Annotated in this window: 63 protein-coding genes, 1 pseudogene, 1 riboswitch and 2 other annotated features (1 of these 67 running past the window's edge); of the genes and pseudogenes, 16 read left to right on the top strand and 48 right to left on the bottom strand. The window is 36.0% G+C overall.

The annotated features are described in order from the left end of the window. From sufS to BAQ49_RS29145, 16 genes and pseudogenes are all read right to left on the bottom strand, one after another. Window positions 1–633 carry the 5' portion of a cysteine desulfurase SufS gene (gene sufS / locus BAQ49_RS29230; protein ID WP_001020769.1) on the bottom strand. Its footprint begins 588 nt before the window's first position, so the window shows 633 of its 1221 coding nt (coding positions 1–633); it begins with the start codon at window positions 631–633; the stop codon falls past the left edge of the window. Further along, entirely contained in the window at window positions 633–1925 is a 1293-nt protein-coding gene (gene sufD, locus BAQ49_RS29225; RefSeq protein ID WP_071748145.1) for a Fe-S cluster assembly protein SufD, read from the bottom strand. Before sufD ends, sufS begins: the two co-directional genes overlap by 1 nt. Window positions 1926–1940: 15 nt before the next feature. Then, complete coding sequence (gene sufC / locus BAQ49_RS29220) at window positions 1941–2726, bottom strand: Fe-S cluster assembly ATPase SufC (RefSeq protein WP_000929162.1); 786 nt, start codon at window positions 2724–2726, stop codon at window positions 1941–1943. A 237-nt stretch (window positions 2727–2963) separates the two neighbouring features. Beyond that, complete coding sequence (metQ, locus tag BAQ49_RS29215) at window positions 2964–3770, bottom strand: methionine ABC transporter substrate-binding lipoprotein MetQ (protein ID WP_071748144.1); 807 nt, start codon at window positions 3768–3770, stop codon at window positions 2964–2966. Between the two features lie 71 nt (window positions 3771–3841). Beyond that, complete coding sequence (gene metQ / locus BAQ49_RS29210; RefSeq protein ID WP_071748143.1) at window positions 3842–4654, bottom strand: methionine ABC transporter substrate-binding lipoprotein MetQ; 813 nt, start codon at window positions 4652–4654, stop codon at window positions 3842–3844. A 23-nt stretch (window positions 4655–4677) separates the two neighbouring features. After that, window positions 4678–5343 carry a methionine ABC transporter permease gene (locus BAQ49_RS29205; protein ID WP_071748142.1) on the bottom strand — a complete coding sequence of 222 codons (666 nt, stop codon included), beginning with the start codon at window positions 5341–5343 and terminating at the stop codon, window positions 4678–4680. Beyond that, a complete protein-coding gene (locus tag BAQ49_RS29200) occupies window positions 5336–6361 on the bottom strand; it encodes a methionine ABC transporter ATP-binding protein (protein WP_000601785.1) in 1026 nt (341 codons plus the stop codon). Before BAQ49_RS29200 ends, BAQ49_RS29205 begins: the two co-directional genes overlap by 8 nt. Before the next feature lie 307 nt (window positions 6362–6668). Beyond that, window positions 6669–6776, bottom strand: a riboswitch (SAM riboswitch). 125 nt (window positions 6777–6901) lie between these two features. Beyond that, on the bottom strand, window positions 6902–7246 hold the full coding sequence (locus BAQ49_RS29190; protein ID WP_071748140.1) for a hypothetical protein: 345 nt from the start codon (window positions 7244–7246) through the stop codon (window positions 6902–6904). 154 nt (window positions 7247–7400) lie between these two features. Continuing rightward, window positions 7401–7709: a thioredoxin family protein gene (locus tag BAQ49_RS29185; RefSeq protein ID WP_084667607.1), complete on the bottom strand. Its 309-nt coding sequence runs from the start codon at window positions 7707–7709 to the stop codon at window positions 7401–7403. Between the two features lie 3 nt (window positions 7710–7712). Beyond that, a complete protein-coding gene (locus BAQ49_RS29180; protein ID WP_000640866.1) occupies window positions 7713–8057 on the bottom strand; it encodes a toprim domain-containing protein in 345 nt (114 codons plus the stop codon). A gap of 252 nt (window positions 8058–8309) precedes the next feature. Continuing rightward, window positions 8310–8693, bottom strand: a complete 384-nt coding sequence (gcvH, locus tag BAQ49_RS29175) for a glycine cleavage system protein GcvH (protein WP_071748138.1) — start codon at window positions 8691–8693, stop codon at window positions 8310–8312. A gap of 41 nt (window positions 8694–8734) precedes the next feature. After that, complete coding sequence (locus tag BAQ49_RS29170; RefSeq protein WP_000218970.1) at window positions 8735–9100, bottom strand: arsenate reductase family protein; 366 nt, start codon at window positions 9098–9100, stop codon at window positions 8735–8737. Window positions 9101–9761: 661 nt separating this feature from the next. After that, window positions 9762–10004 (bottom strand): DUF3937 family protein, encoded by a 243-nt coding sequence (locus BAQ49_RS29165; RefSeq protein WP_071748137.1) that lies wholly within the window; start codon window positions 10002–10004, stop codon window positions 9762–9764. A 174-nt stretch (window positions 10005–10178) separates the two neighbouring features. Continuing rightward, window positions 10179–10303 (bottom strand): annotated as a pseudogene (locus BAQ49_RS34185) (quinol oxidase); the annotation flags it as partial. Window positions 10304–10366: 63 nt separating this feature from the next. Further along, window positions 10367–10522, bottom strand: a complete 156-nt coding sequence (locus BAQ49_RS29150) for a tail length tape measure protein (protein WP_071748136.1) — start codon at window positions 10520–10522, stop codon at window positions 10367–10369. A gap of 55 nt (window positions 10523–10577) precedes the next feature. Then, window positions 10578–11105: a hypothetical protein gene (locus tag BAQ49_RS29145; RefSeq protein WP_071748135.1), complete on the bottom strand. Its 528-nt coding sequence runs from the start codon at window positions 11103–11105 to the stop codon at window positions 10578–10580. 146 nt (window positions 11106–11251) lie between these two features. On the opposite strand from BAQ49_RS29145, the gene BAQ49_RS29140 reads away from it, so the two are divergent. Beyond that, window positions 11252–11899: a phosphatase PAP2 family protein gene (locus tag BAQ49_RS29140; RefSeq protein WP_071748134.1), complete on the top strand. Its 648-nt coding sequence runs from the start codon at window positions 11252–11254 to the stop codon at window positions 11897–11899. Window positions 11900–11964: 65 nt separating this feature from the next. Here the strand turns inward: BAQ49_RS29140 and BAQ49_RS29135 are convergent, their stop codons facing one another. The 9 genes from BAQ49_RS29135 to BAQ49_RS29085 form a co-directional block, all read right to left on the bottom strand. Further along, on the bottom strand, window positions 11965–12978 hold the full coding sequence (locus BAQ49_RS29135) for a PTS sugar transporter subunit IIC (protein WP_071748133.1): 1014 nt from the start codon (window positions 12976–12978) through the stop codon (window positions 11965–11967). Window positions 12979–13000: 22 nt separating this feature from the next. Next, window positions 13001–13951 carry an L-lactate dehydrogenase gene (locus tag BAQ49_RS29130; RefSeq protein ID WP_071748132.1) on the bottom strand — a complete coding sequence of 317 codons (951 nt, stop codon included), beginning with the start codon at window positions 13949–13951 and terminating at the stop codon, window positions 13001–13003. Window positions 13952–14197: 246 nt separating this feature from the next. Next, the gene (locus BAQ49_RS29120) at window positions 14198–14446 is read right to left on the bottom strand and encodes a spore coat protein (protein WP_071748131.1); all 249 of its coding nucleotides are present in this window, start codon (window positions 14444–14446) and stop codon (window positions 14198–14200) included. A 13-nt stretch (window positions 14447–14459) separates the two neighbouring features. Beyond that, window positions 14460–14645 (bottom strand): hypothetical protein, encoded by a 186-nt coding sequence (locus tag BAQ49_RS29115; RefSeq protein ID WP_044738025.1) that lies wholly within the window; start codon window positions 14643–14645, stop codon window positions 14460–14462. Between the two features lie 796 nt (window positions 14646–15441). Continuing rightward, the gene (locus BAQ49_RS29105) at window positions 15442–15999 is read right to left on the bottom strand and encodes a TetR/AcrR family transcriptional regulator (RefSeq protein WP_071748130.1); all 558 of its coding nucleotides are present in this window, start codon (window positions 15997–15999) and stop codon (window positions 15442–15444) included. Between the two features lie 3 nt (window positions 16000–16002). Beyond that, window positions 16003–16725: an MBL fold metallo-hydrolase gene (locus BAQ49_RS29100; RefSeq protein ID WP_071748129.1), complete on the bottom strand. Its 723-nt coding sequence runs from the start codon at window positions 16723–16725 to the stop codon at window positions 16003–16005. 139 nt (window positions 16726–16864) lie between these two features. Continuing rightward, window positions 16865–18649 carry an acyl-CoA dehydrogenase FadE gene (locus BAQ49_RS29095; protein WP_071748128.1) on the bottom strand — a complete coding sequence of 595 codons (1785 nt, stop codon included), beginning with the start codon at window positions 18647–18649 and terminating at the stop codon, window positions 16865–16867. Between the two features lie 145 nt (window positions 18650–18794). Further along, a complete protein-coding gene (locus BAQ49_RS29090; protein ID WP_071748127.1) occupies window positions 18795–19967 on the bottom strand; it encodes an acetyl-CoA C-acetyltransferase in 1173 nt (390 codons plus the stop codon). A gap of 21 nt (window positions 19968–19988) precedes the next feature. Beyond that, complete coding sequence (locus BAQ49_RS29085) at window positions 19989–22370, bottom strand: 3-hydroxyacyl-CoA dehydrogenase/enoyl-CoA hydratase family protein (RefSeq protein WP_071748126.1); 2382 nt, start codon at window positions 22368–22370, stop codon at window positions 19989–19991. Window positions 22371–22607: 237 nt separating this feature from the next. Here BAQ49_RS29085 and BAQ49_RS29080 point away from each other — a divergent pair, with 237 nt between their 5' ends. Next, window positions 22608–22754 carry a YuzL family protein gene (locus tag BAQ49_RS29080; RefSeq protein WP_001096344.1) on the top strand — a complete coding sequence of 49 codons (147 nt, stop codon included), beginning with the start codon at window positions 22608–22610 and terminating at the stop codon, window positions 22752–22754. Between the two features lie 87 nt (window positions 22755–22841). Further along, window positions 22842–23681: a D-alanyl-D-alanine carboxypeptidase family protein gene (locus BAQ49_RS29075; RefSeq protein ID WP_071748125.1), complete on the top strand. Its 840-nt coding sequence runs from the start codon at window positions 22842–22844 to the stop codon at window positions 23679–23681. 22 nt (window positions 23682–23703) lie between these two features. Here the strand turns inward: BAQ49_RS29075 and BAQ49_RS29070 are convergent, their stop codons facing one another. The 4 genes from BAQ49_RS29070 to BAQ49_RS33195 form a co-directional block, all read right to left on the bottom strand. Further along, on the bottom strand, window positions 23704–24621 hold the full coding sequence (locus tag BAQ49_RS29070; protein WP_002174080.1) for a proline dehydrogenase family protein: 918 nt from the start codon (window positions 24619–24621) through the stop codon (window positions 23704–23706). 310 nt (window positions 24622–24931) lie between these two features. Beyond that, window positions 24932–25177, bottom strand: a complete 246-nt coding sequence (locus tag BAQ49_RS29065) for a YusU family protein (protein WP_070145375.1) — start codon at window positions 25175–25177, stop codon at window positions 24932–24934. A 48-nt stretch (window positions 25178–25225) separates the two neighbouring features. After that, window positions 25226–25528, bottom strand: coding sequence for an MTH1187 family thiamine-binding protein (locus BAQ49_RS29060; protein ID WP_071748124.1), 303 nt, complete (start codon window positions 25526–25528; stop codon window positions 25226–25228). Between the two features lie 120 nt (window positions 25529–25648). Continuing rightward, window positions 25649–25822 (bottom strand): hypothetical protein, encoded by a 174-nt coding sequence (locus BAQ49_RS33195; protein ID WP_165616088.1) that lies wholly within the window; start codon window positions 25820–25822, stop codon window positions 25649–25651. Between the two features lie 61 nt (window positions 25823–25883). Here BAQ49_RS33195 and BAQ49_RS29055 point away from each other — a divergent pair, with 61 nt between their 5' ends. After that, complete coding sequence (locus tag BAQ49_RS29055; protein ID WP_071748123.1) at window positions 25884–26642, top strand: TrmB family transcriptional regulator; 759 nt, start codon at window positions 25884–25886, stop codon at window positions 26640–26642. Between the two features lie 31 nt (window positions 26643–26673). Here BAQ49_RS29055 and BAQ49_RS29050 read toward each other — a convergent pair whose 3' ends face one another. From BAQ49_RS29050 to BAQ49_RS29020, 6 genes are all read right to left on the bottom strand, one after another. Continuing rightward, window positions 26674–28557: an MSCRAMM family protein gene (locus BAQ49_RS29050; protein ID WP_071748122.1), complete on the bottom strand. Its 1884-nt coding sequence runs from the start codon at window positions 28555–28557 to the stop codon at window positions 26674–26676. 545 nt (window positions 28558–29102) lie between these two features. Further along, the gene (locus tag BAQ49_RS29040; protein WP_116733518.1) at window positions 29103–30350 is read right to left on the bottom strand and encodes an MFS transporter; all 1248 of its coding nucleotides are present in this window, start codon (window positions 30348–30350) and stop codon (window positions 29103–29105) included. A gap of 49 nt (window positions 30351–30399) precedes the next feature. Next, entirely contained in the window at window positions 30400–31713 is a 1314-nt protein-coding gene (locus BAQ49_RS29035) for an APC family permease (RefSeq protein WP_071748120.1), read from the bottom strand. A 65-nt stretch (window positions 31714–31778) separates the two neighbouring features. Beyond that, window positions 31779–32015: a binding site (T-box leader), on the bottom strand. A 288-nt stretch (window positions 32016–32303) separates the two neighbouring features. Continuing rightward, on the bottom strand, window positions 32304–33119 hold the full coding sequence (locus tag BAQ49_RS29030; RefSeq protein WP_071748119.1) for a hypothetical protein: 816 nt from the start codon (window positions 33117–33119) through the stop codon (window positions 32304–32306). A 129-nt stretch (window positions 33120–33248) separates the two neighbouring features. Beyond that, on the bottom strand, window positions 33249–34031 hold the full coding sequence (locus tag BAQ49_RS29025) for a membrane protein insertase YidC (protein WP_071748118.1): 783 nt from the start codon (window positions 34029–34031) through the stop codon (window positions 33249–33251). A 28-nt stretch (window positions 34032–34059) separates the two neighbouring features. Beyond that, window positions 34060–34344, bottom strand: a complete 285-nt coding sequence (locus tag BAQ49_RS29020) for a hypothetical protein (RefSeq protein ID WP_002174090.1) — start codon at window positions 34342–34344, stop codon at window positions 34060–34062. A 275-nt stretch (window positions 34345–34619) separates the two neighbouring features. Here BAQ49_RS29020 and BAQ49_RS29015 point away from each other — a divergent pair, with 275 nt between their 5' ends. Both BAQ49_RS29015 and BAQ49_RS29010 read left to right on the top strand, forming a co-directional pair. Beyond that, window positions 34620–35513 (top strand): YitT family protein, encoded by an 894-nt coding sequence (locus tag BAQ49_RS29015; RefSeq protein WP_000530031.1) that lies wholly within the window; start codon window positions 34620–34622, stop codon window positions 35511–35513. A gap of 342 nt (window positions 35514–35855) precedes the next feature. Then, complete coding sequence (locus tag BAQ49_RS29010) at window positions 35856–36242, top strand: DUF3938 domain-containing protein (RefSeq protein ID WP_071748117.1); 387 nt, start codon at window positions 35856–35858, stop codon at window positions 36240–36242. A 153-nt stretch (window positions 36243–36395) separates the two neighbouring features. Here the strand turns inward: BAQ49_RS29010 and BAQ49_RS29005 are convergent, their stop codons facing one another. From BAQ49_RS29005 to BAQ49_RS28990, 4 genes are all read right to left on the bottom strand, one after another. Next, window positions 36396–36536, bottom strand: coding sequence for a DUF3985 family protein (locus tag BAQ49_RS29005; protein WP_071748116.1), 141 nt, complete (start codon window positions 36534–36536; stop codon window positions 36396–36398). A gap of 96 nt (window positions 36537–36632) precedes the next feature. Then, window positions 36633–37685 carry a zinc metalloprotease gene (locus BAQ49_RS29000; RefSeq protein WP_071748147.1) on the bottom strand — a complete coding sequence of 351 codons (1053 nt, stop codon included), beginning with the start codon at window positions 37683–37685 and terminating at the stop codon, window positions 36633–36635. Between the two features lie 42 nt (window positions 37686–37727). Then, window positions 37728–38441 (bottom strand): DUF3169 family protein, encoded by a 714-nt coding sequence (locus tag BAQ49_RS28995; protein ID WP_084667604.1) that lies wholly within the window; start codon window positions 38439–38441, stop codon window positions 37728–37730. After that, window positions 38425–38646 carry a helix-turn-helix transcriptional regulator gene (locus BAQ49_RS28990; protein ID WP_000776149.1) on the bottom strand — a complete coding sequence of 74 codons (222 nt, stop codon included), beginning with the start codon at window positions 38644–38646 and terminating at the stop codon, window positions 38425–38427. Before BAQ49_RS28990 ends, BAQ49_RS28995 begins: the two co-directional genes overlap by 17 nt. 566 nt (window positions 38647–39212) lie before the next feature. Between BAQ49_RS28990 and BAQ49_RS33785 the strand changes: the two genes are divergently transcribed. Then, window positions 39213–39590: a hypothetical protein gene (locus BAQ49_RS33785; protein WP_242477372.1), complete on the top strand. Its 378-nt coding sequence runs from the start codon at window positions 39213–39215 to the stop codon at window positions 39588–39590. Between the two features lie 147 nt (window positions 39591–39737). On the opposite strand, the gene BAQ49_RS28980 is transcribed toward BAQ49_RS33785, so the two are convergent. After that, entirely contained in the window at window positions 39738–40352 is a 615-nt protein-coding gene (locus BAQ49_RS28980) for a DedA family protein (RefSeq protein WP_071748113.1), read from the bottom strand. A 406-nt stretch (window positions 40353–40758) separates the two neighbouring features. Between BAQ49_RS28980 and BAQ49_RS28975 the strand changes: the two genes are divergently transcribed. The 5 genes from BAQ49_RS28975 (at window position 40759) to BAQ49_RS28955 (ending at window position 45158) form a co-directional block, all read left to right on the top strand. After that, complete coding sequence (locus tag BAQ49_RS28975; protein ID WP_071748112.1) at window positions 40759–41202, top strand: DUF3978 family protein; 444 nt, start codon at window positions 40759–40761, stop codon at window positions 41200–41202. Between the two features lie 29 nt (window positions 41203–41231). Beyond that, window positions 41232–41693: a L,D-transpeptidase gene (locus tag BAQ49_RS28970; protein WP_071748111.1), complete on the top strand. Its 462-nt coding sequence runs from the start codon at window positions 41232–41234 to the stop codon at window positions 41691–41693. A 352-nt stretch (window positions 41694–42045) separates the two neighbouring features. Continuing rightward, window positions 42046–42711 (top strand): response regulator transcription factor, encoded by a 666-nt coding sequence (locus BAQ49_RS28965; protein WP_071748110.1) that lies wholly within the window; start codon window positions 42046–42048, stop codon window positions 42709–42711. After that, on the top strand, window positions 42689–44116 hold the full coding sequence (locus BAQ49_RS28960) for a sensor histidine kinase (protein WP_071748109.1): 1428 nt from the start codon (window positions 42689–42691) through the stop codon (window positions 44114–44116). Before BAQ49_RS28965 ends, BAQ49_RS28960 begins: the two co-directional genes overlap by 23 nt. A 139-nt stretch (window positions 44117–44255) precedes the next feature. Next, complete coding sequence (locus tag BAQ49_RS28955; protein WP_071748108.1) at window positions 44256–45158, top strand: EamA family transporter; 903 nt, start codon at window positions 44256–44258, stop codon at window positions 45156–45158. Window positions 45159–45200: 42 nt separating this feature from the next. On the opposite strand, the gene metG is transcribed toward BAQ49_RS28955, so the two are convergent. Further along, entirely contained in the window at window positions 45201–46835 is a 1635-nt protein-coding gene (gene metG / locus BAQ49_RS28950) for a methionine--tRNA ligase (protein WP_071748107.1), read from the bottom strand. A 50-nt stretch (window positions 46836–46885) separates the two neighbouring features. Beyond that, window positions 46886–47158 (bottom strand) — a binding site (T-box leader). A 113-nt stretch (window positions 47159–47271) separates the two neighbouring features. Here metG and BAQ49_RS28945 point away from each other — a divergent pair. Further along, on the top strand, window positions 47272–48090 hold the full coding sequence (locus BAQ49_RS28945; protein WP_071748106.1) for a class I SAM-dependent methyltransferase: 819 nt from the start codon (window positions 47272–47274) through the stop codon (window positions 48088–48090). Window positions 48091–48507: 417 nt separating this feature from the next. Continuing rightward, window positions 48508–48825, top strand: coding sequence for a metal-sulfur cluster assembly factor (locus BAQ49_RS28940; protein ID WP_070145396.1), 318 nt, complete (start codon window positions 48508–48510; stop codon window positions 48823–48825). A 44-nt stretch (window positions 48826–48869) separates the two neighbouring features. On the opposite strand, the gene BAQ49_RS28935 is transcribed toward BAQ49_RS28940, so the two are convergent. From BAQ49_RS28935 to BAQ49_RS28905, 7 genes are all read right to left on the bottom strand, one after another. Further along, window positions 48870–50519 (bottom strand): M4 family metallopeptidase, encoded by a 1650-nt coding sequence (locus BAQ49_RS28935; RefSeq protein ID WP_071748105.1) that lies wholly within the window; start codon window positions 50517–50519, stop codon window positions 48870–48872. 206 nt (window positions 50520–50725) lie between these two features. Further along, window positions 50726–51424, bottom strand: coding sequence for a pirin family protein (locus BAQ49_RS28930; RefSeq protein ID WP_071748104.1), 699 nt, complete (start codon window positions 51422–51424; stop codon window positions 50726–50728). A 51-nt stretch (window positions 51425–51475) separates the two neighbouring features. Further along, entirely contained in the window at window positions 51476–51886 is a 411-nt protein-coding gene (locus BAQ49_RS28925; RefSeq protein WP_071748146.1) for a MarR family winged helix-turn-helix transcriptional regulator, read from the bottom strand. Window positions 51887–51998: 112 nt separating this feature from the next. Next, on the bottom strand, window positions 51999–52433 hold the full coding sequence (locus BAQ49_RS28920) for a DUF3920 family protein (protein ID WP_071748103.1): 435 nt from the start codon (window positions 52431–52433) through the stop codon (window positions 51999–52001). Window positions 52434–52571: 138 nt separating this feature from the next. Further along, window positions 52572–53165 (bottom strand): undecaprenyl phosphate transporter UptA, encoded by a 594-nt coding sequence (gene uptA, locus BAQ49_RS28915; RefSeq protein ID WP_071748102.1) that lies wholly within the window; start codon window positions 53163–53165, stop codon window positions 52572–52574. A gap of 81 nt (window positions 53166–53246) precedes the next feature. Beyond that, window positions 53247–54446, bottom strand: coding sequence for a cation:proton antiporter (locus BAQ49_RS28910; protein ID WP_071748101.1), 1200 nt, complete (start codon window positions 54444–54446; stop codon window positions 53247–53249). Beyond that, window positions 54447–54944: a cation:proton antiporter regulatory subunit gene (locus BAQ49_RS28905; RefSeq protein WP_001026076.1), complete on the bottom strand. Its 498-nt coding sequence runs from the start codon at window positions 54942–54944 to the stop codon at window positions 54447–54449. A 410-nt stretch (window positions 54945–55354) separates the two neighbouring features. On the opposite strand from BAQ49_RS28905, the gene BAQ49_RS28900 reads away from it, so the two are divergent. Both BAQ49_RS28900 and BAQ49_RS28895 read left to right on the top strand, forming a co-directional pair. Next, the gene (locus BAQ49_RS28900; RefSeq protein ID WP_071748100.1) at window positions 55355–56788 is read left to right on the top strand and encodes an alanine/glycine:cation symporter family protein; all 1434 of its coding nucleotides are present in this window, start codon (window positions 55355–55357) and stop codon (window positions 56786–56788) included. Window positions 56789–57157: 369 nt separating this feature from the next. Continuing rightward, window positions 57158–57598, top strand: a complete 441-nt coding sequence (locus BAQ49_RS28895; RefSeq protein ID WP_071748099.1) for a Dps family protein — start codon at window positions 57158–57160, stop codon at window positions 57596–57598. The last annotated feature ends 73 nt before the right edge of the window (window positions 57599–57671 follow it).

The raw sequence follows: 57671 nt of genomic DNA, 5'->3' as shown, positions 1-57671 counted from the left end.
TTGTACATCCACTTTCATGTGAGGTGTACTTTGTGCACCATCAACGACCATAATTGCTCCGTTTTCGTGTGCGATTGCTCCGATTTCTTTTACAGGGTTAATCGTTCCAAGTACGTTTGATACTTGCATAATAGAAACGATTTTTGTATTCGGTGTAACAGTTTGACGAACATCTTCTAAAGAAATTGTACCGTCTGGTTGAAGCGGAAGGTATTTCAAAGTTGCGCCAGTTTTCTTCGCAACTTGTTGCCACGGAATGATGTTACTATGGTGTTCCATGTAAGAAATAACGATTTCATCGCCTTCTTTTACATTTTCAAGACCATAGCTAGCTGCTACTGTATTTAATGCAGTTGTCGTTCCGCGCGTGAAAATAATCTCTTCCATTGATTTCGCGTTAATAAACTTGCGAACTTTCTCACGTGCACCTTCATACGCGTCGGTAGCTTTCGTACCGAGCGTATGAACACCGCGATGCACGTTAGAATTATATTCTTTATAGTAACGTTCTAACGTTTCAATGACTTGAATTGGTTTTTGAGAAGTTGCTGCACTATCGAAATAAACAAGTTGTTTGCCGTTCACTTTTTGATCAAGAATTGGAAACTGTTTGCGTATTTCATGAATATTCATTAGCGAACTTTCCTTTCAATTACCTCAACAAGCTGTGCTTTTACTCCTTCAATTGGAAGCTCATTTACTACAGGTGCTAAGAATCCATGGATGACTAAACGTTCTGCTTCGCGTTTTGGAATACCACGGCTCATCAAGTAGTATAATTGGTACGGATCTACGCGGCCTACTGAAGCTGCGTGACCTGCCATTACATCATCTTCGTCAATTAAAAGAATTGGGTTTGCATCCCCGCGAGCTTTCTCGTCTAACATAAGAACGCGAGAAGATTGTTGTGCATTTGATTTAGATGCACCGTGTTCAATCTTACCAATTCCGTTAAAGATAGATGTTGCACTATCTTTTTGTACACCGTGTTTTAAGATCCAACCTTCAGAGTGTTTACCGAAGTGAACAACTTTAGTTGTAAAGTTTTGTGTTTGGTTACCACGACCAATTGTTACTGTTTTTGTATCAGCATATGATCCGTCGCCCATTAAGTTCGTAACGTTCTCTGAGATTGTGTTTCCGTCATTCATAAGACCTAGAGCCCAATCAATACGGCCGTCGCGTCCGACAACACCGCGGCGGTTAACGTACGTTGTTACGTCTTTTGCTAATAGATCAACCGCACCGAATTTCACTTGTGCGCCTTGTTCCACGATTACTTCTGCTACGATATTTGCAATACCTTTAGCATTTTCATTTGCAACGTAGTTTTCTACATAAGTTGCAGTACTGTTCGCATCAGCTACGAATAATACGTGGTTATATACGTTAGCTTCTTCGCCGTCTACTAAGAATACAGCTTGAAGTGGAGTTTCAAGAACAACGTTTTTCGGAACATATACGAATGCACCGCCGTTGATTAATGCAGCATGAAGTGCAGTTAGACGATGCTCGTCTACTTTCACGCCGTCTTTCATTAAGTACTTTTGTACTAATTCAGCATGCTCTGTTGCAGCTGTTATAATGTCTGTAAAAATAACACCTTTTTCTTTTGCTTCGTCTGCTAAAGAAACGAACGCAGTTGTACCAGTACGTTGCACTAATACGCTGTTATTTTCATCGATTAAGTTTTTCACTGCTTCTGGAAGCTCTGTTAAAGAACTTACAGGCTCTTGCTTAGCAGCGTCGCCTTTTCCGATAAAGTCCCATTTTTCAATTTTCGTTTTATCAGGCGTTGGCATTGGAAGTTCAGTTGCTTGTGCAAGAGCTTGTAAGCGGAACTCAGTCAACCAAGCAGCTTCGTTTACTTCGCTTGCGCGCTGACGGATTGTTTCTTGATCGAAAGGTAATGTACCGATTGTCATGTTTATGCTCCTCTCTTACGCTTCTTGCTCTGCTGTTTCGTCTTCAATACCTAATTCTTTTTTAATCCAGTCGTAACCTTCAGCTTCTAGACGTTGTGCAAGCTCAGGGCCACCAGATTTAACGATACGACCGTTCATCATAACGTGAACGAAGTCTGGAGTGATGTAGTTTAATAAACGTTGGTAATGCGTAATCATTAGGCAACCGAACTCTTCGCCGCGCATTTGGTTAATACCTTTAGATACAACTTTTAATGCATCGATATCAAGACCTGAGTCGATTTCATCTAAGATTGCGATTTTTGGCTCAATCATCATTAATTGAAGAATTTCGTTACGTTTTTTCTCTCCACCAGAGAAACCTTCGTTTAAGTAACGTTGTGCCATTTCTGGATCCATTTCTAGGAATTCCATGTTTTTATCTAAAGTACGGATGAATTTCATAAGAGAAATTTCATCGCCTTCTTCACGACGTGCATTAATTGCAGAACGTAAGAAGTCAGCGTTTGTTACTCCGCTAATTTCACTTGGATATTGCATTGCTAGGAATAGACCTGCTTGTGCGCGCTCGTCTACTTCCATTTCTAATACATCTTCACCGTCGATGATGATGCTACCTTCTGTTACTTCATACTTTGGGTGACCCATAATTGCAGAAGATAAAGTTGATTTACCTGTTCCGTTAGGTCCCATAATTGCGTGGATTTCTCCACCTTTTACTTCAAGGTTTACACCCTTTAAAATTTCTTTGCCATCAATTGATACATGTAAGTCTTTAACCGTTAATGTAGAACCAGCCATCTCAATACCTCCATTAATCCTATATATACATTTTAAAAATTACTAAAACGTTCATATTCTCATTTTATTCTCATTCTAATCTTATATCAAATAAAATGATATCGCAAACGCTGAAAAAATGTAACAATTTTTTCACAAATGTATATAAGTATTTCCCTTGCATCCTTATATGATACACTTTTCTTCTTATATATATAAAGAAAAAAGGACTGGGGATTTCCCAATCCTTTCCTGCACTTATTCATTTACTGGAAGTACAGCACCTTTATATTCTTTATTGATAAAGTCTTGAATTTCTTTTGAATGCAATACGTCTACTAACTCTTTAATTTCTTTTTTCTTCTCGTCACCTTTACGAACTGCAATAATATTTGCATAAGGAGAGTCTGATCCTTCAATTGCAATCGCATCCTTTGTTGGATTTAATTTCGCATCAATTGCGTAGTTTGAATTAATAAATAAAGCATCACCCTCATTATTTTCATACAGCTTCGGTGAAAGTCCAGGTTCTACATCTGTTTTAAACTTTAAGTTTTTCGGATTTTCCACAACATCTTTTACTGTTGCTTTAACCACATCTACACCGTCTTTTAATTTAATAACGCCGCCTTTTTGCAATAGTGCTAACATACGTCCGCGCTCTGCAACGTTATTACTCATAATAACTGTTCCGCCATCTGGCAAATCTTTTAAGCTTTTATATTTTTTAGAGTAAATGCCCATTGGTTCTAAATGAATTTTTCCTGCGTTTACAATTTCATATCCTTTTTCTTGAATTTCTTTATCTAAATACGGAATGTGCTGGAAGTAGTTTGCATCAATTTCTTTATCCGCTAACGCTTTATTCGGCAACACATAATCTTGGAACTTTTTAATCTCTAATTTAATACCCTTTTTCTCTAATATCGGCTGTGCTTTCTCTAAAATAACAGCGTGCGGCACGTTAGAAGCTCCAACAACAAGCTTATTTTCCTCTTTCCCCCCGCAGGCAGCTAATGTAAATACAGACAGTGCTGTAACAACTGACAGTATAATTTTTTTCATATGATATCCCCTTCTCCCCTATAGTTATGTAGTTATAAAAAGAGCCGGCATACACCAGCCCTTTTCAGCAATTATTCTTTTACAGGAACAACCGCTCCTTTATATTCTTTATTAATAAAGTCTTCAATTTCTTTAGAATGCAGTACTTCTACAAGAGCTTTAATCTCTTTTTTATCTTTATCGCCTTTACGAACAGCTACTACGTTTGCGTATGGAGAATCATCGCCTTCAATTGCAATTGCATCTTTTTCTGGGTTTAATTTCGCATCAATTGCATAGTTCGAGTTAATTAAAACAGCGTCGCCCTCTTTATTGTTATACACTTGTGGTAATAAACCAGGCTCAATATCCGTTTTGAACTTTAAGTTTTTCGGATTATCCGCAATATCTTTTGGAGTTGCTTTAACTGGATCTACTCCGTCCTTAATTTTTAAAATGCCTTCTTTTTGTAAAATTGCTAAACCACGTCCATGATCAGCAACAGAATTACTCATAATAATTGTCGCTCCGTCTGGAAGCTCTTTTAAGCTCTTATATTTTTGAGAATACACACCAATTGGTTCTAAATGAATTTTCCCTGCTACTTCAAAATCATATTTTTTATCTTTAATTTCTTTTTCTAAATACGGAATGTGTTGGAAGTAGTTTGCATCTAAATCCTTATCTGCTAAAGATTTATTCGGCAATACGTAGTCTTGGAATTTTTTAATTTCTAACTCAATCCCTTTTTTCTCAAGTAACGGTTTTGCCTTTTCTAAAATAACCGCATGCGGTACGTTAGAAGCCCCAACAACTAATTTCTTTTCATCTTTATCTTTCCCACCACAAGCAGCTAGCCCAAAAATTGAAGTTGTAATAAGTGCTGTAAGTAATAATTTTTTCATTTGAAATACCCTCCCGTTTCTCATTATCTTTTATCTATTCGAGTCGTTAAACTATCACCAATCCACTGAATGAAAAATACAACTAGTAATACACAAATTGTCGCAACGATTGTTACATCGTTATTTCCTCTCTGGAACCCCTCTAAATAAGCAAGCGTTCCAAGACCACCAGCACCAACAACTCCTGCCATTGCTGTATAGCCTACTAAAGCAATTGTCGTAACCGTAATACCAGATACTAACGCTGGTAACGATTCTGGAATTAACACCTTCAAAATAATTGTGCTTGTTTTTGCCCCCATCGCTTTTGAAGCTTCAATTACGCCTTTATCAATTTCACGAAGTGCGATTTCAACCATTCTCGCGTAAAATGGTGCCGCTCCGATAATTAAAGCTGGCAGCGCTGCACTCGCTCCAAGTATTGTTCCAAGAAGAATCTTTGTGAACGGGATTAATAAAATAATTAAAATGATGAACGGTATCGAACGGAAAATGTTTACGAACGCTCCAATCACCGTATTAATTGCTTTGTTTTCCCATAAATTATCTTTCGCTGTCATAAAGAGTAATAGTCCTAAAATAAGTCCTAAAACAAATGTGGCAAGCGCTGCGATTGCCGTCATATATAACGTTTCACCAGTCGCTTCTAGCATTTGATTCCAATCAACATTTGCGATTAACTTATCCATGTGCAATCACCTCCAGCTCTACTTGATCTTGATGAATTCCTTCTATCGCTTGCTGGATCGCTGTTTCTTCGCCATTTAAATGAACGACTAAACTACCGTAAGAACCGTTATTTGTTTGTGCGATATTTCCTTGCAAAATGCTAACTTCTATATCACCGCGCTGCATTAACCTTTGAAGTACTGGTCTTTCTACCGCTTCACCGATAAACTGCAAGCGAACCACTTTTCCATCTGGATATTTTTCTATTAAACTTTCAATCGTTTCATTTGTATCTTCAGAATCAGTTAATTGCTGTACGAAGCGTTTTGTAATGTCCTGCTGCGGGTTACGGAATACGTCAAGTACTGGACCTGTTTCTACGATTTTCCCTTTCTCCATTACAGCAACTCGATTACAAATCTTCCGAATCACGTGCATCTCATGTGTAATTAATACAATTGTTAAGTTGAGGCGCTTATTAATGTCTAATAATAAATCTAAAATTTGATCCGTCGTTTCTGGATCAAGAGCTGACGTTGCTTCATCACATAAAAGTACTTGTGGATTGTTAGCTAACGCTCTTGCAATCCCAACGCGCTGCTTTTGTCCACCACTTAACTGAGATGGATATGCGTCTCCTCTTCCTTCTAATCCAACGAGATGAATTAACTCATCAACACGTTTTCTTCTCTTCGCCTTATCCACACCCGCAATTTCAAGTGGGAATTCGATATTTTCGCGTACAGTTCGTGACCAAAGTAAGTTGAAGTGCTGAAAAATCATTCCAATTTCTTGTCTTGCCTTACGAAGTTCACTTCCTGTAATTGCTGAAATTACACGATTTGCGATTGTAATTTGACCAGACGTTGGTTTCTCTAACTGATTAAACAATCTAATTAAAGAACTTTTCCCAGCGCCACTATATCCGATAACACCAAATATTTCGCCTTTCTCTATTTGTAAGTTGGCGTTATCTACAGCAGTGACATCACCGCTTTTTGCCTTATATATTTTCTTTACATTTTCTAATAAGATCATGATGTTCACCCCTTTTTTGTTTAAAAAGCGCAAGCGGCTCGTTTAGAATGTGAAGTGGATGGAGCTTCTGACGTAGAGGCGTTTTTTGCCTCATAGGAAGAAGCGAAGCCATCGAACATTCTAGCCGCTGGAGCTGGATTTCATAAAACTTTAGATAGACTCCGCAATTTTTTATTTTTGATGCGGGTTCCACCGTTATCACTACTTTTATTATTTGAATGTCCTCCACATTCAAACAACAAAAAAACCTTTCCGCTTTAGAGAAAGCAGAAAGGTTTATATGCGTATATAACAACATTATCCCTCTCTCTCATCTCTCAAAGCATTTGCTTTGCAGGAATTGGCACCATTTCAACATAAGTTGACGGTTGCCGGGCTTCACAGGGCACAGTCCCTCCACCTCTCTTGATAAGAGAAATCAGATTAAATTTTCGTCTGATTTGAAATTTATTAAATTGTCTATATTTTATGAATTGAATTGTATCAATATCCATACGCCATGTCAACAGAAATTTTCGTAAAAAAAGAAACTTCAGACTTTTAAGCACCCACTGACATCGGCTTACATATATGAAACATTGATTCAACTAATAGCATCGTTCGATACGTTCCCAAATACTGTACACGTCCATCGTTCATTAACATTTGCAATCTTACATTGCCGTTCACCAATTGTTTTACATCTTCTTCATCTACACAAACAATTTGCTCCGTTCCTCTTTCCTCATGTAGCAGCTCTATATAATCTCTTGAAATTTGTAACGAACAACTTTCATCTCCAAAGCGGAAATTAACAGTTTTTTCTCCTTGTCTTAAAAGCGGTTCTAAATGATATTGACCATTAGCATAATTTACAAATGATTGCAGCAAAGAATATAATTTCACCCTAAATCACATCCTTCATATCACTTTCTATTACACATACCATTCCCTCTCACTAAAGAGCAATCCTGTTACTTTCGCTCGACAAATACTGTAACCACCCTGCATCTCGACATATTTCCCAAGAAATATGTCGAGGCGGCAAAAACTTTGCCGCCTACTTTAATTCCGTATATAAATATTCAACCGAATGAAATGCATATATCTTCTTCGTGAGTGTCCCATTTTCAAAAACAAGTAAACACGGTACACTTTCGATTCCATACTCTTTCGCTAAATGCGGAGCATAATTTAAATCTAACATTCCAATTTTCAACTCTTCAATTGTCATCTCAACGACTGTTAACATCTTTTTTGCTAATTGGCATGTTCCACACATTGGAGTATATACATATAACACTGTTTTTTCTTCGTTCTCTATTAGGGCTTTAGCTTCGGCTCCTGTCCAGTCAATCACTTCTATCATTCCTTACCGTAAATATTCTGTATAAACGTCAATGTCAGCTCCCCATAATACATTTGCTAAGTGTGAAGATGGCGCAGTTGCCACTTCTCGGTACGAGCGATCAATATAAATATGCTCTGCTTGCGGAAATTCCTTTCGAAATTGTTTCCTTAACTTTTCTCCAGCATCATCAGCATCCACTAGTACATACACTTCCTTATCAAAAAACTGATCAATGAGCTCATCCATTTTCGACAAACCAATTGTACCATTTGTACAAACAATTTCCACCGGTTCACGAATAATAGATTCAATCTTTCTTCTATCTGATTTACCTTCTACAATAATGACTTTTTCCACATAAATCATATGTCATCACCCGATCACCATATACTATACAACCTTTAACTTAGTATATAGTATATTCGTTATTTTCATGTTGTTTCCTGTTTATTTTTGCAAAAGAAAAGCGGAACCCGCTCAATCAACATGAAACATCTGCGAAAAAGTTTTTCAAAAATCTTCTCCTATATGATAATTAATATATATGTGCTTTCAAATTCATTATGTAACACAACATAAAAAAGGACAGCACGAAGGCTGTCCTTTAGTCGACTATAATTAGTCTTGGTTTGTCATTTCTGCATATTTTTCTGCAGTTAATAACTTCTCAACTTGGCTTGCATCAGAAAGTTCAACTTTAACCATCCATGCACCCTCGTATGGAGATTCGTTAACAAGTTCTGGTTGGTCACTTAATTCTTCGTTTACTGCTACAACTTTACCACTTACAGGTGCGTATAATTCAGAAACTGTTTTAACAGATTCTACGCTTCCGAATGGCTCGCCAGCTTCAATTGTTGCACCTACTTCAGGAAGTTCAACGAATACGATATCGCCTAGCTCACCTTGTGCAAAGTGAGTAATACCGATAACAACCGCATTACCTTCTGTTTTTACCCATTCGTGTTCTTCAGAGTAACGTAAATTATTTGGAATGCTCATGACTGTACCTCCAGTGAATGTATTAATTATGTAAAAATACCTTATTGGTACTTTTTCCACACACTTTCAAACTGCTCTTCGTTAAAACCAAGTGTTACACTCGTTCCATTTGTTACAATTGGACGTTTAATTAACATGCCATCAGATGCTAAAAGCTCGTACATTTCGTCTTCGCTTGCATCCTTTAACTTATCTTTTAAACCAAGTTCGCGGTAACGCATTCCACTTGTATTAAAGAATTTTTTTAATGGCAATTCACTTTTCTCATGTAAATTACGTAAATCTTCTTTTGATGGTGGATTTTCAACAATATGAATCATCTCATATGCTACATCGTTTGCCTCAAACCATTTCTTTGCTTTTTGACATGTGCCACACTTTGGATATGAATAAAATGTTACTGTCATAAATTCACCTACTTTTTTACTAACCTTTACCTTTATCATATAGAAAACGTTTTATTATTTCAAACGATTATTCGCTAAACTTTTACTTATTTCGTTATAATTTTTAATAATCCTGCTAATTTTTCTTATTTTTCCGCCATTTATCAAGAAAAAATAAATATATAATTTTTTAAAAACTTTTTTCTCATCCCACGCCGAACATATATCTTAAACAAATGTTTGATTAAATTCCTATTTTTCTTTGTTCACCCTTGAGCTGCATCAATTTCTTCCTACCGAACATATATCCTAAACAAACGTTTGATTAAATCCCTATTTTTCTTTGTTCACCCTTGAGCTGCATCAATTTCTTCCTATCGAACATACATCTTAAACAAACGTTTGATTAAATTCCTATTTTCCCTTGTTCACCCTTGAGCTGCATCAATTTCTTCCTACCGAACATACATCTTAAGCAAAAGTTTATTTAACCGTTTCAGCCTATAGTCACAAAACCTGGAAACACTTTAAATGACAAAGACTTACAGATAAAAGGAACTAACGATTTTGACCGTAGTAGTGAGCCCGTAAGAAAGTTATTAAACATATCATCAATAAAGCCAAAGTAACTGCTCCTGAGAATATGAAATTCAAATTACTGACTGAAATAAAAAAGACGCATTTAAATTGATGCGTCTTTTGGCGATGTTTCTTTTGTGAAATCATATAAAGCAATCGCGCCTAAAATAACCAATATACCTTCAGGAGCATCCAACAAAATAGTTCTCCAAGTTTCTGATATTACCCATTTAATACCTGCTGCTGATTCAAGATATACTTGAAAATAACTGATTGTAAAATCAATTACATATAAACATACAAGTAATGTTAAACCAAATCGAATTAATTTCTTATTTTTAAACATGTAACACCTCTCAAAATTCATTGGATATTTCTGAGTTCAGTTCATTACATACGAAAATCTCTATATTTAATTTTATCATACAAAAAATCCAAATAAATACAATATGTATATTTGCATATTCCGTGAATATTGAGGAATTACTGTTAATAAAAAATCCCTACAAGTGTAGAATAAAATAGCTTTAGCAATTCCAACAAGTAATCGCATAAATAACGAAATCATTTGAACCACTATATAGACAATCCCAGCCCTTGAAATAAGGGGAAATCCTGTTCCTGGCTACCTATCATAATAAGGATAAAGCTACTTACATACTTGCCCACAAACCAATACCAATCGCAAGGGGCGATGTGGAACTAACATTATCCTCCCTTGATAAAACGAGCTAATACTGGATGCGCTTCATTAAATTTTATAATCAAATCTGCAATAGCCGATATAAAATTATAAATCGGTATCATTACAGCCGCGAATACATCTCGCATACGTTGTAAAGCTTGCGTGAGCTTCTCAATCATATTGTTATATGCTTCTACATAAAAAAATAAGAAGCCTCGTTTACAGGCTCCTTCATCATCTATTTAAATAATCTGCAATTGTTTGGAATACGACGATATACATATTATGAATACTTGCTTCTACATTTCCACCATTTGATAAACCAATTCCCCATTGTTGCCCTTCACCACTTCCGATACTCGCAAAACCTTGCGTATACATCGCATTTACATCTTTTCGGGCACTGTTATACTCTATCCCTTTTGTAATAAAAATCGAATATGATTTATCTTGTAAACCGATAAAAAACACTGGTTTCTTTAGTGATAAAAATACATTTTTATATTGCTCTGTTGAGGCTTCTTGAAAGTGATCTTTCATTATTAGAAAACCATCCACTTCCTTAGATTTCTTTTCCAGTTCCTCTAACTTCATTTCCTCAAACTTTACATTCCTAAACGTATCTCTCGGCTTTTCACCAACAACTCCAATTACGAGTGCTCTTCCGTTATATTCTAATTTCTCTCCTTCTTTATCCTTTGCACACCCAGTACTCACTAGGCATAACAATATAAAAACTAAGAAATAAAATGAACGCTTCATTTAGCACCCTCTCCCTCTTTTAAGTCAAGTGACAAAAATGTAAGGTGAATTCAAGAAAATGTAAGTAAAATCGATAGCCCAATTCGTGTTTCTATATTATAATCAATTGAATTTACTTACATTACTAAAAAACATAGGAGATTGTCATGAAGAAATTTAAACTTTCATCTTTTCTTCCGTTAAGTTATATACTTCTACTCGTACTCGTAAGTCCCCTTTACGACGTATTAAATAAATCAGCTGTTCATGCAGTAAACGTTACAACTGTAGTAGATAGTTGGATTCCATTTATAAAAGCATTTATTATTCCTTATTTACTTTGGTTTCCATACTTATACGGCGCACTTATTTATTACTGCTTTGCTGATCGAAAGCAATATTACGTTACTTTAAGTAGTGTAATTCTTGGCAAACTTGCTTGTTTTTCTGTTTATTATTTTTGGCAAACAACAGTACCGCGTCCAACCGTCGTTGGAACAGACGTATTTTCCGAACTAGTCCGCTATATTTATAGTATCGATCAACCGGTAAACTGTTTCCCTAGCATTCACGTTCTTACTACATTTGTAATAATGCTCGCTGCCTTTAAACGTAGAGAACAACATGCTTTTGAATATTACATTCTTACTTTCTTCGGTACACTTATCATTTTATCAACGCTATTTACGAAGCAACACGCATTTGTAGATGCCGTTTCTGGAATGACGCTTGCAAGCATATTATACTTCGGTGTTCAGCTATTGTTAGCAAAAGAACCAATAAGAGTTCCAGTAAAACAAAATCATAAAATGTAACATAACAAAAAAGCAGACTGTGGCTTCTTCAGTCTGCTTTTCTCTATATCAAGGAGATTTTCAAATTAAGATTGCGGTACAGTCATATCACCTGAGTGAATACGACCTGCTTTTTTAAGAGCAATGTAAAGTATATAAGAAACAGCTACTGGGATGATGATATAAGTGATTATCATCGCTGGGAGAACTCCCCATCCTTGGCTGGAAATTAAATTAATTGGTGCGATAAGAGAACTTAATCCAAGACCTGCAATTTCTTTTCCTGCTTCTAGATGGAAAATCAATGCTGATACTGGGCCCACTATTGCACTGGCGACGACAGTTGGGACGAGAATCATTGGATTTTTAGTAATGTTCGGCAACTGTACTTTTGGAGTACAAAGGGCCTGAGCTAATATGCCGCCTAAATTATTTTCTTTCGCTGAGATTACAGAGAATCCGATAAACTGAGCAACACATCCTGCAAGTGCTGCACCTCCTGCAAGGCCATCTAAGCTAAGTGCTATCGCTAAAGCAGCTGATGAAGCTGGAGAGATAAGTAATAATCCCCAAACTACAGCAATCACGATAGAAGCGACGAACGGGCTACCAGCTGAACTATCTTTAATGAATGCTCCAACTGCATTTAAAACTGGGCTAATATTTTGAGCTAACCAAATACCGACTAAACCAGAACCGAGTATTGCTGCAAATGGAACGAGCATCATATCTAAAGCAGTTTTTCCACTTAATCGTTTACCAATATACACAGCTAAAGTCGCTGTTAATAATGCACCGATTGGTTCACCTGTTTTAATGATAAGACCAGCTTCAGTAATTGAAATGGAACCTGCTCCAATTGCTCCAGCCACCATCGCTGAGAAAATTACGAGTCCGTTTGCACCAAGCATAAAAGCAATTCCGGCTCCAATTGCTGGTGCCATAAGTGATTTTGCAACAACTCCGATTGTAATAAGTAATGGGATATCAACAATTCTTCCTATATTTTCGATCAGTAAACCAATTCCGAGGGATACGAAAATACCCTGTGCGATTCCGGCAGAAGCTTTAAACACACGAGACATTATATATTCCTTCATTTGTTTCACCTTCTCCTATAATTTAGTAACCAATTGTTTTCATATAATCGCGTAAAACATCGTTTGATTTCGCAAAGCGGCTTTCTTCATCTTCTAATAAATTCAGTTCTACCACTTCTCTTACACCGTCTCTAGTAATAATTGCTGGTACTCCTGTACAAATATCGTATTCGCCATATTCGCCATCTAAAATAGCTGAAACAGGGATAACACGGTGATCATCATTGAAAATTGAGCGGGCAATATAAGCTAGGGAATTTCCGATTCCGTAATAAGTAGTTCCTTTACGCTTATAAATTTCCCAGCCGGCTTTTGCAGTCTTTTCAACAATTTCATCTAAATCTATCTCGCCAAATCGTTCTTGTTGTTCCTCTAAAATTTGCAGAATTGGCTTTCCACCAACAGTTACGTGAGACCAAGCAACCATTTGAGAATCACCATGTTCCCCTAATGAATACCCATGAATACTACGAGGATCTACATGTAACATTTCAGATAAAATTGTTCTTAAGCGAGAAGAATCTAGTGATGTACCAGTACCAAGTACACGATTTCTTGGTAAACCAGATAATTTCCAAACTTGATATGTAATAATGTCAACTGGGTTCGATGCGATTAAGAAAATGCCATCAAATCCACTTTCCATTACGCCATTCACAACACTCTCCATAATCTTAGCGCTTGCTCCTAAAGTGTCTAAACGACTTTGTCCAGGCTTCGGCGCTGGTCCTGCTGTAATAATAACAATGTCCATATCTTTGCAGTCTTCATAGCTTCCTGCATATACTTTTGTTCTTGTATTTGTAAAGTTAATGCAATGCGATAAATCCATCGCTTCTCCAACTGCACGTTCATGATTTATATCAATTAACAATAGCTCTTCGCAAATCCCTTGGTTTACAATGGAATACGCGCAGCTTGATCCAACTAATCCAGTACCGATAATTGCAATTTTTCTTGTGTTTCTATTCATAGCAATCTCTCCTAATCGATCATGTAATCTATTTCTTTTGTTCTTTACACTCCTAATTATAGAGATTCCCACGATAGAAACCATGGATACTTTGTGAAATATCGAACAAACTTTTGTCCTTTTTGTGAATTGTCATATTCGATTTTCGTCATATTTGTTACAACTGGAAAAATATTTCTTATGTATTTATTGATATATACCAAACAAAAAAACGAGCGAATCCATTCGCTCGTTTCATTCATCACACTATTCCGCACTTAATTGACTTTTTAATTGCTGTACAATCATTGGATTAGCAGGTGCTGCCGGTTTGTAATAACTCTTTTGCTTTGCGTATTCATACATATTACGTTGACGCATTTCATCTTGATTGCGAATTTGAATTAACGTTTGATGTAACTGTTCATTATCAGACTGAGCAATATAATTTGCATAACTTGTTAAACTTGAATTTAACCCTGCTAAATAATCATTTACCATATCTTTTTCATTCATCTTTCACTTCCTCCTATCCTAGGAAAGTCATTAATTGTTGTTTCGTATTTCGTGCATCTTGTGCATCCTTTTGTAGCATTTGTTTCAACTCTGGATCTGTACATGCCTGTGCATACTGTTCTAACTTGTTAATAATTGTTGCGTGTCCACCAATCAAATGACGTAAGTTTTCTACTTCAAGCTCTGTTAAATTTTGCATAGAATACTCCTACCTTTCTTTGTTCATTCAATATTTATTATTTGATTCTTTTTAAATCGTATTCATTAAAAAGCTTTCTTAAATTCCATTCATAATAAAATCAACCACATCTATTTATGCAGACAAAAAAATGTTATAATTACAGAAAAATACAAATATTAAAAATGTACCCTTAACTTTATAATTCACAAATACACCATATTAAGAAGGTGTGTGCCTATGCAAAGAAAGTTTAAAGTTATCTTCTTCATCGTTTATGCAATCCTATATGTAAAATTGCTAATTGATGTACTAACTTTAAAACCACTATTAACCTCTATACCTTTACACATGTTATTTCTCATTTGTTTCCTATTTATAGCACTTAACAACTATAAAAATCGTAACACTACGTTTTTCTTAGGATTTATTAGTGCGACTCTATTAGTAAGCGTTAGTTTAATTAAAAACTCCCTTTTATAAACTCTACATAACAAAGGAGCAATGACTATGAAAATCCACGACTTTCTTACAAAAAGCCAAGAAGCTTATGATTCTGAGTCAAGCCAGGATCCTTTCGTATTTACGTTTTTCAATTTTGTCTTAGCGATATATACATTTCTAAAGCCTGCTAAATAATATTATTTAGCAAGAAAGAGCCTCTAAATCATTAGAGGCTCTTTCTCATTTTCAAGCCCTGTTCAATTTCGCATAGAATGCTCCTATCTCTCTTTGCTCATTCAAGATTTAGTATTCTGTTCTTTTGGGATTATATGCACTAAAAAACCTTAGAATCACTTCTAAGGTTTCCTCTTATTCAATCTCTCATTACATGTAATCCTTTAATAAACGTTTCTAGTAATAAATATAAACTTGTATCCAAATCTAACGGCAAACCAAATCCACCCTGCTGTTCAATCGACGCAAATCCATGACAAATACTTCTGAATCCACGTGTCGCATGAAGTGCATTCTCTCCTTCTAAGCCGTATTGTTGTAAAACCTGAAGACAAATCTTTACAATTCCGTCACCTGCTTTTCTTACTTCTTCATCTCGTAAAAAGGTTGCTTCATACAATCCAGGATGTTTGCGGACGAATGCTACATACGCTTTTCCTAAAGCATGAATTGCTTCATCCATACGTTTACCCTCGGCCGCTTCTTCCAATCTGTTATGCAACTGTTCTATTCCGTAAATACCAAGATTTTTCCGTACATCTTGTAACCCTTTCACATGATTATATAGAGAGGGCGAACGTATCCCTAACCTTTGCGCTAATGAAGCTATTGTTACTTCTTGTATTCCATTTGCATCCGCAATTTCTGCTGCTGTTTCTACAATTTTCGGTAATGTAAGTCCAATTCTAGGTGACATAAATTAACCCTCTTTTCTACTTTCTATATTCCGCCTAGCTTCCTTAATGGCAAGCTCTATGATAGCGCCTGGATCATTTATCATTTTCCCATGCCCTGCCGCAAGCAAGGAAGGCTCATATTCTCTCAGCTTCTCTGCACTTTGTAATGATATTTCTTTGCTCCACGTTGCCATCGCAGGAAACGGAAACCAAAATTTCATTTGTCCTGAAACAGCCATACCTCCTCTTGTTTGGAAGGCATCCCCGACAATAAGAGCTTTATTTCGTACATCAAGAAACGACATGGAGCCTGGCGTATGTCCCGGTGTCATAATCGCAAGAAGCGATCCAACTCGGTCGCCATCTTCCAATAAAACATCAGGTACCGTTTTTACCTTTTTAGGTACACCGCCTTTTATCGGTATATTCGGTTCATCCTTTTGTAACGTCGTATCTCCTTCTAACAGTTTTGCGTCTCGCTTAGAAATATAGACTGGAACATTAGGAAGCACGTCCTTTAATGCGTCTAGTGCACCGATGTGATCATCATGCGCATGTGTTAATACAATATTCGTAATTGGTTTTCCTATTTTCTCAGCCGCCTGCAAGATTCCTTTTGCACTATATGGCAAAGCAGCATCAATTAAAGTTAAACCATCTTCTTCCTCCACAAAGTAACAATTCACAGGAAACACTCTTGGCAAAAATGACAATTGATATACCGTTTTTTCATGCATCATTCTCATATTCCCATCTCCCTTTTCACGAAAACTAATACTATTAGTTTTATTATACTAATGGCATTAGTTTTTGTCACTAAAAATTACATTTTTTCACAAAAAAAATAACAGTAGTCGTTTATACGACTACTGTTATTTAAAGATATTAAACTGTATAACGCTCATCTTCTAAAATTTTCGCAGCGATTTCTCGTTTCTTCGGAATTACGTTAAGTGGCGTGTGGCGTGTTAATTTGCGTAATGATGATAACATCATGCGCAGCATGTCGCCATTTTCAACTGCGATAAGTGTTTCTTTCGCATCTGCTTCGATTTCGTTGAATGCTTCTTGGCAGAATACTTCAGTGTATAACACTTTTTGTTTATTCTTTTCAAGACCAGTTGTTTTAATTGCTTTTTCTGTACGAAGAACAGCTGATTCCATTGCGTATAGGTTACTTACGATGTCAGCGATATTCACAAGAATTTCTTGCTCTTTATCTAATGCTTTACCGTATTTTTGAGCTGCTAATCCAGCTACCATTAAGCCGATTTTCTTCGCGTTAGTTACTAAATATTTTTGAAGTGCTAATGGCTCATCGCCTACTTCTTCTGGCATCATCATCATTAACTCTTCTTGTAATTTTTGTGCTTTTTGAAGAAGTGGTAATTCACCTTTCATCGCTTTACGTAAGAACGTACCTGGTACGATTAGGCGGTTAATTTCGTTCGTTCCTTCGAAAATACGGTTAATACGAGAATCGCGGTACATTCTTTCAATCTCGTACTCTGCCATAAATCCGTAACCACCGTGAATTTGAACACCTTCATCTACTGTATAATCTAGTACTTCAGAACCGAATACTTTATTTAAAGAACACTCGATTGCATATTCAGCGATAGAAGCTGCTACTGCTTTACCGTCTTTTACTTCTTCTTCAGATAATGTGCTCATGCGGCTTTCGAATAAACCTACTGTACGATATACAGAGCTTTCAGCTGCATATGTTTTTGCTGCCATATTCGCAAGTTTCTCTTGAATTAATGGGAAGCGAGCGATTGGTTGTTTGAACTGTTGACGTTGGTTTGCATATTGTGCTGAAATTTCTACTGCACGTTTCGCAGACCCAACTGTACCAACACCTAATTTATAACGACCGATATTTAAAATGTTGAACGCGATAATATGACCTTTACCGATTTCACCAAGTAAGTTTTCTTTCGGTACTAACGCATCTTCTAAAATTAACGTACGAGTTGATGAACATTTAATACCCATTTTCTTTTCTTCTGGGCTTGTAGATACGCCAGCATACTCTTTCTCTACGATAAATGCTGAGAAATGCTCACCATCTATTTTTGCATATACGACAAATACGTCAGCAAATGCAGAGTTTGTAATCCATTGTTTTTCACCATTTAATACGTAATGTGTACCTTCTGCATTTAAACGTGCAGTTGTTTTTGCGCCTAATGCGTCAGATCCTGAACCTGGCTCTGTTAATGCGTATGCAGCTAATTTTTCACCAGTTGCAAGTAGTGGTAAATATTTTTTCTTTTGCTCTTCGTTACCGAATAATACGATTGGTAACGATCCGATACCTACGTGAGCACCGTGAGTAATTGCAAAGCCACCAGCGCGAGAGAATTTCTCTGCGATTAACGCTGAGCTTACTTTATCAAGGCCAATTCCGCCGTACTCTTCTGGTACGTCAGCGCCTAGTAAACCAAGTTCACCAGCTTCTTTTAAAAGACGAACAGAACGATCAAACTCGTGTTGCTCTAAATATTCAAGCTCCGGAAGAACTTCATTTACGATAAAGTCCTCTGTCGTTTTTGCAATCATTTTATGCTCAGATGAAAAATCTTCTGGCGTAAACACTTGATCAATCGTAATCTCATCTACTAAAAAGCTACCGCCTTTAACCGCACTTCCTACTGTTTTTTCCATGAAAATTTCCTCCTTTATATTTTCATAAGCCGCTTCTTTCTTTTTGAAAGAAGCTGGCTCTCCCATTTATTTTTTATAAACCTTTGTTGCTTCCATTCTTTGTATTAGCGTTTTCTCGTTCTGAGCGAGCCGCTTACACTTTTTTTTATAGTAATTCAAACACTCCCGCTGCTCCCATTCCGCCGCCGATACACATTGTTACGATACCGAATTGCTCATTGCGGCGTTTCATTTCGTGAATAAGAGATAGTGTTAGTTTTGCTCCTGTACAGCCAAGTGGATGTCCAAGTGCGATTGCACCGCCGTTTACGTTTACTTTTTCCTCATCTAAACCAAGTTCACGAATAACTTGGATCGATTGAGAAGCGAATGCTTCGTTTAGTTCGAATAGACCGATATCAGATAGCTCTAAGCCAGCTAATTTTAACGCTTTCGGAATTGCAGCGATTGGACCGATTCCCATTACTTCTGGTGGTACGCCAGCTACTGCAAATGAACGGAATTTCGCAAGTGGCTTCATGCCATCGCTCACTGCTTTTTCACGATCCATTAATAGTACAGATGCTGCACCATCACTCATTTGTGAAGAGTTACCTGCTGTTACAGAACCGCGAACGTTAAATGCTGGACGTAATCTACCTAAAATGTCTAGCGTCGTTTCTGCTCTTACACCTTCGTCTTGTGCGAAAATGATTGCTTCTTCTTGCAGTTTGTTATTTGATCCAACAGTACGTAACGTTACATCTACAGATACTGTTTCATCAGCAAAGTTCCCTGCAGCTAATGCTTTCGCAGCACGTTGATGACTTCTTACTGCAAATGCATCTTGCTCTTCACGAGAAATTCCATATTTCACAGCAACTTGCTCTGCTGTATGCCCCATACCCATATAATATTCTGGAGCCGCTTCTACAAGGCGACTATTTGGACGAACAACGTGTCCCATCATTGGAACTAAACTCATTGATTCCGCTCCGCCTGATAACACAGCTTCAGAGTGACCAAGCATAATGCGCTCTGCTCCATAAGCGATACTTTGTAAACCTGAAGAACAGTAACGGTTAATTGTAATAGCTGGAACATCGTAAGAAAGTCCTGCTAATCCGCCGATATTACGAGCCATGTTTAAGCCTTGCTCTGCTTCTGGCATCGCACAACCGAAAATTAAATCGTCGATTGGTCCTTCATAATTCGCACGCTTTAACGTTTCCTTTACTACTAACGCCCCTAGATCGTCAGGACGAACTGTTTTTAATGAACCCCTCTTTGCTTTTCCAATTGGTGTTCTTGCTCCCGCAACAATGACAGCTTCTCTCATGAACGATATCTCCCCTCGTTATTAGTTACGTAATGGCTTTCCTTTTACAAGCATGTGCTGCATTCTTGCTTGTGATTTCATCTCACTTACTAAGCTAATAAATGCTTCACGTTCTACATCTAATAAATACTGCTCATCAACTTCTGTTCCGTACGGCACTTTTCCGCCCGCAATGACATATGCAAGTTTCTTCGCAATATGAAGATCATGTTCAGAAATGTAACCTGATAAATGCATTGCTTCTGCACCAAGTACAAGCGTTGCATAGCCTGTTTCACCAACAACAGGTATCTTTTTACGAATCGGCGCTTTATAACCCGCTTCATATAAAGAAAGTGCTTTTTGTTTCGCATCATATAGTAAGTGATCACCATTCACACTAATACCGTCTTTATCGCCTAAGAAGTTGTTCGATACAGCTTCTTGTGCTGATGTAGAAACTTTCGCCATCGCTACAGATTCGAATACTTTATTCGCAACTTTTTGCAGATCAAACTCTACACCGTTTGGCATTTTATTTAAGTGTTTAATGTATAGCTCTTTATTACCGCCTCCGCCAGGGATTAAGCCAACACCAACTTCTACTAAGCCCATATACGTTTCGCTAGAAGCTTGAATGCTAGCTGCTGGTAAACAAACTTCTGTACCTCCGCCAAGCGTCATACCATATGGTGCTGCTACAACTGGCTTAGAAGAGTACTTAATTTTCGTCATTGCATCTTGGAAGTTTTTCACGACCCACTCAATTTCAAAGTAGTTGTCGTCTTGTGCTTCCATTAAGATCATTGCAAGGTTCGCACCAACGCAGAAGTTCTTCGATTGGTTTCCGATAACAAGACCTTTATAATTCTTCTCTACTTCATCAACAGCGTAGTTAATCATTTGCGTAATATCCATACCAATTGCATTGCTCTTTGAATGGAATTCTAAGCAAAGGATGCCGTCACCTAAATCAATTAAGCTCGCTCCGCTATTTTTCTTTAATACACCATTTTTCGCTTTTAATTGTTTAAGAGAAATTGCCTTTTTATTACGTTCGATTAGCTTATATTCGCCATTATCGTAATAGTAGCTATCTCCGTTATCATGTTTATAGAAAGTAGTGAAACCTTTCTCTAACATTTCTTTCACCCAAGTCGGAACAACTGCACCGTTTTCTTCCATCTTTTGAACAGACTTTTCAACGCCGATTGCATCCCAAATTTCAAATGGCCCTTGCTCCCATCCGAAGCCCCATTTCATCGCTTGGTCAATCGCAACGATATCGTCCGCAATTTCTTTATGAAGTTTTGCAGAGTATAAAAGAGTTGGTGTAATGATGTTCCATAACAACTCCCCTGCACGGTCTTTCGCGTATACAAGCGCTTTCAATTTATTCGCTAATCCTTTTTCTTGCTTACTTAACTCTACGGATGCAGCTTTTAATTTTTTGCGCGCTTCGTATTCCATCGTTTCAGGATTTAATTCTAAAATTTCTTTTCCTTGTTTTAAGAAGAAGCCTTGACCTGTTTTGCTTCCAAGCCATTTTTTATCAAGCATGTCATGCATGAAAGCTGGTACTTTAAATACATCACGCTCTTCTTCTTGTACATTTTCATATACGTTATTTGCAACATGTACAAATGTATCTAAACCGACAACATCTAATGTGCGGAACGTTGCGCTCTTCGGACGACCAATTAATGGACCCGTTACAGAATCAACTTCTCCAATGCTATATCCACGCTTAATCATTTCTTGAAGCGTTACAAGCAAGCCGTACGTACCAATGCGGTTTCCAATAAAGTTTGGTGTATCTTTTGCGATAACAACGCCTTTTCCAAGAACGTCTTCGCCAAATAATTTCATGAAGCTTAATACTTGTGGATCAGTTTCTTTCGTCGGTATTACCTCTAGAAGTTTTAAATATCGTGGTGGGTTAAAAAAGTGTGTGCCTAAGAAGTGTTTCTGGAAGTCGTCTGAACGACCCTCTGCCATTTTTTCAACGGAAATGCCTGATGTATTTGAGCTCACAATTGAGCCTGGTTTACGAACAGCATCTACTTTTTCAAATAGTTTCTTCTTTATATCTAAGTTTTCAACTACTACTTCAATAATCCAATCTACATCAGCTAGACGCTCAAGATCATCTTCTAAGTTACCTGCTTCAATCAGTGCTAAATTTCCTTTCACTGTCAGAGGAGCTGGTTTTTGCTTTAATAGTTTTTGCACAGCCGTATTACTAAAACGATTTCTCACACTTTTATGTTCTAATGTAAGTCCCTTCGCTTCTTCTTCTTTCGTAAGCGCAGGTGGTACAATATCAAGCAATAATGTCGGAATACCAATATTAGCTAAGTGTGCCGCAATTCCTGAACCCATTACGCCTGAACCTAGAACAGCAGCCTTTTTAATTTGGAACATCCATTTCTCCCCCTATTCTTGAATGAATGCTCATTCAATTTTTCGACATAAGTCGCAATCAATGAGTGAGCCTCTACTAATAAATATATGATACAGTTTGAATTTTCGCAATATATTTATTGATAAAATTTTCTGAAACAAATATATTTCTTTCATTTGGCTATGCTATACATGTGTATTTTCTTCATTAAAATGCACTTTTCCTTTTTATAATCTGACGAAACTGGAGGAATATATATGGCAAAACTTAAGAAGAACCCTTCAAAAGCTGGAATTAGCGCAGCAAGCGTAACTGGAAATGCAGGTCCGCATAATCACGGTGTTGAAAAAGGGCGTCAAGGTAATAACCAACAATATAAGAAGCATAATATGGGCGAAAAATAACGCTATATTTTTGGGCAGAGAACGTGGCATAATGATTAATGGCTGCTTTTTCTGCCCAATTTATTTGGAACAAAAGAGGGAATTATAATGAAACGAACAATAGTTATGATTGTAATGATTGCTACACTGTTTACAGGGATGATTTTCTTCTCTTATGCTCACAGACAACAAGCCGTAAGAGCGGATCAACCTAGTATTACTGGGCAATATGGAATTACAATCGATGCAGACACAGGTGAAATTTTGTATGGAAAACGCGAGGATGAGCGCTCTTATCCGGCTAGTATAGCCAAAATGATGACAACTCTTCTCTTACTTGAGAATGTAAAAGAAGATGAAGAAATTACAGTTACAGAAAACGCAATAAAAACAGAAAGTCAAAGTAAGAAGATTAAGCTTCGTGCTGGTGAAAAATTAAAACGTGATGAGGCATTAAAACTTATGCTTATCATTAGTGCAGACCCGATCGCTGAGTCAATTGCAGAACATATCGCAGGATCAAAAAATGAGTTTGTGAAAATGATGAATGCTAGAGCGAAGGAACTCGGGACGAAGCATGCAACTTTCAAAAATGCAAGCGGTGCTGATGCACTTGGAAATAAAGTATCACCTTATGACATTGCTATTATTACGAAAGAAGCCTTGAAGTATCCGATTGTTTTAGAATATATGAATTCAATACATACAACACTACATACTTCAGAGCGCTCTCCAAAAATCGCAAACTATGGACGAGAAGAACTATATGACGATCCATATGCAATTGGAAGTAAAAGCGGTTTATCTGCACTCGGAAAATATACAGTCGTAACTGTTGATGAAAAAAACGGTAAACGTGTCATCAATGTCGTATTATCTTCTACTCGTACACAACTATACCCTGATACGAAGAAAATGGCACACTATGCATTTCAGCAATTAAAATAACCAAGGAGAATTTTCTCCTTGGTTATTTTTTGATCATACCTTTTAATACGAACGCAACGTTCGCTGGACGCTCTGCTAGACGGCGCATGAAGTAACCATACCAATCGTTTCCATACGGTACGTAAACACGCATTTTATAGCCTTCTTTTACTAGCTCAAGTTGACGCTCTGTACGAATCCCAAATAGCATTTGGAATTCAAATTGATCCCTTGAAATATTGTGTTCTTCGGCAAGTTTTTTCGTATATTCAATAATTGCTTCGTCATGTGAAGCAATTGCAGTATAATTTCCATTTAATAAGTGCATTTTAATAATTTTTTTATAATTGTCATCTACATCTTTCTTGTCTGGGAACGCTACTTCTTCAGGTTCCTTATAAGCCCCTTTTACAAGACGTAAATTAGGATTATAAGCATTTAAATCTTCAATATCTTTTTCTGTACGATATAAATAAGCTTGAATAACTGTACCAATATTATCGTACTCAGATTTTAATTGTTTAAAGATATCGATTGTTTTTCCGCAACGCGTATAGTCTTCCATATCAATTGTAACAAACACACCGTTTTCTTTTGCAGCTTCTAAAATACGACGCATGTTGTTCATTACGATTTCATCAGAGATATCTAATCCCATAGAAGTCATCTTTAAAGAAAGTTGTGAATCAAGACCTTCTCTTCCAATTGCACGAATCGCTTCAATCGATTGGGTAGCCATTTCATTTGCTTCTGCTTCATTATCAACGAATTCACCTAAATAATCGATTGTTACACAAAGACCTTGCTTATTTAATTGTTGAATTGCAGCTGTCGCTAATTCAATCGTCTCCCCTGCGACGAAGCGACCTGCACCAAAGCGCAAACCGTACTTTTTAGCCAGTTTTGTTAGCGCTTTATTTTTAGATAAGAAAAGAAACGAATTTCGCATTAATTGTTCCATGTAATTCACCCCTATGACTGTACTTTATCTGTTTTTTACCCCTCTTCGGAATTATATCATTGTTTAAAATTATTTGATACAAATAATTATTTAGATAATTTATAAAATACTATAAAAACATTTAAAACCCCATATTCTCGCTTACAAATATGCCGGAAATATTTTTCGACATTTATAAAAAACGGGTTTACTAGGCAAAAAATAAGCATGTCGAAAATATTCGACATGCTTATAAAACCCTTTATATTCCATGTAAATTATATAAGGATATTAATATAGAAAACTTGAGGTAACATTATCTCAAGCTTTTTTACTTCTCATTTCGCTTCTCATCATTCAGCTTTTTAATATTCGTAATTAACTGTACCATCTCTTCTTTCGCATCTGGATACGTCTCATTCCAGTGCTTCACTAAAGCCGGCATCGTCTTCGCTATGTAAGAATACAGTGCCCACTTCTGTACCTGCTCTTTTCTCTCTTCATCGCTCTCTCCAAGTAATAGTTCCGTGTATTTCTCTAACAACCCGTCAAATTGTTCGTTAAACTTTTCACTCATCTTATCTACCTCCTATATGAAAAAAGCAGCGAAGATCGCTGCTTTTCCTTATAATTTTGATCGAACAGAGTTTAATTTTTTCTCCATTGTGCTTACTTTATCACGACGATCATCGATACGAATTGTTGTTGCAACACGCTGTGCACCTTTCATATATGGAACTTCATGCATTTGTTGAATTACTTCTAGAATGACAGGAAGATCTCCTTCAATAATTGTATTCATTGGTGTTAATTGATACTTCACGCGATCTGCATTTTTCTCTAGCACCTTTTGTACTTCTGCTACATATTCACTAACACTTGGATTACCTGTTCCTACTGGAATAATCGATACGTCAACAATTGCCATAGTAGTCTTCCTCCTATAAATTACTTCTTATATATCCATTGTCTATTTTACCAAAATCTTTATCATTTTAATAATTTGTTATTCGTCTACTTTAAACTGCTCAACCAATCTTTCTAAGTCCTACATATTCTCTGTCAAACTTTCCATCGTATGAGCCACTTTTTCTAAATGATTAACTTGTGACTCAGTAGCAGCATTAACCTCTTCAGAAACAGCTGTACCTAATATTACAAACATCATAGAAATCAGCACCGAAAATACTACTGCAATTTTTAAACGTAAACTTCTCAACACTTGTGCAAAAACAAATAGTTCATTATCCTTAACATATAATCTCATTCGTTCGGAGGGAACTATGCTACAAAAATTCGGTTTCTCACAATATGAAAGCCAGGCCTATGAAGTTGTCGTATCAAGCAACGAACCATTAGATGCAACAACTATTGTTAAACATTCAGGTGTTCCAAAAGCAAAAATATACGAAGTGTTAGCACGCCTAATTGATAAAGGGATGGTAATGGATTCTGTTTCAGAAAAGAAAAAGTTGTATACAGCATTACCACTCAAGCTAGCAATTGAAAAATTAACGACAGAATTCCAATCTAATATTAAAGAACTTGAAAATAATATTTCTAAAAAGTCATTTACAGATGACCGCGTTTGGAGTTTAAAAATGCAGTCTTCTATTAAGGTACAAAGTAGGCAACTTGTAGAAGATGCAAAAGAATCTATACGCATCTCTGCATGGAATGATACCCTTTTAGAATATCTTCCTTTACTAGAACAAAAAGCAAAACAAGGCGTCCTAATCGAGTCCCTCATAGTTGGAGAAGTAGAAACAGACTTAGAAAACATGCATTTTCTAATCCCAACTGAAGAGCCTAACGCATTAGAGCGGTACTTACTACTCATCGTTGACGATCGTGAAATTTTATTTGCTGGTGTAGAGCAAGAATCATGGCAAGCGATGAAAACAATGTCACAACCTTTCGTGAAGTTCTTTACAGAATTTTTCTATCATGACGTTGCACTTGCAAAGATTACCCAGAAACACCATGATCTCTTTATGGAAGATGAGGAAATTAAGAGTTTGTTGATGAAGTTGAGATACTAAAAAAAACGCCTTTATTACAAGGCGTTTTTTTCTACATTTCTTTTCTATTTTTCACCCTTAACACATATGCACCAGCAATAATAAAACTAATTCCTAAAACGAATAAAGCCGTAAATTCATTGCCGACGCCGCCAGTAGCTGGTAAACGCACTTCATTATGAGTATTAGGTTGTTGCATCGGCTTCACATCAGCGGAAGGTTTTACTTCTCCATTTGGTGTTGGCTTATTTGACTTAGAAGGAAGCGATGCCTTTTCTTCTTTCTTATTTTTCACAATATGTTTAATAATTTCTCCATCCTCTTTTATTTCAAATGCGAATGTCTCTTCATTTATTACATATCCATTTGGCGCTATTGTTTCTTTATACGTGTACTTTCCGTATGGTAGTTTGAATTTCGCTACACCTTTTTCATCCGTTTTCCCTTTTACTACTTCTTTCCCTTGTTCGTTGTAGATTGTAAACTCTGCATTTGGCAGTTTCGTATTTCCATCTGCTACATCTACTTTCGTTATTTCTAATTCACCTTCTACCTTCTTATCTTGGACAATATGTTTAATAATTTCTCCATTCTCTTTTATTTCAAATGCGAATGTCTCTTCATTTACTACGTAACCATTTGGCGCTATCGTTTCTTTATACGTGTACTTTCCGTATGGTAGTTTGAATTTCGCTACACCTTTTTCATCCGTTTTCCCTTTTACTACTTCTTTCCCTTGTTCGTTGTAGATTGTAAACTCTGCATTTGGCAGTTTCGTATTTCCATCCGCTACATCTATTTTCGTTATTTCTAATTCACCTTTTATATTTTCATTTTTCAACTCTAATAAAGCAGTTTCACCAGTTTTCACTTCAATTTTTTTAACACTTCCGTCTAACACATATCCAGCTGGCGCTTGAATTTCTTTGACGCTATATATACCGATTGGAAGATTACCTAGCTCCGCAATCCCCTTATCATTTGTCGTAACATTTTGTTTAAAGTTTTCATTAGAGACTTCAAACACAGCTCCTTTTAATAATTCCTTTTTTTCTCCTAATTTCATAATCCTTAAAGAGCCTACTGATTCCCAATTTACAACTAAATCTGTACTGATTTTCTCACTATTTCTTTGTAACAATACCGTTGTATTTTGAACTTTTCCCGAGCCTTTAAAAGCTATTGCTTGTAAATTTGTTAAAGTAGACTTCACTTTTATTTTAAAATTACCACTACTCGTATCTTTCGGGATTAATATTTTAAATTTTTCGTTAATTGATAATGTACTTTTTTCTTCTCCATTTTCATTTACAATTCGAATCCCTTTAGGAGCATTCTCAAAAAGAATTGTATAAGAACCAGAAACCGCATTTGTTTGCACTGCATAAAATCCTGTTTCTAAATAATCACCTTTTTGTGTAGCAGTTTGTGGATCTACAGGATTAACTTTAAAGAATACATCTTGTGATCCAGTTTCTTTTTTTGAAGCCTCTACTAAACGCTTCATAAGATTATGTACTCGCTCATTTTTTGCAACTAAATCTTCTTCCGTTAATTCATTTGCTGCAATCCATACTGCTAATTGTGTAGCATAATGCGCTTCTTCCGTTGTCGCTACACCTAACTCAGATGGGCTTTTTTGAGGATACCCATTAACTAAAACACGATATACAGCATCAGATGTTTTTCCCATCTCAGGTAAATCCTCTCCATTAGGAGAACGTAAATCAGGCGTTAAACAATAAGCAATACTGCCCGAAGCAGCTTTAATTATTTCGGTCTTTATTTCACGATCTTTTGCTTTACTATAACTCCAATCCATTTCATACTTTTCTCTGTTCATTACTTCAGCTTTTACTTGTGGCATCGCAATTCCTAATAAAATAATAAGAGCACTTAAAAAACTAAACCATTTCCCTACCATCTTTCGTCCCATTCTCTCCACCACCATATATAAATTTCTACATGAAGCAATCTTACTGTTTCAATGTACTTATAGTGAAAAAAAGAGAATAGGTGGTTTTTTTGTAGCATCTTGTCGAATTGTTGAGAAATTTAAACAGATAAACTGCGAATTTTGAATTTCTCATTTTCATTTGACTATTGATAAATAAAGATAATTTGTGCTCAGCCCTTTAAACATAATAAAAAGGCACTTTCAAAAGTACCTTTCAAATTTACTAAAATTATATTTCTATATATCTACATATAATCATTTCCAAAATAACTACTATTACTTATTCTGCTCCTTTATCTCCGTCAACAGCTCAATAATCTTCTCATTTTGCTCCACTTGTTTTTCGGAATTTTGATAGATGAAACGAACCCATCTAAATATAAAAATTACAAAAAAGAATGGTATGATCGTAAATAGAAAACCAATTATTGAAAAATTAGAATACATATACTATCACCTCGCTATATACACCCTTCTCTCTCCTACTGCTAAATCCTTCAATTTTTTCAAAATAAAAAAAGAATCTATCCAATGATAGATTCTTCCTTCGCAAACTGAGTAGAACGCCCTCTCGTAATCGAGAAAATCGCACAAAGTAGCGCCAATATAATAAAACCGCCGCCTACCCAAGCGTTATATATAACAGATGATTTCTCAATAACAACTCCGCCTACTGTTGAACCGAGCGCAATTCCTAAATGAAGTGCAGAGTTATTTAAACCTTGCTGAATACCAGCTGATTCCGGTGCAATTTCAATTAAATAATTTTGCTGTGCTGGTGAAATAGCCCAGCTCAGCATACTCCACAGTCCCATCATAATAATGAAGAGCGGGAATGAGAATGTCATCATCGGCAGCATAAAGATTGCACATGCAAATACGATAATAATGGAAATAATACTTTTCTTTGATCCCCATTTATCAGCAAGCCATCCACCTAAGCCACCGCCGATTACTGCTGCGATTCCGAAAATAAAGTAAAACACACTAATCCAGTTGGCTTCAACATGCATTACGTCTTTTAAAAACGGTGTTAAATATGCATACAATGTTAAATGCCCCGTTAAAAACAAAAATGATGTTAACTGTGCACTTACAATTTTTTTATCTTTTAAAGTAGCAATTTGTTCTTTTATTGATAGTACCGATGTCGGTGGTACTTTCGTTAAGAACAATGAAATACAAGCAATTGCCATAACTGTTAATATCGAAATTAATACAAATGGCGCACGCCATCCGTATGCATTTCCGAGCACAAGACCTAGCGGTACTCCAAGTACAAGTGATCCACTAATCCCCATGAAAATGATTCCAATTGCACGCGCACGAAAATGCGGTTCTACTACACTAGAAGCAAGTGTTACCGATAGTGCAATAATAAGCGATCCACTCGCTGCACAAATTACTCTCGAGAACATTAACATCCCATAATTTACACTAAATGCCGAAACGATATTTCCAATTAAGAAAATTGATAATGCCACAACATACAATTTCTTTCTTTCAAACTTACCTGTTACCGCTAATAAAACTGGCCCTGATAGAGCGAATACTACTGAAAATATTGTAATAAGCTGACCAGCTGCACTAATCGACACACCTAAATCATTGGCAACTAAATCGAGCGTTCCTCCTATAATTAGCTCAACCGTTCCGACTACGAAAGCCGCAATAGCTAAAATATACACACGAAAATTCAAGTCTTTCCCCACGCTTTCCTTTTTGGTTACTACGACTATAGTAACCAAAAAGGAAAGTGTAAGCAAGTACAATTTTTTTACAGCAAAAAAAGCAGGCGTATAATACGCCTGCCTTCAAACATTAAACTCCAGTTTCTTTCTTCTTGTTTAAGTACCAATACACCGGAAGTCCAGTAAATACCATTCCAATCGATAAGAAACAACTTACCGGATCGTTAATAATCGCACTTCCAAGTACAAACAATGACCCTAAAATCGCAACGATTGGTACAATTGGGAATAACGGTACACTATATGCACGCTCTTTATCCTTGTTACGTCTTCTTAAAATGAAGACACCAATAAACGTCATTACGTAGAAAATATAAATAATGAATACGGAAATCTCAGATAGCTTATTCGGATCACTAATAAGCATTAAAATAATTCCTAATATGATTTCAACAGTAATCGCATTTGCTGGTGTTTTAAATCTTGGGCTTTCCTTTGCAATAAACTTAGAAAACGGAAGGTGTCCACGCTCTGCCATCGACATCGGAATACGTGGGAACGTTAAAATCTTTCCATTTAAACAGCCGAAAATAGAAATGATAATACCGATACTAATAATTTTTCCACCATATTCTCCAAGTAACATGCCCGCAGCTGTCGCTGTTGCATTTTCTCCAAGGTCTACAATTTTCGCTGCTGGTAATACATTTAATAACGCTAAGTTAATTAATACGTAAGCAGCTGTTACAATTAAAATCCCAACTGTCATTGCCTTCGGTAATAATTTTGTTGGGTTCTTCATTTCTCCGCCAATAGAAGCAAGTAAAATCCAACCATCATAAGCAAATAAAGTTGCCAAAATTGCCATCCCGATACTTTGATTTTCTGATATCGGTACAACTACATTGAAGATATCACTATTCCCTTTCCAAAACCCTAACACAACAATTAATATAATCGGAATCATCTTCCCAACTGTCGTAACGGTTTGAACGATGCCTCCATATTTTGTTCCCATACTATTTATAACGCCTAGGAACACAACTGTTCCAATTGCAATTGGTAAATTCCAGACTTTATCTAAATAGAAAAAATTAATCATTAAAGAACTAAAGTACAAACCTAACGTTCCTATAATAGCTGGACCATATACAATCGTTTGCATCCAGCCAGATAAATACCCCCAAAAGCTTCCGTAAATCTCCTCTAAATACGTATACAACCCACCATTTTTCGGAATTTGCGCTCCAATTTCGGCTACTGTTAAACCACTTGCTAACGTCAACAGACCACCAATTACCCAAGCCCAAATAGCCATATTAGAACTCCCTGAGTAATCTAATACGCTCCCTGGTTTCATAAACACACCAGACCCAATAATAGTTCCTACTACGATAGAAAGTGCCACTGTTAAACCAATTTTGTTTTTCTCATCATGATGCATGCTGCGTATCCTCCTTCCAATTCTAGTGTGATGCAAAAATGAAATAAAAAAACACTCCTCCCTAAAAAAGGGACGAGTGTTGTATTCGTGGTTCCACCCTTGTTTCAATTCGCAAAGTGACATACTTCACCAATTTCTCAAGTCTAAATAACGGTTTTTGCCGGCAAGCAATTACTAGATATCCGTTCACTGCTGCAGTTCAAAGGGGGTAATCGATTTTCCCGTATTAGGAAGCTCACAGCCAAAGGCTTCCCTCTCTGAGAATCGTAAAAAATTGATCATGTCCTCATCATCACTTCTTGATGTCGAATTTTGTAGTTATTTCCCATTATATTGAATTGTTAGAAAAAATCAATATATTTTTTATATAACATAAGAAATATTTCTCTTCTTATATTATAACAGAAGCTACTTTATTTCTCTAATCTCCTCTTCCACGAACGCCATAAGATCGTAAATGAAATTATATCGATAATTCGACAAAAACGACAACGATAGCACTCTAAATACTAAAAGGAGGCTGTTCCAAAGACAGCCTCCTCGCATACGTACCTTTCGGTTGCCCACACGGAAGATACAACATTGTTCAATTATTTATCTTCGTTTTTCATGAAAAACTTATGGTGCGGAAGATCCACATTTAATTCTGCTAATTGTTTCTTTTCATTTTCTAAAATTGCTTTCGCTTTTTCTTTTGTTGCTGCATCTAAATTCGCGAACATGTCTTCATGCTTCTCTTTCTCTGGAAGTTTCACGCCTAGTTCCGTCAGCTTTTCTTTCACTTGCTCACGTGTTAATGTTCCGGATTTTTCTTGTTCTAAAATCGACTTCGCTTTTTCTTTCGTCGCTTCATCTAGGTTCGCGAACATTTCCTTACGCTTACCCTTCTCTGGGAATTTCACACCTAATTTTGTTAATTCCTCTTTTGCTTGCTCACGTGTTAATGTTCCGGACTTTTCTTGTTCTAAAATCGACTTCGCTTTTTCTTTCGTCGCTTCATCTAGGTTCGCGAACATTTCCTTATGCTTACCCTTCTCTGGGAATTTCACACCTAGTTTTGTTAATTCCTCTTTTGCTTGTTCACGTGTTAATTTACCAGATTTCTCTTGCTCTAAAATTGATTTTGCTTTTTCTTTCGTCTGATCATCTAGCCCTGCAAACATATCCTTGTGCTTACCCTTCTCTGGGAATTTCACACCTAATCCCTCTAACTGTTTCTTTGTATCATCCATAATCGTTTTTACTTTTTGTTTTGTCGCTTCATCTAAATTCTTCTTCGCAGTTTTTGTAGGTTGCTCAGCCGCCGGAGTATTCGTTGCCGCAAATGCTGGTATACTCACTCCTCCTATAATTCCAAATGATAAAGCACCCGCAATTGCTAAATACCCAACTGTTTTCTTCTTCATAGGAAATTTCCTCCTTCATATTTCTAAAGCATGTACACTTTCGTATACAATGCCAATAGTAATGTTGGTTTCTTAAAATTTCCTTAACGATTTAAATAAAAAACACCGCTCATCATGAGCGGTGTTTCTCTATGCATTTTGTAATTGTACTTCTTCACGTTCCATTACTTTTCTTAGCACAATTGTTTGTGTCATTGTAAATAAATTACCTGTAATCCAATACAGCACAAGTCCTGATGGCGCCGCAAATCCCATAAATAGAATCATTGCCGGCATCATAATTTGCTGCACCTTCAGCATCTGCACTTGCTCTCCAGGCGTTATATTTGATTGGAATACCTTCATCTGGATAAATGTCGTTAACGCTGCAATAATCGGTAATATATGATATGGATCTGCATGTCCTAAGTTCACCCATAAAAATGAAGATGTACGAATCTCTTCAGTTCGGCTAATCGCATAATACAAAGCAGAGAAAATCGGCATTTGTATAAAGATTGGCCAGCAACCAGCTAACGGATTCCAACCACCTGATTTCATTAGTTCTGACATTTCTTTTTGATACTGCTTTTGTTTTTCAATATCTTTACCCACATCACCGTGTTTCTTTTTCAGCTTCTGTAATTCAGGTTGCATTTTTTTCATTTTCATTTGACTACGATATTGCGAAACAGCTAACGGAATCAGTGCTGAACGAACAACAAGCGTAATGACAATGATCGCAATCCCAAAGCTTCCACCAGATATATGATGAGCAACAAATTGAATCATATACGATATTGGATATACGAAATAATGGTTCCAAATTCCCGTACTATGTGAATCTATTGTGCCTGCATTACTGCAACCAGATAAAACAAAAACAAGTAATAATGATAAACTAATGAGCGCAGCTCGGTTTGATTTTAACATGTTCATTCCTCCAATGTTTCGTAATTAATTAGCGAAACATTGGTGTATACGGGCCTACCTCGTCACTCTCTCCACTCGATTCTTGTCTGCGGACAGAGCGAATCATTCCATATTTATAAAAAATCGAGAAAAGCGGTACATTTCCGATACCCTCTTCACACGTATCAACTAGTTTAAAAGCTCTCTGTCTACCGCTCGATGCTTGCTGACGTACGAAACGAGAAACGTTAGCAAGAAAAAAGACTTCTAATACACAAAGTGCTGTCGTTACAAACGATATATACAGAAGTGCATCCTGCAATAAAAATTCCATCGCTTCACATCCTTAATAAAGTCATTTTAGCACATTCAACAAACATTCTCTATTTCCTTTTATTTTCAAAAATGAATTTTGCATATTTTCTCAAAAAATTATGCTAGAAAATCAATGTATTCGCTTTCTTTAGTATATTCACACGTATCTTTGAATAGGTTTAATTTTTTAGAAATTTATAAAATTTTTGCATTATAATAAAACTATTGCCAGTTTTTGAAAAAAGCTTTATTCTCTTCTTGTAATCAAAAATGAATATGGAGATGAAACATACTATGGGTCAACTAGGAGACGCCGATTACGTTCCCGACACCGCCTTTTTATCCTTCCCAGCAGCTAAAACATTTCATTTAGAATTTATCATACAGTTAGTTGTTATTTTTATAGCTTCTATTTTGTATGCAATTTCTATGAATATGTTTTTTATCCCGCATAATATGATTAGCGGTGGGTTCGCTGGTGTAGGGATGATTATCGGTTATTTAATGCACTACAATATCGGAGCACTTATCTTTTTACTAAACATTCCGCTTCTTATTTTAAGTCACTTTTACTTAGGTAAGAAGACAACCTTTTTAACGGCATACTTTGTAGCTGTATCATCTTTAGCGATGAACATTATCCCAGTACACCAAGTTTCAGACGATATTTTACTTTCTTCTGTATTCGGTGGTGTCATCTGCGGTGCTGCCTCAGGAATCATATTCCGATTTGCTTCTTCAACAGGTGGTTTTGATGTTGTTGGATTGATTGTAGCGAAACATCGCGATGTTTCAATTGGAGCAATCATCTTTGGATTCAACTTAATCTTACTTGTTGCAGCAGGATTTATTTTCGGATGGGATATTACACTTTATACGTTAATTAGTCGGTTTGTAGTCAGCAAAGTAATTGATGCCGTGCATACAAAACATATTAAATTAACGATAATGACAATTACAGAAAAAGGTGAGGAAATAAAAAGCTCACTATTACATCACGGCATACGTGGCGTAACAATGGTAGATGCTGTCGGCGGCTATACAAACCATAAGAAAAAAATGATTTACACTGTCGTAACTCGCTACGAGTTGGGCGAAATGAAACGTATTATCCGCCAAGTGGATAATAAAGCATTTATGAACATTACTGAAACCGTTGAAATTGTCGGCCGTTTCAAACGTATATAAAAAAGCGCAAGGAACTATAATTCCTTGCGCTTTTTATTTTTTACACTTATTACAAAATCAGATAATTCTATTATTGTATCACTAAATGTGTTATAATAAAATTAGACTTACAAAAAAGAGTATATAGACTTGGAAGTTTCTCTTATTTTTATAAGCAAAAAGAAACGAGCAGTCGGGTATATTTCAGACACCATACACGTAACGGTTTTCAAAAAGCCGATCATCTTAGTTATTCTTCACTGATCTTTTTATAAAAAGATACGTACAACTAAAATTCACTTCAATATACTATACCTACCTTTTTGACTTCCAAATCATCTTATTACATAGGGAGATGAACATATGAATCAATATATACGATACACACTAGCTGCCTTATTTGCCATCGGCGGCGGCGTGATCTGCTTCTGGACAAACACTCAGCTTGGAGAGAATATCATTTTTAATGGAATTGAGACACTTGTAAGCGCTTCAATTTTAGGCGGATACATTTTCTTCCTCTTCAATCCAGAAGAAAATGCTCAAAAAACAATGTTATTAACAATGATCGGAATCGTTGGTGGATGTATTTCCTACTCAATGACAAACTATACATTACCACTTCAATTAAGCTCAGCTTTCTTCCACGGTCTTTGGACTTGGTTCATTGCATTCTGCCTAGCAGATGTATTCAACCTATTACAAGACACTGAAGAAGATAGCGGTCGCCAAATTGAAAGTAACTCTTAAGCTGGAAGATATTCTTCCAGCTTTTTTAGATTGGTTTACATACCCCTATTGGTATTACTCGAAATATATCAACGATTATTTCATGATACCGACGTTTCGACACAACATATCGATTTACCGACATCCTTCGACACCCTAAAAGCAACACATACCCTATCCTCCAAGCAGCTTACTGCCGAATTCTACGATTAAAAAGATAACTAATAAGATCGCGAGTATCTTTAATGCTACATATGCTACTTTAAAAACAACATAAATGAGCAAGACTATCAAAATAATAGATAAAATTTCCATATTCACTTCCTCCAAGCTTTGCTCTTCTTATCTCATTTTACTCGCCCCAGACTGTTTATGGAACGACATAAGATGACATATAAAAAAGAGGATACCTCACCCATCGTAAGATACCCTCTCTTTCAGCTGCTCAAACCATTCTCTCTCTAATTTTAAATATCCCATCTCACTCTTCTCGGCGCTCTTTAATTCTTTATCAGTTTTCTTCATATAAGTACGGGAAGCTTCCATATCGCCCTCTAAATATTTAATAATTCCCTGTGTACGGTAATATCCGTTTAGGTCCATTTTGGTAATGGCCTTTGCATGTTCCTTTGCTTCTTGTAAAGAAAGACTATCCATCTGATAAAGGGCTTTATATAAAAGATACCAACTATGAAAACTACTAACGAAAAACTTATTTTCTTTCGTTACAGGTAGTTGAATAATTCGTTCTATATGCGGTATCGCTCTTTCCATTCCCTCTTGATCCGCACGAGCAAAAAAGACGAGCATAAGCCTACTCATTATCTCTCTTATCCCTTTATTCTCTTTTATTTTTTCCTCACTCAGTTCTACTAATCTTTCATCCCAATCTTTCGGTCTTTTATAACTAAATAACTCACTCGATATTTGAATCTCATATAAATGATTTCTAGCTCTTTCATCATCTTTAATTAAAATGAGAAATTGCATACCATCACTCATAAGCGTTCCTTTTATCGGCACAATTGTAACCGCAAAGATTGCAAAATGGAAAAAGGAAAAATATAAAAGATATTGATAATAACTTACCATATATATGTAACCTGAAGTAATACCGAATAGTAAACTTGTAATCGGTCCACCTAAAGTGAGCCATGCCCATTTTTTCGAAAGATTCGGTGTCTCTATAGAAGGTGGTACTAGTGTTGCAACGCCTCCAAAGTATGCCCATAATTTATTTTCTCGAATGCGTAATTTTCCCTTTTCTTTTTGAATAGTAATGGGTCCTACTGTCATAAATTTAAATGTCAAACCACCTATTACACCAAATGCTACATGTCCTAGCTCATGAATGGCTAACACTAACAATGAAATTCCAACTATTGCCCATAGGTTCAAAATTACTTCTAATTTCCCAGTTCGGATTACTCCGTATAAAATAGACAAAACTAACGCCGCCGTCATGGAACCAGCTGGCCTTCTTAAAATATCCACCTTTTTCTCCCCTCAATAAATCATCTTTTTATGCATTTCATACATATATGTTCCAACATGTAATACCCAAACGAACGAAATCATAATGACCATAAAGAAGTCTTTTCCATCTAAAATTGCATACGCAATCGCCGCCAACCACGCACAAGCAAGTGTCATATTTGTATATTGATATGCCTTATATCCCGCTTCATGAACAATTTGCTTTTGCCCTTCATCTGCATTCTTTGCCCACATTTCCATTGACTGAGAATACGTAACACTCTGTTCTGGATATAGAGCGTTATACCTTTTCCTCATTACAAATCCTAACCAAGTTATAGCGATAAAGCACACTGTAGATACTACAATACTTACACTAACAAAGAGCAAGTTCCCCTCACTTGTATACGTTCTATAAAAAGCGATAACTGAGCAAACAAACCATGATGGAATAACAATTTCCATTACTCGAAAATAAATAAGCGCTATCCCTAATCTTCGTCCCTTAACATTTTCTTCTTCATCTTTCGTTTGTGCGAGCGCTCTTGTACGCTTCCAAATATAATACATAACCGCTATGCCAAATACACTCATCATAACAACGCTAATAACAGGAGATATTTTGCTAGTACCCACTGTTGCGATATCCCCTACTACATACCCTATAAACCCACCAAAAATTGCTCCTACTAACAACTTCAATATAGCCGTCAGTTTCCCATTCCCCTTACTCCCCATCTCCATCTTCCCCCTCCACTAACATAAATATCTCCTCCACCGGCGCTCCAAAAATTTGTGCGATTTTTAACGATAACACAATAGATGGCGCATAATCCCCACGCTCAATTAAACTAATGGTTTGCCGTGATGAGCCAATCGCTTTACCTAACTCACCTTGTGATAAACGATGCTTTGCTCGAAATTCTCTCACCCGATTTTGAAGCTTCATATTTTACCTCTTTTTCTTTTATTTAATTAAAATTGTAAATAATATCCTGATAAATGTCAATTATCATTGTCATTTTGACGTAGATACATGTCAAAAATACATATATATTATACTAGATATAACGTATATAATAATTTTTAAGAACTACATAATTGAGGTGTCTCATGGATAAAAAAATGGTCTTTCCTTACGCTATTATTAAATTTTCAGCGGCCTGTTCTCTCTTTTTTTCTTTTTTATTATTTTTCTTTATAGGAAGTGATATGAACTTCTTTAAAACTTCCGCATACTTAACTGGATTTTTATATAATTTTTGGTTTTACCTTCTTTTCTTCTACGCAATTTTATGCTCGCTTGTAATTGACAAATTAAGTTCAAAACATAATAGTACGCCAAGAAAAGTTTTGCTTTATATTCTATCTGGTTACTTATTCTTTCTTCCATTTCATATATACAATGGAGGAGATATTATTCTAACTTTCCTAATTGGATCTGTAGGGGCAATTTGTTCACTTTTCTTTTATTTATGTACATGTATAGCAAATAAATCAAAATGGTTTCGATATATGACCGCTATTATCATTCCTATTTTATTCATTGCAATATGCGCTATTGATTTTACCCAAAAAGAACAATGGGTTGAGCACAGTACAAAAAATACATTTGAGGCGGATTTCTCATATTTTAACGGCACACATAAAATACCCGTTTATGTAAAAAAAGGAGAAACAATTGAGGTTAACGTAAACTTTCTTATTACTGAAAATAGCGCCTATCAAGGTTATAGCACTTACTTTTCTAGTGAATTTAATAAATATGAACCTATGTCCATACTAAGCAATGATACTTACGAACTTTCACCTAGTAAAACGGGGACATATTATATAGTAGTGACCGGTTACGGTATCGAGGGAAAGATAAAAGCAAACTGGAAAATAAAGTGAAACTTTAATCAGTGGGGTTTTTTTTCATCTCCCACTGATTATTAGCCCGCACCAATCGGGCCTTTACGGGCAGTTAATGCGGGATAAAACAAAAAGGCAGTGCTTTTGCACTGCCTCCCTAAAATCTGACATAGAATGGATTCCATATTAACTTGCGTTTTGTAAAAATACTCGTTTTAGTTGCTTGCGGAAACGAACGCTTAACGTAATTGCTACAATGACAATGGCTCCGAAAATGATTTTGCCGATATGCTCTTCCAATAATCCGAAAATATCATGTAAGTTACCACCTAACCAGTAGCCACCGATTAAGAAAAATGATACCCAGAATAAAGCACCTGAATAAATTGTAATCGCAAAACGGCGAAACGGTAAGTTAATGATACCTGCAAAGTATCCTGTAAAATGACGTACTCCAGGAATGAAGAAACCGATAAAGATAAGGAAATATCCGTATTTATCGAACCACATTCTCGTTAAATCAATTTTTCTTTGTGTTAAAAATACATACTTCCCATACTTTTGAACAAAAGGCATACCGAGCTTATTCCCTAAAAAGTATTGAATCGTCATTCCTACACTTGTCCCAATAAAGGATAGGATAATTAAAATAGGTAAACTTAGATCACCCTTCTGTGCTAAAAATCCCGCATATGCTAATGTTGGCTCTCCCGGAAACGGAAGCGCAATATATTCTAACAGCAAGCCTACAAGCACTACATAATACCCGTATTGCTGAAATAATTCATGAACCCATTCCATGTCATCTCTCCTTTCACTCACGTACAACTTCTTACTACATATTGTATAAAAAAATTGTCGAAATAACTATCACAATAGCTTACATTTTTATTACATTTTTGTAAGGCTCGTACTAACGTTTTCTGTTCTTTATTTAATTATCGCTTTAAAACGAGATGATACCTATCTATTACACTGGATAGGTACATTAATATACAAATTCCATCCAGTTTTTAGCACTTGGAAATCGCCTCATTTTGTTCTCTATAAAAAACCATAACAAACTCATACTAACTTCATATTAGCTTCATATACGTATTGTAAGATTATATCGGAATTTGTTGAAAACTTTTATTACTATATTACCTAAACATTAAATTGAATAAATATAAATCGCTTTCTGAAAATGAAAAAAGGGAGAATAGGAATGGAAGCTTATACAATGCACGATTTTATTAATACCAATATTGAATCTCATCCAAATGAAACGATTTTTAATTTACACATAAGCCAAACAAATGAATTTGACGTAAGCTTAACAAAATCTACAACACTATCCTTTATCATTTCTAGAAAGAATATTAAGATTGTCACGAAAAAATGGATTAATTCTAATCACGAAAGCATGATTGGAAAAAGTTATATCATTCCAACTAAAGCCTTTCATTATTTCTTACCTATCATTTCTGAAACAGAAGATGAAATGAACATTCAAGTACAGAGCTTTGGACTATACGGCGAACTTCTACTAAATGAAAGATTACTTATTGATAAAAACAACAAATATAATACAAAAATCACTAATTTTTTTGAATCACTAAATGAAAACGTACATCAAGCATTACGCGGATTACAAATTCGGTGTATGTAATACTACTAAAATAGTAAAAGGAGAATATAATGAAAAAATTACTAGTAACTATAATGTTATCGTTAGGTTTTTTAACTGTTCCATATATGTCTGCAGAAGCAGCTTCAACTAACGAACAGCTTATCGTTGACACGAAATTAAATAAAATGGATTTCTATCAAAATGGAAAGTTTATAAAAAGCTTCTCTGTCGCTACTGGAAAAGTTGCAACGCCTACACCGAAAGGTACTTTTCAAGTGGTAAACAAAATTAAAAACCGTCCTTATTATACAGGACATATTAAAGGCGGCGATCCACGTAATCCACTCGGTGATCGTTGGCTCGGATTAAATATGGCAGGAACATACGGAACAACGTATGCAATTCACGGCACTAACAATAATCAAGCGATTGGTAAAGCTACAACACTCGGCTGTATTCGCATGTATAACAACGATATACATTGGTTATTTGAACGTATCTACGATCGTGCCACTGTCACTGTAAAATAACCTATGAACCAGATTTACATGTAGCCAAGAATTTTATATCTTGGCTTATTTTATTTATTCATTTACAGTAGCGGAACAACTATACTTGCATATATAATGAAGGTAGACTGCGCTAAATAGTGTCTGAACATTGATAAACATGGATATTAAAATTATACAGTTATAAATTTTACATTGCACTCTATAATAGAACTACTGTGATTCTAAAATATTCAGTTCCAATAAACAATTCCCCTTGCTACTTTTATGATTACTTTATAGCGGGGGCTTATTATATGTATATATAACCTGAGTCATCCAAAAATGAAGAATTCGAATATTGCGGTAAAAGCGTTATTTAGGAGGTGTTACTATGACGCATATACTGGTGATTGAAGACAACCCAGATATACAAGAACTTATTCGTGAATTTTTAACTGCCCAAAATTTTACCGTTGATGTGGTTGGCGCTGGAACGGAAGGAATTCTTCTTTTCCAAAAAAATTCATACGACCTTGTCCTCCTTGATGTAATGTTACCAGATATAGATGGTTATAGTATTTGTAAAATTATGCGAGGACAGTCTGATATACCAATTATTATGTTAACAGGCTTACATAATGAAGAAAGTGAAATTAAAGGGTTTGAGTTGGGCGTTGATGACTATATTACGAAACCGTTCCATTACACGGTATTTATTAAACGCGTAGAAGCTGTATTAAGAAGGACAACAACGAAGGAAACCGAAACTGCAACTATACTACAATTCCATGAATTGATGTTAAATTCTACAGCGTATGCGGCTTATGTTCATGGCAATCAAATTGAACTAACAACTAAAGAATTTGAGATTATATATACTTTGTTACAAAATCGAGGAAAAGTATTATCAAGAAGTGATTTATTAAATAAGGTATGGGGCTATGAACATTATGGTGATGTAAGAGTTATAGATACACATATTAAAAATTTAAGAAAAAAATTGAGGATCCCTTATATTAAAACGGTGAAAGGCATTGGCTACAAAATCGAAGCATAGCAAGGATAACATCACCAAAAATATTTTCATCAAAACCTTATTGTTTTGTGTTCTTTTATCATTTTGCCTGTATCAAATTATTTATTTTCTAGCTTTAAACTATGATAAAGAGCATTATGCGAAAAAAACTGAAACTCCAACTGCGGAACATGCGGATTCAGTTACGAAAAATGAACAAAATAAAGTTGTTTCAAAGGGTAGCATCTCAAATTTCCAGTCATCTATTATAGATTTCAAAACACTCTCTACAGCTATTAATCATCTTTTGCAAACTAGCCAAACTGTAGCTGCAAAAGAAAATGCAGCAAATCTTTCGGAGGAAAGTAACAAAACTGAATCACATACTAAAGCGGAACAAACAGCCGCTAACCCTACTTCCTTACATACACAAAATTCAGCAAAGAAAACAAATGAAACACATGATAGTCCAAGTTTAGCAGATGCCTTGCAACAATTAGCTCCAAACATTGGTGCAACAATGCTTGCATTATCTCTGCTCGGTTCTTTAATTTATGCCAAACTAATTGCCAAACCTTTTCAATATATGAGCGATACTTTAAAAGATATTATAAATCTGGACTTTTCAGATAAACAATCACCTAACAAAAATACAGATCAAACAGATTTCAATTTGCAAGTAGCGGCTTCACAAGTCCCAACTATTGTGAAAAATCTACATGAAACAAATAAAGATTTACGAAATGAGCTCAAGAAAGAACAACAATTAGAACAATCTCGTAAAGAATTTATGTCTATGGTATCCCATGAATTAAAAACACCTATCGCAGTCGTTATGGGACAACTAGATGGCATGATTCACGGAATCGGTGCATACAAAGATAGAGACAAATATCTAAAACGATCCTACGAGATGATGCAAGATATTAACATATTAACGGAAAAGATGTCAGAATTATCCAAAATACAAAATCCTCAATTCAAACCGAATTTAGAAGTTGTTTCACTATCTAACATCATTGAGGACGTTATGAGGAAAGTAGATTATTTTATATCTGTAAAGCAATTAACTGTTCAATCTAACATTAAACAAGATGTAATAATTTTAGCTGATCCTAAATTTATTCAAACTGCTATTTTTAATATTATTTCAAATGCAATTCACTATACAATCGATCATCAGCATGTATATATAAAGCTTTATGAAAAACCAAACGGTTACGCATTAGAGGTTTTAAATACAGGTTCACAAATAGATGAGGACAAACTCGATCATCTATTTGAGCCTTTCTATCGCGCTAATCCTGGAAACAACGGTTTAGTACAAGGTAGCGGTCTTGGATTATATATTGTAAAACAAATACTAGATAAACATCAGTTTCCTTATGGAATACAAAACACACCTCAAGGTGTAAAATGCTCAATTGTCTTTCCAAAAGCAATGTAAACTACTACTATAATTTCATAACCCAAACTCATACTTCGTATGAGTGGCGGAATTTTGTAGAGTCTCTTACTCTGTTTCGTTCGCCCGTTGTCCTTATTAGGATAACGGGCGTTTTTTATTTATATAGGGAGGTTTTCTCATGGAGAAATTTAAGTATTCATTACTAGTTTTATTCGGCGCTTGTAGCTACGGCGTACTTTCAACTATTTTTAAACTCGGATTCATCGACGGATTTTCAGCACACCAACTACTAGGAGGACAATATGTCTTCGGGTGGATTGGTCTACTTTTACTCGTCCTTTTCTTTTCACGTCATAAAGTATCAAAAAAACAATTCTTTTCGTTACTAACAGTCGGCACAACTATGAGTATGACAGGTATTTTCTATGCTATTTCTGTAGAAGAACTGCCAGCCTCTATCGCTGTCGTTTTACTCTTTCAGTTCACTTGGATTGGTGTGGTCATCGAAGCGATTGCCAACCGCACATTCCCCAGCCGTGAAAAAGTTATATCTATTATTATTTTGTTTACTGGTACATTGTTTGCTGGTGGAGTATTTGAAGGACTTGGACAAAACTTTTCGACGAAAGGTATTATCTTCGGGCTATTAGCTGCCGTCTCTTTCTCATTCTATGTATTTGCAAGTGGGCGCGTCGCTACAGATGTTCCGCCTTATACGAAAAGCTTTCTTATGACAACGAGTGCTACTCTTATTGTATGCTTATTTTTCCCGCCTACCTTTTTAACTGACGGCGCTTTACAAGCAGGCCTCTGGAAATATGCTTTCTTCCTTGGACTATTCGGGGTTATTATACCTGTCATTTGTTTTTCAATTGGCGTACCAAAAGTAGGAACAGGACTTGGTACAATATTAGGTGCAGCTGAATTACCAACAGCAATTATCGCTTCTATTACACTTGTTCATGAAGTTGTAACGCTAATGCAGTGGATAGGAATTGTGTTTATATTACTCGGTATTTTCACACCACAACTACTTACTGCTAGGAAAGAAAAAAAACATAATCGTGTGCATAGTGCATAGAAAAAGACCTTTCATTTACTTGAAAGGTCTTTTTTCTATACCTCACTTTACCGCTCCATATAACTTCTCTATCTCATGCTCAATTTGTTTTACATCAATTCGTTCAAATAATGGCTGCACGCTATCAATTCTATTCGGCAACGTATTTTGAGGTTCCCAATTTCGGTTAACAATCGACAATGTGTTTCTAACTTTCTCACTTGAAAATGGTAAAAACGGTTCAAGAAGATTTGCAAAATTAGCGATAAGATAAACACAATTATAAATCGTTTCTTCACATGAAGCTGGGGCATCATCTCTTTGTTTCCAAGGCCGCTGTTCATCAAAGTATTTATTTGCAAAACGTACTGCATCAAATATTGTCTCTAATGCCACCTTAAATTTTGCTTGCTCAATCAATTCCCCTACATTTTTATATAATCCTTCTATCTTCTCCTTCAGCTCTACATTAATAATTCCTTTCGGCACAATGCCATCATAATACTTTTCAATAAACTTTAATGTTCGGTTCACAAAGTTCCCATATGCACCTAACAATTCACTATTATGACTGTAAATGAATTCACGCCATGAAAAATCAGTATCACGATTTTCTGGTGCATTTACTGTTAAAAAGTAACGAATAGAATCTGGATTATATCTTTCTAATATATCAGGTGCCCATACTGCCCAGTTTTTACTTGTCGATAACTTTCTTTTTTCTACTGTTAAATACTCATTCGAAACGATATGACGCGGGATTGCTTCTTCTCCTATTCCAAGTAATACCGCTGGCCAAATGATTGAATGAAACGGAATATTATCCTTACCATGTACATAATATGTTTTCGCATCTCTATCCCAAAACTCTTGATCATCTTTCTCTGTTTCTTCAGCCCAGTGTTTACTCGCTGAATAATATCCTGTCACCGCTTCAATCCATACGTAAATTTTCTTATCTTCATACCCTTCCACCGGAATTGGTACCCCAATTGGTAAATCACGTGATACTGCCCTATCTTGTAACCCTTCCTTTACATATCTTTCTGTTAGTTGAATCGCATTGTCACGCCATGTTCCTTTCTGCTTTGCAATTTCTACAGCCGCTTTAATTTGCTGCTGAAATTTATGCAATGCAAAATAGAAATGCTCTGTTTCCTGTACTGAAGGCGTACTACCACATAACTTACATTTCTTTTCTAACAAATCGAGTGGATCCAAAATAGCGGAACAAGCATCACATTGATCCCCCCTCGCCCCTTCATGACAATGTGGACAAAAGCCTTCTACATAACGATCTGGTAAAAATTGCGTACACGTTTCGCAATAAGCTTGTTCAACTACTTTTTTATAAATATAGCCTTCTTCTAATAAACGCAAAAAGACTTTTTGAACAGTTTCATGATGGTGCTCACTATCTGTACGTGTATAGCAATCATACGTAAAACCAAGTTTATGAAAACATTGACTAAATTCTTCATGATACTTATCAGCAATTTCTTTCACCGTCACACCTTCTTGTTTTGCTCTAATTGTAATCGGTGTTCCATTACAATCACTTCCCGAAACATACAACACATTCTCACCTTTTGCCCGGTAATAACGTGCTAAAATATCTCCAGGTAACAAACTAGCAATATGTCCAAGGTGTAACGAACCATTTGCATATGGCCAAGCGCCTCCAATAAAAATACTCATCTTGTATTCCTCCTTTAAAATATAAAAAGCCCCACCCCTATCTTAAAAAAGATAAGGGCGGGGCTGTATAAACAGTCGCGATACCACCTTATTTCGTCAGTCATTCACATAACTAACCTTAACAAGTACGGAGCAATTCATGCTCTTATACTGTGGTTTTGATAACGAGAACCAACTCTCGTCGCCGCCTACTATTATCATTTGATAAGTTCAGGACGAAGCTCAAAGGCCATTGTTCAAATGAATATTCTTGCTTCTTCTCAGCTACCGAAGCTCTCTGGAAAGAATGGTTCCATTCTACTTTTCCTTTTCAACGCTTTTATGTATAACACGTATTTTACGACTTAATAACAGAAAAATCAAACTTTTATTTTAAAAAACAGGAAATCCTACTCACTCACCGAATAACTATACGTTCACAAAAGGAGTGATAAAATTGAATCAAAAGCAACTAAGTACTATTAATGAAAGAAGCTGGAATGCAGCTGCCTATGAAGCTTGGACGAATCGTCACGGCACACCGACAGAATATGCAAAAAGACTCATGCAAGATCCTGTTCATGAAGTCTCCTACTATTTACCTTACATACAATCTCCAAAAGGAAAGCGTATTATTAATTTACTCGGATCAAAAGGCAACAAAGCAGTTGCTCTTGCTCTTTTAGGAGCCGATGTAACAGTTGTAGATATTTCAGCAAGTAATGCAAAATACGCAAATGAACTTGCTGAAGCAGCCAGAGTTTCTATTCAGTACATCGTCTCTGATGTACTAGATGTAACTCTCCCTCAATCATTTGATATCGTATTACTAGAACTTGGTGTACTCCATTACTTTTTAGATTTAAAACCGCTCTTTACAAAAATCTCTCAATTACTAAAAACGGACGGAACATTTATCCTTCGCGATTATCATCCAATGTATACAAAACTATTAGGAATAGACCATCCATCATTTCGAGCAAGTGGAAGTTATTTTGATGAAGAATTAATTAAAGATGATGTTGCTTACAGCATTCTTCTTACAGAAGCACAAAAAGAATCTTTACCGAAAACAACCATCCGCCGCTGGACGTTAGGAGAAATTGTTACAACGCTCGCGGAAGAACATTTTAAAATTGAAAAACTAGTTGAAGAACACGGGTCTCATCAAAGATGGGTCTTCCCTTCTACGGCACCAGAAGGAATTGAAGAACGAATACCCGGTCTATATACAATAATTGCGACAACATGCAAAAAAGGATCCCTTCACGGATAGGATCCTTTTTGCATGCTCGCGCATATAAGTTGAGGTTGGAGATTACCATAATTCTGTAGAATAGGACACAAGATATTTCAACATTCGTCTCTGACTTACGTCGTCAAAAAGGGGTATGACCAACATAACGAAGAGTAATGTTTCAGTTGATAGTGATAATCGTTATCAACTGATTAGAAGTATACATGATGTTATTTCAAATTACAATAGGATTTCTAATATTTATTTATGATTTTTTGGATATACAAATGTATACATTTAAATAACATTTACTTGTACTCATCTGCCCTTTTCCATTATCCGCTATAATTTTTGTTTCTCCGAGAGGAATATTTTTTTTGAGCTCATTTCCTGCACTTATCCCGCATATCCGTTATAATGAGAACCGATATCATTAATATTTAGGGGGTGCTACACATGTCACAACAAGCATTTGAAGAAAAGTTATATGCGAACTTAGAAGCTGTTATTGACCCTGAATTAGGTGTTGATATTATCAATCTCGGATTAGTTTATGACGTTACAGCGGATGAAAATAATAATGCTGTCATTACAATGACAATGACTTCTATCGGTTGTCCAATGGCTGGCCAAATCGTATCCGACGTTAAGAAAGTATTATCAACGAATGTACCTGAAGTAAATGAAATAGAAGTAAACGTTGTATGGAACCCGCCATGGACAAAAGAACGTATGTCACGTATGGCAAAAATCGCATTAGGTGTTCGTGATTAAATAAGGAAAAGACCTGACAATCCAGTCAGGTCTTTTTTCTCTTATTATTTTACTCCTACAGCGTCATAAGCTTTTGTTACAGCTTGTACAGCTTTAGAGTTTTTACCGTATAAATCTTCTGCTGATTGAAGTGCTGCTTGACGCATCATTTTAAAGTCAGAGTTTGCAGTTAAATATTTAGTAAGAGCACGATAGTAAATTTTTTCTGTCGCTTCACGGCCCACTCCAGTTACTTTCACACCGTAATGAGTGCCGCCATCAGATACTAAATACGCTGCCTTATTATTAATACTACTGTTAATATGAACGCCGCCATTATCAGCTGTTCCAGTATAACGTTTATTGTAATGATCTGGGTAACCTTCACCAGGTTTTAATGGGTTCGGAATAGATGCTGGATCTTTCAGAGAACGAAGTGCATCACCAGGCTTACCAGGTGTATAAATATCAGCACCTAAATCCCAGCTCTTCTTCTCAACCATGACACCCATAATGTCAGATAACGATTCATTTAACGCACCTGATTCATTTTTATATACAAGGTTTGCTGTATGCTCAGTTACAGCATGCGTTAATTCGTGACCGATAACATCAAGTCCAGCAGATAATGGAATGAATGTCTTGCCATCGCCATCACCATACATCATCTGAATACCGTTCCAAGCTGCGTTATTCCAAGATTCACCTACGTGAACAGTAGAAATAAGTTTCGCACCTTTATCATCGAAAGAGTTACGGTTAAATGTCTTTTTGTAGTAATCATATACTTTACCTGCATTCACATGCGCATCAACTGCCGCTTTATCTTCGAAGAACTTAGATTTACTTGCAATTTCTTCTCCTGTATATCCAAGAATTTGTGAGAATAAATTAAACCAGTTTTCATCCATATTCTCTGCATCAAATGTATGGACACCTTTTCCTCGTGTACCATCAAATAAGTTGAACGCTCCTGTTTTCGTATCTTGAGCAATTTCAAATGATTGTCTAGCGCCTAATACTCCGTAACCAAATCCAGTAATGTTATCTACCGCATTATATTTCTCAATAACATTCCCATTTGTTGCATCAACAAAGTAATGCCAATATCCTGGAGCTGGTTTTGAAACCGATGCTTTTACAAGATACGCAAGATAGTATTGACCATCTTTTTCATACACATATAAATCTTTTTTCACACCATCATAATTCTTTACTTTACCAATTTCTTTCTCAATATTAGCTTTTGCAATCGTTTCTGCTTGTTCTGCACTAATACTTGCAGATGCAGGAATATTTTTATCATCTAAACTCGGAATAACTTGTCCGAAAAATGCTTTTACATTATTTTCTTTATCAAGCGTAACTGTTTGATCTGAACCATACACAGGAATGTTATTATGCTTCTCAACTAACTTCACATGTGTTGTACCAGACTCAGCATCTTTTTCTTCACCAACGATATTGAAATGTTTGTCAATATTTCCCGCTAGTTTAAACATATCCTTTTTACTCTCTAAATATTGAAAGACTGTCTCTTTTTTATCTAGTCCTTCCGGCGCTTTCCATTCTTCACCTATGTAAGCTGGCGTTTTAAACTCTTGGTGATACTGGATCTTTTGCTCTTCTGCTTTCGTCGTAGTTGCTCCAAATGCCCCAAACCCACTTGCGATAACAGTTAATGCTAATGCTGATGAAATTACTTGCTTTTTCAATCTAACACTCCCCATTCCCCTAAAAGTTTTTAACACCTTTATAAAATTCTGAATAACTTTCCTGATACCTGTTTCCAAAAATTGAGAAAGTTTTTTCTGTTAATTTAACTCACACAAAAAAGGATATCGTTTCCGATATCCTTTTTCCTATAACTTTTCATCCCACTATTCACATACTTAAAATCACCATGGATTAAAATTTCACTTTATTCCATTTTCATTTCAATCGCTAAGTAATGAGAGTTTTCTTTCGCTTGAATGCGAATATCTTCTTCTACAGCCTCCGCTGCATCACGCGTTACAAGTGTTTCACCATTCACAACACTGCTACCTTCAATTTGTACAAGGTATAATTGACGTCCTTCTTGAATAGGAAACTGAATTTCTTTACCAGCCTCTAATGATAAAGAATATAAATTTGCATCTTGGTGAATATGAATTGGTGCAGCTCCATCAGAAGGAGATACCATATGGAACCACTCATTTTCACGTTTACTCCAATCAAATTTAAACTCACCATAGTTCGGTTTATGACCATCACGGTCCGGTAAAATCCAAATTTGTAATAAACGCAATGTTTCATTTCCTAAGTTATGCTCACTGTGAAATACACCAGTACCTGCACTCATATATTGAACATGCCCACGCTCAATTGTCCCTCGGTTCCCCATACTATCTTCATGTGTTAATTCACCATCTATAACGTAAGAGATAATCTCCATATCACGGTGCGGGTGCATATCAAAACCAGTTTGTGCCGCTATTAAATCATCATTTATAACACGTACTGCTCCAAAATTCATATTGTTTGGATTATAATAATTTGCAAAAGAAAAATGAAAATGTGTATTTAACCACCCGTGATTTGCTCTTCCCATATTTTTATGATCAACTTTTCTAAACATATCCTTCACCTCATATTATCTCGAAATCGAGATATTTATTTTTAATTTTTATCACTGCAACTTCTTCAGTAATTCTAATAATTGTTTTTGTTCTTCTCTATTTAGCTTATCAAATTGTTCTGCTTGAAATGTTTCTTGCGGCGGGACTATTTCTTCATATAGAACCTTTCCCTCTTCTGTTAATGAAATATATTTCGTGGTACCTTCTTGTTCACGCTGAATCCAATCGATTTGCTCCATCTTATTTAAAAGTTGAGTAACATTTCCTTTCGTAACAAATAACTTATTTCCAAGCTCTTGCTGCGTTAAACGATCGTGTCCTCCAACTTGAACTAATACATCAAACTGAGCAGCAGATACATTCCACTTTTTCAAATGCTGATTCGTCTCACGAATACTTCTATTATACAAGCGTGATAAACGAAACCATAATAGTAATCCAAGTCTTTCCTCTGCTTTCATTCCATCACCTCGCTCATTTGATACTATTAGTTTAGAACTAAACTTAATATAAGTCAATAACTTATTTATAGTAAGCAACAAAGAAAGCACAGCGCTATTTCTCCACTATGCTTTACATCAATTTTCTATTTTTATATTCATCTAATTTCCTCTCCGCGAACTTCCTCGCATCTTTCTCAATCCATCTCTCTTCGTACGATTCACTTCCAACATACAATACTTCTCTCTTATGCTGCATTGCATGGCGAAATTCATGCAAAAGTGTTTTAAGCACTTGCTCATACTCTTCCCACATACAAACGAAAATTAATTGTTTTTCTTTATGATAAAAACCACCTATCGGGAATAGAAACTCTTCTTCCTCTTCCCCTAATGATAGGAGTACATGATTTGCATCACATGTATCACAAAAAATAACTGGCGTTTTACACGCTTCAATCAGTGAAAACAAATCATCTCTTAGCCTTTTGACATCCCAAGGAAGCTCCGAATCCAACACATACCAATTCTCCACCTGTTGATATACATTTTGAAACTGGAGTTCCATTTCTTTTTATTCCCCTTTCCAAGCTCTCTTTTTCTATATGTATGCCACAATATGGTAAATATTAAACGTACTCTTTGCCCCTTTGAAAAATGACAATAAAAAAAGGAACCTATGTCGGCATAGATTCCTTTTCCGTAATCACTTTTTTTTCATCATTTTTTTGAGTACAAAATAACCAAGTGCGCAAACAATAGCAGCAAGTGCAAAATATTTCACATATGGCCCAGCTACTTTATTAATACTTTCCCACTCTGTTCCTAATTTAAAACCTAAATATACAAATACAATTGACCATGGAATAACAGCTAGTGTAGTTAGCGTAATAAACTTAGCATGTGACATTTTCGCAATACCCGCTGGTATCGAAATAGCATGACGCACAACAGGAATAAAACGCGCTGTAAAAATAACACCAGTTCCGTAACGATTAAACCACGCTTCAGCATAATCAATATGTTTCTTCTGAATCAAAATATATTTTCCATATCGCTCAAGAACAGGTCTTCCTCCGTATCGACCGATCCAATAAATGAATAGTTGTGCGATTACACCACCAATTGTACCGAACGCGACAGCACCCCAAAATGTAATGCTTCCTGTTGATACTAAATAACCTGCATAAGATAATACGATTTCACTTGGGATAACCTCTAGCATTAATCCAAGCATAATTCCCCAATAACCAAGTCCTTCTAGAAAAACTAAAACTGAATGAATCAACTCTCCTAACATCATTTACCTCTCTTTACTGTTTTCATTGCAAAAAATAAAAGTACAAGCAGTAAATATCTTGTACTTTTATTTTTTTAAAATTTAGCTAGTCTTCGTATCCCACTTAAAGATTTTATTTAAAAATTTATATACATTCTTTGACTCTTTCGTAAGAAGTGGACCTAAGATGGATAGTATAAGCACGTATAGTGCTGAGAATGGTTTCAATACTGACATTAAACCACCGGCGATGCCGATATTAGCCATAATGATGGAGAATTCTCCTCTTGAAACAATTGTTAATCCGATATTTGTTGACGCCTTATGAGATAATCCAGCTTGTCGTCCTGCAATCATCCCTGCTACAAAGTTTCCGATTATCGTTAGAAGTACAGCACCTAACGTTAACCATATTGCTCCGCCTAATGAAAACGGGTCTATACTTAATCCGAAACTGAAGAAGAAAATAGCTCCGAAAAAGTCTCTAAATGGAACAACGAGATGTTCAATTCTGTCACTATGCTCTGTCTCAGAGAAAACTAACCCTAAAAGAAGTGCTCCGATTGCTTCGGCAACGTGAATCGTTTCCGAGAAACCTGCAATAAAGAATAACGAAGCAAATACTACAATAATGAAAATTTCATCTGAACTAATATTGAGCAATCTATTTAATAACGGTGTAGCCTTTCTAGCCACAATAAAGAATAGCAGCATGTATCCTAAAGCAATTCCAATCGAAGTGAGAGCACCTAAGAAGGAAGCATGATCCCCTAGAACTAAACCAGAAACAACTGATAAATATACAGCAAGGAATATATCTTCAAACATAATAATTCCTAATATTAATTCGGTCTCATTATTACCAGTTCTTCTTAAATCCACTAACACTTTGGCAACGATAGCACTAGAAGAAATCGTAATAATACCCGCAATAATTAAGATTTCAAGTAATGGGAAGCCCATTATAAATCCGTATAATAATCCAAGTGAAAAGTTAATTAAAATATAGATTGTTCCGCCAATCGCAATGGAACGTCCAGATTTAATTAGTTTTTTCATCGAAAACTCTAGTCCTAGGTAGAACAGAAGGAACAGAACGCCAATCCGTCCAAGGAAGGAAATTACACTTGCACTTTCAATAAATTTGAGATCGATAACACCTATTGTCGGCGCGTGTGGCCCCACTAACATCCCAAGAACAATTAGAAAAGGAATTACTGAGAATTTAAACTTTCCAGCAATGACTGCCGCAATTGCAACTAATACTAACGCTGTACCAACTTCAAAAATTAAAGTATCCATCTAGTCAGTCCCCCTATTCGAAAGTAATTCATTAATAATTTTTTTAATCTCTTCTCTCTCACCCGAAACTACAAGCATATCTCCTTCTTCAATTACTGTTTCTGGTCCTGGATTAAATAGCTTTTTCATATTCTTTTTCATAACTGCAATGATCGTTACGCTATATGTTTTTCTTATTTCAAGATCACCGATTGTTTTTCCGATTGCTGGAGCTGTATTCTCTACTTTAAACCACTCAATCGCTAAACCTTCAAAGACCATTTCAACATTTTCTAATGCTCTAGGCTTGTATACCATTCCACCTAATATTGCTGCAATTTGTCTTGCCTCTGAGTCACGTAATGAAATACTTGAGATGCTTTCTTCATGGTCTGAATCAAAATGATACATTTCTCTACGCCCATCATCATGAATGACAATCACCATCTTTTCGTTACCTTTCGTAACGATTTGAAATTTGTAACCAATACCCGGAAGTTCACTTTCTCTAATATTCATATTTAGCTCCTCCACAACAATTTTTATTTGAATTTTCTGTTTTTCTGTCTTTTATTCATCCAATCCATTTTAGAAATTCTAACCATTCAGGATACCTGTGATTTGGAAATCTTTTATTGTAATAATAAGTGGCTCCTAAAAAGATACTTAAAGATGTAATGATAAAAAATAAATTACTTCTCATTTTCAAACTCTTAAGACTTACTTTCAATAAAGATTCTTCTTTCAAATTATCCCCTCTTTCTCACTTTAAATTTAGTTTTTTAAAATGTAAATAATTCTAAAAATATTACGATGTAACATAATCATAACACAAAGCACGTTTAAGTAACATGATTTTTTAGAAAAATTGATTCCAGTATATTTTTTGCATATAATTTTCTTATTACGTAAAAAAGGAAGTGTATTATATGGTTGATATCTTTAGCAGATTCCTTGAGGTAACGAATAATATTTTATGGTCATATATTCTTATTGCAATGTTAATCGGCTTCGGTCTTTATTTCTCTTTCAAATTAAAATTTGTCCAAATTACTCATTTCCGTGAGATGGTCAGTTTAATTAGTAAAGGATTTAATCGAAAAGAAAAAAAGAAAGATAGCATCTCTCCATTCCAAGCATTTTGCTTAAGTGCAGCAGCACGTATCGGTATCGGGAACTTAGCTGGTGTAGCATTAGCCATTTCAATGGGTGGACCTGGCGCAATATTTTGGATGTGGTTTATCGCTATCCTTGGAGCAGCTACTAGTTTTGTAGAATGTACGCTCGCGCAAATTTATAAAGTAAAAGATGGAAGCAGATTCCGTGGTGGACCAGCATATTACATGGAAAAAGGGTTAAACAAACGCTGGATGGGTGTTTGGTTTTCACTTCTTATTACAGTTGCGTACGGATTAATTTTCAATTCTGTACAAGCAAACACGGTAACAATAGCGTTTGAAAATGCTTTTGGACTAGAGCGAACGATCGTAGGAGCTCTATTAGCTTTATTAGTTGCAGTTATTATTTTTGGCGGTATTAAGAGCATTTCACGTATTACAGAAATGATCGTTCCTCCAATGGCAATTGTTTATATTGGTGTGGCTATTTTTGTCGTTATTAACAACTTCAATATGTTACCAAGCATTTTCATGGAAATATTTAACGGTGCATTCGGTTTAGATCAAGCCATCGCTGGTGGTATTGGAGCAGCAATCAAGTTCGGAATTCAGCGCGGTTTATTCGCGACAGAAGCAGGTATGGGTAGCTCTCCTAACGCAGCTGCAACATCAGATGTATCTCACCCTGTAAAACAAGGACTTGTTCAAGCATTAGGTGTTTTCGTAGATACATTCTTAGTATGTACATCAACAGCATTTATCGTATTATGTTCTGGACTTTACAAAGGATCAAATTTACAAGGAATTGAATTAACACAACAGGCATTAAGTTCACAAATTGGACCGTGGGCAAGTACTTTCTTAGCGATTATTATTTTCCTATTCGCTTTCAGTTCTTTACTAGGAAACTACTATTATGGTGAAACAAATATCGCATTCATTAAAGAAAGCAAAACATGGTTACTGATTTATCGTGTTGCAGTTGTCGGAATGGTGTTCTTCGGATCTATCGCTGCCCTTCAAACGGTTTGGAGTTTAGCTGATTTCTTTATGGGACTAATGGTATTTACAAACTTAATTGCCATCTCATTCCTTAGCAAGTTCGCCTATGCGGCATTAGTAGACTATATAAAGCAAAAGAAACAAGGAAAAGATCCTGTTTTCATTGCAAGTTCTATCCCTGACTTAAAGAATACAGAGTGCTGGGATGGACAGGATTCAGTAGAAAAACAACAGGCTGTATAACGTTTAAAAGCGGAAGCGGCTCGTTCAGAATCGCAGGACATTGGAGCTCTCGACCTTGAAGCGCTTTTTGCTTCGAGCGAGAGAGCGAAATGGCCGGAGATTCTAGCCGCTGGAGCTGGATAATACTAAAAGCGGAGGTGACTTGCTCAGAACAGGAAGGCGCGAAATGACCGACTGTTCTAGTCACCGGAGCTGGATATCAATAAAAATCCCTATTACTTCAAAGTAATAGGGATTTTTATTTACAACAGTTCATAATTTGTTCAAATTAATTCCAGCAAAAGGCTTGATTTATACAAATTACTAGATTATAATAATTATAAATTAGTAATTGATATAACATAACCACTCAAAAGGAGATTGATCATAATGAACAAACAAGTAATCGAAGTATTAAACAAACAAGTAGCAAACTGGAGCGTTTTATTTACAAAACTACACAACTTCCATTGGTACGTAAAAGGGCCTCAATTCTTCACATTACACGAGAAATTCGAAGAGCTTTATACAGAATCAGCTACTCACATCGATGAAATTGCAGAACGCATTTTAGCAATTGGCGGCAAACCAGTAGCAACAATGAAAGAATACTTAGAACTATCTTCCATTCAAGAAGCAGCTTACGGAGAAACTGCAGAAGGGATGGTCGAAGCAATCATGAAAGACTACGAAATGATGCTAGTCGAACTAAAAAAAGGCATGGAAATCGCTCAAGAATCTGACGACGAAATGACATCTGACCTACTACTAGGCATCTACACAGAACTAGAAAAACACGCTTGGATGCTACGTGCGTTCTTGAATCAATAATATATTTAAAAGCGGAAGCGGCTTGCTCAGAATGTGAGGGGGATGGAGCTTTTGACGTAGAGGCGCTCTTTGC

The organism is Bacillus proteolyticus, assembly GCF_001884065.1.
Classification (GTDB): Bacteria; Bacillota; Bacilli; order Bacillales; family Bacillaceae_G; genus Bacillus_A; species Bacillus_A proteolyticus.
The sequence above is the reverse complement of the archived record's forward strand: the minus strand, read 5'-3'. Positions and strand labels throughout refer to the sequence as shown.

Coding starts and splice junctions, on each gene's coding strand:
- sufD (WP_071748145.1), bottom strand. CDS start 1,925: ATGACAATCGGTACATTACCTTTCGATCAAGAAACAATCCGTCAGCGC.
- sufC (WP_000929162.1), bottom strand. CDS start 2,726: ATGGCTGGTTCTACATTAACGGTTAAAGACTTACATGTATCAATTGAT.
- metQ (WP_071748144.1), bottom strand. CDS start 3,770: ATGAAAAAAATTATACTGTCAGTTGTTACAGCACTGTCTGTATTTACA.
- metQ (WP_071748143.1), bottom strand. CDS start 4,654: ATGAAAAAATTATTACTTACAGCACTTATTACAACTTCAATTTTTGGG.
- BAQ49_RS29205 (WP_071748142.1), bottom strand. CDS start 5,343: ATGGATAAGTTAATCGCAAATGTTGATTGGAATCAAATGCTAGAAGCG.
- BAQ49_RS29200 (WP_000601785.1), bottom strand. CDS start 6,361: ATGATCTTATTAGAAAATGTAAAGAAAATATATAAGGCAAAAAGCGGT.
- BAQ49_RS29185 (WP_084667607.1), bottom strand. CDS start 7,709: ATGATAGAAGTGATTGACTGGACAGGAGCCGAAGCTAAAGCCCTAATA.
- BAQ49_RS29180 (WP_000640866.1), bottom strand. CDS start 8,057: ATGATTTATGTGGAAAAAGTCATTATTGTAGAAGGTAAATCAGATAGA.
- gcvH (WP_071748138.1), bottom strand. CDS start 8,693: ATGAGCATTCCAAATAATTTACGTTACTCTGAAGAACACGAATGGGTA.
- BAQ49_RS29170 (WP_000218970.1), bottom strand. CDS start 9,100: ATGACAGTAACATTTTATTCATATCCAAAGTGTGGCACATGTCAAAAA.
- BAQ49_RS29165 (WP_071748137.1), bottom strand. CDS start 10,004: ATGTTTAAAAATAAGAAATTAATTCGATTTGGTTTAACATTACTTGTA.
- BAQ49_RS29150 (WP_071748136.1), bottom strand. CDS start 10,522: ATGATTGAGAAGCTCACGCAAGCTTTACAACGTATGCGAGATGTATTC.
- BAQ49_RS29145 (WP_071748135.1), bottom strand. CDS start 11,105: ATGAAGCGTTCATTTTATTTCTTAGTTTTTATATTGTTATGCCTAGTG.
- BAQ49_RS29140 (WP_071748134.1), top strand. CDS start 11,252: ATGAAGAAATTTAAACTTTCATCTTTTCTTCCGTTAAGTTATATACTT.
- BAQ49_RS29135 (WP_071748133.1), bottom strand. CDS start 12,978: ATGAAGGAATATATAATGTCTCGTGTGTTTAAAGCTTCTGCCGGAATC.
- BAQ49_RS29130 (WP_071748132.1), bottom strand. CDS start 13,951: ATGAATAGAAACACAAGAAAAATTGCAATTATCGGTACTGGATTAGTT.
- BAQ49_RS29120 (WP_071748131.1), bottom strand. CDS start 14,446: ATGAATGAAAAAGATATGGTAAATGATTATTTAGCAGGGTTAAATTCA.
- BAQ49_RS29115 (WP_044738025.1), bottom strand. CDS start 14,645: ATGCAAAATTTAACAGAGCTTGAAGTAGAAAACTTACGTCATTTGATT.
- BAQ49_RS29105 (WP_071748130.1), bottom strand. CDS start 15,999: ATGTCACCTAGAATTGGACTTACATTACCGAAAATTGTAGAAACAGCA.
- BAQ49_RS29100 (WP_071748129.1), bottom strand. CDS start 16,725: ATGAGAATGATGCATGAAAAAACGGTATATCAATTGTCATTTTTGCCA.
- BAQ49_RS29095 (WP_071748128.1), bottom strand. CDS start 18,649: ATGGAAAAAACAGTAGGAAGTGCGGTTAAAGGCGGTAGCTTTTTAGTA.
- BAQ49_RS29090 (WP_071748127.1), bottom strand. CDS start 19,967: ATGAGAGAAGCTGTCATTGTTGCGGGAGCAAGAACACCAATTGGAAAA.
- BAQ49_RS29085 (WP_071748126.1), bottom strand. CDS start 22,370: ATGTTCCAAATTAAAAAGGCTGCTGTTCTAGGTTCAGGCGTAATGGGT.
- BAQ49_RS29080 (WP_001096344.1), top strand. CDS start 22,608: ATGGCAAAACTTAAGAAGAACCCTTCAAAAGCTGGAATTAGCGCAGCA.
- BAQ49_RS29075 (WP_071748125.1), top strand. CDS start 22,842: ATGAAACGAACAATAGTTATGATTGTAATGATTGCTACACTGTTTACA.
- BAQ49_RS29070 (WP_002174080.1), bottom strand. CDS start 24,621: ATGGAACAATTAATGCGAAATTCGTTTCTTTTCTTATCTAAAAATAAA.
- BAQ49_RS29065 (WP_070145375.1), bottom strand. CDS start 25,177: ATGAGTGAAAAGTTTAACGAACAATTTGACGGGTTGTTAGAGAAATAC.
- BAQ49_RS29060 (WP_071748124.1), bottom strand. CDS start 25,528: ATGGCAATTGTTGACGTATCGATTATTCCAGTAGGAACAGGTAATCCA.
- BAQ49_RS29055 (WP_071748123.1), top strand. CDS start 25,884: ATGCTACAAAAATTCGGTTTCTCACAATATGAAAGCCAGGCCTATGAA.
- BAQ49_RS29050 (WP_071748122.1), bottom strand. CDS start 28,557: ATGGGACGAAAGATGGTAGGGAAATGGTTTAGTTTTTTAAGTGCTCTT.
- BAQ49_RS29035 (WP_071748120.1), bottom strand. CDS start 31,713: ATGCATCATGATGAGAAAAACAAAATTGGTTTAACAGTGGCACTTTCT.
- BAQ49_RS29030 (WP_071748119.1), bottom strand. CDS start 33,119: ATGAAGAAGAAAACAGTTGGGTATTTAGCAATTGCGGGTGCTTTATCA.
- BAQ49_RS29025 (WP_071748118.1), bottom strand. CDS start 34,031: ATGTTAAAATCAAACCGAGCTGCGCTCATTAGTTTATCATTATTACTT.
- BAQ49_RS29020 (WP_002174090.1), bottom strand. CDS start 34,344: ATGGAATTTTTATTGCAGGATGCACTTCTGTATATATCGTTTGTAACG.
- BAQ49_RS29015 (WP_000530031.1), top strand. CDS start 34,620: ATGGGTCAACTAGGAGACGCCGATTACGTTCCCGACACCGCCTTTTTA.
- BAQ49_RS29010 (WP_071748117.1), top strand. CDS start 35,856: ATGAATCAATATATACGATACACACTAGCTGCCTTATTTGCCATCGGC.
- BAQ49_RS29005 (WP_071748116.1), bottom strand. CDS start 36,536: ATGGAAATTTTATCTATTATTTTGATAGTCTTGCTCATTTATGTTGTT.
- BAQ49_RS29000 (WP_071748147.1), bottom strand. CDS start 37,685: ATGACGGCGGCGTTAGTTTTGTCTATTTTATACGGAGTAATCCGAACT.
- BAQ49_RS28995 (WP_084667604.1), bottom strand. CDS start 38,441: ATGGAGATGGGGAGTAAGGGGAATGGGAAACTGACGGCTATATTGAAG.
- BAQ49_RS28990 (WP_000776149.1), bottom strand. CDS start 38,646: ATGAAGCTTCAAAATCGGGTGAGAGAATTTCGAGCAAAGCATCGTTTA.
- BAQ49_RS33785 (WP_242477372.1), top strand. CDS start 39,213: ATGACCGCTATTATCATTCCTATTTTATTCATTGCAATATGCGCTATT.
- BAQ49_RS28980 (WP_071748113.1), bottom strand. CDS start 40,352: ATGGAATGGGTTCATGAATTATTTCAGCAATACGGGTATTATGTAGTG.
- BAQ49_RS28975 (WP_071748112.1), top strand. CDS start 40,759: ATGGAAGCTTATACAATGCACGATTTTATTAATACCAATATTGAATCT.
- BAQ49_RS28970 (WP_071748111.1), top strand. CDS start 41,232: ATGAAAAAATTACTAGTAACTATAATGTTATCGTTAGGTTTTTTAACT.
- BAQ49_RS28965 (WP_071748110.1), top strand. CDS start 42,046: ATGACGCATATACTGGTGATTGAAGACAACCCAGATATACAAGAACTT.
- BAQ49_RS28955 (WP_071748108.1), top strand. CDS start 44,256: ATGGAGAAATTTAAGTATTCATTACTAGTTTTATTCGGCGCTTGTAGC.
- metG (WP_071748107.1), bottom strand. CDS start 46,835: ATGAGTATTTTTATTGGAGGCGCTTGGCCATATGCAAATGGTTCGTTA.
- BAQ49_RS28940 (WP_070145396.1), top strand. CDS start 48,508: ATGTCACAACAAGCATTTGAAGAAAAGTTATATGCGAACTTAGAAGCT.
- BAQ49_RS28930 (WP_071748104.1), bottom strand. CDS start 51,424: ATGTTTAGAAAAGTTGATCATAAAAATATGGGAAGAGCAAATCACGGG.
- BAQ49_RS28925 (WP_071748146.1), bottom strand. CDS start 51,886: ATGAAAGCAGAGGAAAGACTTGGATTACTATTATGGTTTCGTTTATCA.
- BAQ49_RS28920 (WP_071748103.1), bottom strand. CDS start 52,433: ATGGAACTCCAGTTTCAAAATGTATATCAACAGGTGGAGAATTGGTAT.
- uptA (WP_071748102.1), bottom strand. CDS start 53,165: ATGTTAGGAGAGTTGATTCATTCAGTTTTAGTTTTTCTAGAAGGACTT.
- BAQ49_RS28910 (WP_071748101.1), bottom strand. CDS start 54,446: ATGGATACTTTAATTTTTGAAGTTGGTACAGCGTTAGTATTAGTTGCA.
- BAQ49_RS28905 (WP_001026076.1), bottom strand. CDS start 54,944: ATGAATATTAGAGAAAGTGAACTTCCGGGTATTGGTTACAAATTTCAA.
- BAQ49_RS28900 (WP_071748100.1), top strand. CDS start 55,355: ATGGTTGATATCTTTAGCAGATTCCTTGAGGTAACGAATAATATTTTA.
- BAQ49_RS28895 (WP_071748099.1), top strand. CDS start 57,158: ATGAACAAACAAGTAATCGAAGTATTAAACAAACAAGTAGCAAACTGG.